54 protein-coding genes, 4 tRNA genes and 5 pseudogenes (1 of these 63 running past the window's edge) are annotated in these 56,333 nt (G+C 52.9%); 40 read left to right on the plus strand and 23 right to left on the minus strand.

Annotated elements, in window-relative coordinates:
- Positions 1-14: 14 nt before the first annotated feature.
- Positions 15-218: pseudogene (locus tag ACLD4K_RS05585) on the plus strand (transposase); the annotation flags it as partial.
- A gap of 57 nt (positions 219-275) precedes the next feature.
- Here the strand turns inward: ACLD4K_RS05585 and ACLD4K_RS05590 are convergent.
- Positions 276-494 (minus strand): annotated as a pseudogene (locus ACLD4K_RS05590) (IS481 family transposase); the annotation flags it as partial.
- Between the two features lie 150 nt (positions 495-644).
- On the opposite strand from ACLD4K_RS05590, the pseudogene ACLD4K_RS05595 reads away from it, so the two are divergent.
- Positions 645-863 (plus strand): annotated as a pseudogene (locus ACLD4K_RS05595) (tyrosine-type recombinase/integrase); the annotation flags it as partial.
- Positions 864-1,074: 211 nt separating this feature from the next.
- Here ACLD4K_RS05595 and ACLD4K_RS05600 read toward each other — a convergent pair.
- From ACLD4K_RS05600 to aspA, 6 genes are all read right to left on the minus strand, one after another.
- Positions 1,075-1,150: transfer RNA gene (locus ACLD4K_RS05600), tRNA-Phe, on the minus strand.
- Positions 1,151-1,266: 116 nt separating this feature from the next.
- The gene (locus tag ACLD4K_RS05605; protein WP_001188511.1) at positions 1,267-1,842 is read right to left on the minus strand and encodes a transcriptional regulator; all 576 of its coding nucleotides are present in this window, start codon (positions 1,840-1,842) and stop codon (positions 1,267-1,269) included.
- A gap of 36 nt (positions 1,843-1,878) precedes the next feature.
- Positions 1,879-3,582: a protein-disulfide reductase DsbD gene (locus ACLD4K_RS05610; protein WP_411011514.1), complete on the minus strand. Its 1,704-nt coding sequence runs from the start codon at positions 3,580-3,582 to the stop codon at positions 1,879-1,881.
- Positions 3,558-3,905, minus strand: a complete 348-nt coding sequence (gene cutA / locus ACLD4K_RS05615) for a divalent cation tolerance protein CutA (protein ID WP_000887832.1) — start codon at positions 3,903-3,905, stop codon at positions 3,558-3,560. The genes ACLD4K_RS05610 and cutA overlap by 25 nt, the downstream gene beginning before the upstream one ends.
- 120 nt (positions 3,906-4,025) lie before the next feature.
- Entirely contained in the window at positions 4,026-5,327 is a 1,302-nt protein-coding gene (dcuA, locus tag ACLD4K_RS05620) for an anaerobic C4-dicarboxylate transporter DcuA (RefSeq protein WP_000637595.1), read from the minus strand.
- A 114-nt stretch (positions 5,328-5,441) separates the two neighbouring features.
- Positions 5,442-6,878, minus strand: coding sequence for an aspartate ammonia-lyase (gene aspA / locus ACLD4K_RS05625; RefSeq protein ID WP_000069440.1), 1,437 nt, complete (start codon positions 6,876-6,878; stop codon positions 5,442-5,444).
- Between the two features lie 340 nt (positions 6,879-7,218).
- On the opposite strand from aspA, the gene ACLD4K_RS05630 reads away from it, so the two are divergent.
- Positions 7,219-7,695, plus strand: coding sequence for an FxsA family protein (locus ACLD4K_RS05630; RefSeq protein WP_001267291.1), 477 nt, complete (start codon positions 7,219-7,221; stop codon positions 7,693-7,695).
- A 59-nt stretch (positions 7,696-7,754) separates the two neighbouring features.
- Here the strand turns inward: ACLD4K_RS05630 and yjeH are convergent, their stop codons facing one another.
- A complete protein-coding gene (gene yjeH / locus ACLD4K_RS05635) occupies positions 7,755-8,996 on the minus strand; it encodes an L-methionine/branched-chain amino acid transporter (protein ID WP_411011515.1) in 1,242 nt (413 codons plus the stop codon).
- A gap of 275 nt (positions 8,997-9,271) precedes the next feature.
- Here yjeH and ACLD4K_RS05640 point away from each other — a divergent pair, with 275 nt between their 5' ends.
- The 3 genes from ACLD4K_RS05640 (at position 9,272) to ACLD4K_RS05650 (ending at position 11,852) form a co-directional block, all read left to right on the plus strand.
- Positions 9,272-9,565: a co-chaperone GroES gene (locus ACLD4K_RS05640; RefSeq protein ID WP_000027827.1), complete on the plus strand. Its 294-nt coding sequence runs from the start codon at positions 9,272-9,274 to the stop codon at positions 9,563-9,565.
- A gap of 43 nt (positions 9,566-9,608) precedes the next feature.
- The gene (gene groL / locus ACLD4K_RS05645; protein ID WP_174895157.1) at positions 9,609-11,255 is read left to right on the plus strand and encodes a chaperonin GroEL; all 1,647 of its coding nucleotides are present in this window, start codon (positions 9,609-9,611) and stop codon (positions 11,253-11,255) included.
- Between the two features lie 243 nt (positions 11,256-11,498).
- Positions 11,499-11,852: a DUF4156 domain-containing protein gene (locus tag ACLD4K_RS05650; RefSeq protein ID WP_000558210.1), complete on the plus strand. Its 354-nt coding sequence runs from the start codon at positions 11,499-11,501 to the stop codon at positions 11,850-11,852.
- Positions 11,853-11,899: 47 nt separating this feature from the next.
- On the opposite strand, the gene ACLD4K_RS05655 is transcribed toward ACLD4K_RS05650, so the two are convergent.
- The gene (locus ACLD4K_RS05655) at positions 11,900-12,757 is read right to left on the minus strand and encodes a YjeJ family protein (protein WP_411011516.1); all 858 of its coding nucleotides are present in this window, start codon (positions 12,755-12,757) and stop codon (positions 11,900-11,902) included.
- A gap of 282 nt (positions 12,758-13,039) precedes the next feature.
- Positions 13,040-14,068, minus strand: a complete 1,029-nt coding sequence (epmB, locus tag ACLD4K_RS05660; protein WP_000940478.1) for an EF-P beta-lysylation protein EpmB — start codon at positions 14,066-14,068, stop codon at positions 13,040-13,042.
- A gap of 40 nt (positions 14,069-14,108) precedes the next feature.
- Between epmB and efp the strand changes: the two genes are divergently transcribed.
- The 3 genes from efp to ecnB all read left to right on the plus strand — a co-directional run bounded on the left by efp (position 14,109) and on the right by ecnB (position 15,123).
- Positions 14,109-14,675 carry an elongation factor P gene (gene efp / locus ACLD4K_RS05665; RefSeq protein WP_000257282.1) on the plus strand — a complete coding sequence of 189 codons (567 nt, stop codon included), beginning with the start codon at positions 14,109-14,111 and terminating at the stop codon, positions 14,673-14,675.
- Between the two features lie 59 nt (positions 14,676-14,734).
- Positions 14,735-14,869, plus strand: a complete 135-nt coding sequence (locus ACLD4K_RS05670) for an entericidin A/B family lipoprotein (protein WP_000977687.1) — start codon at positions 14,735-14,737, stop codon at positions 14,867-14,869.
- A gap of 107 nt (positions 14,870-14,976) precedes the next feature.
- On the plus strand, positions 14,977-15,123 hold the full coding sequence (gene ecnB / locus ACLD4K_RS05675) for a lipoprotein toxin entericidin B (RefSeq protein WP_000239598.1): 147 nt from the start codon (positions 14,977-14,979) through the stop codon (positions 15,121-15,123).
- Positions 15,124-15,153: 30 nt separating this feature from the next.
- Here ecnB and ACLD4K_RS05680 read toward each other — a convergent pair whose 3' ends face one another.
- Complete coding sequence (locus ACLD4K_RS05680; RefSeq protein WP_000912959.1) at positions 15,154-15,741, minus strand: helix-turn-helix transcriptional regulator; 588 nt, start codon at positions 15,739-15,741, stop codon at positions 15,154-15,156.
- 256 nt (positions 15,742-15,997) lie between these two features.
- Between ACLD4K_RS05680 and sugE the strand changes: the two genes are divergently transcribed.
- Complete coding sequence (sugE, locus tag ACLD4K_RS05685) at positions 15,998-16,315, plus strand: quaternary ammonium compound efflux SMR transporter SugE (RefSeq protein ID WP_000118469.1); 318 nt, start codon at positions 15,998-16,000, stop codon at positions 16,313-16,315.
- 16 nt (positions 16,316-16,331) lie between these two features.
- On the opposite strand, the gene ACLD4K_RS05690 is transcribed toward sugE, so the two are convergent.
- From ACLD4K_RS05690 to frdA, 5 genes are all read right to left on the minus strand, one after another.
- Positions 16,332-16,865, minus strand: a complete 534-nt coding sequence (locus ACLD4K_RS05690; protein WP_411011517.1) for a lipocalin family protein — start codon at positions 16,863-16,865, stop codon at positions 16,332-16,334.
- Positions 16,866-16,975: 110 nt separating this feature from the next.
- A complete protein-coding gene (gene frdD, locus ACLD4K_RS05695; RefSeq protein WP_000609650.1) occupies positions 16,976-17,335 on the minus strand; it encodes a fumarate reductase subunit FrdD in 360 nt (119 codons plus the stop codon).
- A gap of 10 nt (positions 17,336-17,345) precedes the next feature.
- On the minus strand, positions 17,346-17,741 hold the full coding sequence (frdC, locus tag ACLD4K_RS05700; protein WP_000208749.1) for a fumarate reductase subunit FrdC: 396 nt from the start codon (positions 17,739-17,741) through the stop codon (positions 17,346-17,348).
- A 10-nt stretch (positions 17,742-17,751) separates the two neighbouring features.
- On the minus strand, positions 17,752-18,486 hold the full coding sequence (frdB, locus tag ACLD4K_RS05705; protein ID WP_183059419.1) for a fumarate reductase iron-sulfur protein: 735 nt from the start codon (positions 18,484-18,486) through the stop codon (positions 17,752-17,754).
- Positions 18,479-20,269: a fumarate reductase (quinol) flavoprotein subunit gene (gene frdA, locus ACLD4K_RS05710; protein ID WP_001192954.1), complete on the minus strand. Its 1,791-nt coding sequence runs from the start codon at positions 20,267-20,269 to the stop codon at positions 18,479-18,481. Before frdA ends, frdB begins: the two co-directional genes overlap by 8 nt.
- Before the next feature lie 322 nt (positions 20,270-20,591).
- Here frdA and epmA point away from each other — a divergent pair, with 322 nt between their 5' ends.
- The 3 genes from epmA (at position 20,592) to ACLD4K_RS05725 (ending at position 23,682) form a co-directional block, all read left to right on the plus strand.
- Positions 20,592-21,569 (plus strand): elongation factor P--(R)-beta-lysine ligase, encoded by a 978-nt coding sequence (gene epmA / locus ACLD4K_RS05715; RefSeq protein WP_411011518.1) that lies wholly within the window; start codon positions 20,592-20,594, stop codon positions 21,567-21,569.
- Between the two features lie 225 nt (positions 21,570-21,794).
- A complete protein-coding gene (gene yjeM / locus ACLD4K_RS05720; protein WP_183059420.1) occupies positions 21,795-23,297 on the plus strand; it encodes a glutamate/gamma-aminobutyrate family transporter YjeM in 1,503 nt (500 codons plus the stop codon).
- Between the two features lie 64 nt (positions 23,298-23,361).
- Positions 23,362-23,682, plus strand: coding sequence for a hypothetical protein (locus ACLD4K_RS05725; protein ID WP_411011519.1), 321 nt, complete (start codon positions 23,362-23,364; stop codon positions 23,680-23,682).
- Between the two features lie 136 nt (positions 23,683-23,818).
- Here ACLD4K_RS05725 and mscM read toward each other — a convergent pair whose 3' ends face one another.
- The 3 genes from mscM to rsgA all read right to left on the minus strand — a co-directional run bounded on the left by mscM (position 23,819) and on the right by rsgA (position 29,275).
- Positions 23,819-27,145, minus strand: coding sequence for a miniconductance mechanosensitive channel MscM (mscM, locus tag ACLD4K_RS05730; RefSeq protein WP_411011520.1), 3,327 nt, complete (start codon positions 27,143-27,145; stop codon positions 23,819-23,821).
- An 18-nt stretch (positions 27,146-27,163) separates the two neighbouring features.
- Positions 27,164-28,132 carry an archaetidylserine decarboxylase gene (gene asd, locus ACLD4K_RS05735; protein ID WP_000934949.1) on the minus strand — a complete coding sequence of 323 codons (969 nt, stop codon included), beginning with the start codon at positions 28,130-28,132 and terminating at the stop codon, positions 27,164-27,166.
- Between the two features lie 90 nt (positions 28,133-28,222).
- Positions 28,223-29,275: a small ribosomal subunit biogenesis GTPase RsgA gene (rsgA, locus tag ACLD4K_RS05740; protein ID WP_000041988.1), complete on the minus strand. Its 1,053-nt coding sequence runs from the start codon at positions 29,273-29,275 to the stop codon at positions 28,223-28,225.
- A 106-nt stretch (positions 29,276-29,381) separates the two neighbouring features.
- On the opposite strand from rsgA, the gene orn reads away from it, so the two are divergent.
- Positions 29,382-29,927 carry an oligoribonuclease gene (gene orn, locus ACLD4K_RS05745; protein ID WP_001271546.1) on the plus strand — a complete coding sequence of 182 codons (546 nt, stop codon included), beginning with the start codon at positions 29,382-29,384 and terminating at the stop codon, positions 29,925-29,927.
- Between the two features lie 61 nt (positions 29,928-29,988).
- Here the strand turns inward: orn and ACLD4K_RS05750 are convergent, their stop codons facing one another.
- Positions 29,989-30,729 carry an arginine ABC transporter substrate-binding protein gene (locus ACLD4K_RS05750; RefSeq protein ID WP_000727897.1) on the minus strand — a complete coding sequence of 247 codons (741 nt, stop codon included), beginning with the start codon at positions 30,727-30,729 and terminating at the stop codon, positions 29,989-29,991.
- Between the two features lie 275 nt (positions 30,730-31,004).
- Here ACLD4K_RS05750 and ACLD4K_RS05755 point away from each other — a divergent pair.
- The 3 genes from ACLD4K_RS05755 (at position 31,005) to ACLD4K_RS05765 (ending at position 31,544) form a co-directional block, all read left to right on the plus strand.
- Positions 31,005-31,080: transfer RNA gene (locus tag ACLD4K_RS05755), tRNA-Gly, on the plus strand.
- Positions 31,081-31,236: 156 nt separating this feature from the next.
- Positions 31,237-31,312 (plus strand) — tRNA-Gly (locus ACLD4K_RS05760).
- Between the two features lie 156 nt (positions 31,313-31,468).
- Positions 31,469-31,544 (plus strand) — tRNA-Gly (locus ACLD4K_RS05765).
- A gap of 269 nt (positions 31,545-31,813) precedes the next feature.
- On the opposite strand, the gene queG is transcribed toward ACLD4K_RS05765, so the two are convergent.
- Positions 31,814-32,953: a tRNA epoxyqueuosine(34) reductase QueG gene (gene queG, locus ACLD4K_RS05770; RefSeq protein ID WP_411011521.1), complete on the minus strand. Its 1,140-nt coding sequence runs from the start codon at positions 32,951-32,953 to the stop codon at positions 31,814-31,816.
- Between queG and nnr the strand changes: the two genes are divergently transcribed.
- From nnr to ACLD4K_RS05880, 22 genes and pseudogenes are all read left to right on the plus strand, one after another.
- Entirely contained in the window at positions 32,952-34,499 is a 1,548-nt protein-coding gene (gene nnr / locus ACLD4K_RS05775; RefSeq protein WP_411011522.1) for a bifunctional ADP-dependent NAD(P)H-hydrate dehydratase/NAD(P)H-hydrate epimerase, read from the plus strand. The genes queG and nnr overlap by 2 nt on opposite strands.
- Entirely contained in the window at positions 34,471-34,932 is a 462-nt protein-coding gene (gene tsaE, locus ACLD4K_RS05780) for a tRNA (adenosine(37)-N6)-threonylcarbamoyltransferase complex ATPase subunit type 1 TsaE (protein WP_023231648.1), read from the plus strand. The genes nnr and tsaE overlap by 29 nt, the downstream gene beginning before the upstream one ends.
- A 17-nt stretch (positions 34,933-34,949) precedes the next feature.
- Entirely contained in the window at positions 34,950-36,269 is a 1,320-nt protein-coding gene (gene amiB, locus ACLD4K_RS05785) for an N-acetylmuramoyl-L-alanine amidase AmiB (protein ID WP_000640350.1), read from the plus strand.
- Positions 36,270-36,278: 9 nt separating this feature from the next.
- Positions 36,279-38,135 (plus strand): DNA mismatch repair endonuclease MutL, encoded by a 1,857-nt coding sequence (gene mutL, locus ACLD4K_RS05790; protein ID WP_411011523.1) that lies wholly within the window; start codon positions 36,279-36,281, stop codon positions 38,133-38,135.
- Positions 38,128-39,078, plus strand: coding sequence for a tRNA (adenosine(37)-N6)-dimethylallyltransferase MiaA (gene miaA / locus ACLD4K_RS05795; protein WP_411011524.1), 951 nt, complete (start codon positions 38,128-38,130; stop codon positions 39,076-39,078). Before mutL ends, miaA begins: the two co-directional genes overlap by 8 nt.
- A gap of 82 nt (positions 39,079-39,160) precedes the next feature.
- Complete coding sequence (gene hfq / locus ACLD4K_RS05800; protein ID WP_001051875.1) at positions 39,161-39,469, plus strand: RNA chaperone Hfq; 309 nt, start codon at positions 39,161-39,163, stop codon at positions 39,467-39,469.
- Positions 39,470-39,540: 71 nt separating this feature from the next.
- Positions 39,541-40,821, plus strand: coding sequence for a ribosome rescue GTPase HflX (hflX, locus tag ACLD4K_RS05805; RefSeq protein WP_411011525.1), 1,281 nt, complete (start codon positions 39,541-39,543; stop codon positions 40,819-40,821).
- Positions 40,822-41,035: 214 nt separating this feature from the next.
- Positions 41,036-42,295, plus strand: a complete 1,260-nt coding sequence (hflK, locus tag ACLD4K_RS05810) for an FtsH protease activity modulator HflK (RefSeq protein ID WP_000312505.1) — start codon at positions 41,036-41,038, stop codon at positions 42,293-42,295.
- A gap of 2 nt (positions 42,296-42,297) precedes the next feature.
- Entirely contained in the window at positions 42,298-43,302 is a 1,005-nt protein-coding gene (gene hflC, locus ACLD4K_RS05815) for a protease modulator HflC (RefSeq protein WP_001232417.1), read from the plus strand.
- A 78-nt stretch (positions 43,303-43,380) separates the two neighbouring features.
- Complete coding sequence (locus tag ACLD4K_RS05820) at positions 43,381-43,578, plus strand: DUF2065 domain-containing protein (protein WP_001089290.1); 198 nt, start codon at positions 43,381-43,383, stop codon at positions 43,576-43,578.
- A 102-nt stretch (positions 43,579-43,680) separates the two neighbouring features.
- Complete coding sequence (gene purA, locus ACLD4K_RS05825; protein ID WP_000527972.1) at positions 43,681-44,979, plus strand: adenylosuccinate synthase; 1,299 nt, start codon at positions 43,681-43,683, stop codon at positions 44,977-44,979.
- A gap of 219 nt (positions 44,980-45,198) precedes the next feature.
- Positions 45,199-45,624, plus strand: a complete 426-nt coding sequence (gene nsrR, locus ACLD4K_RS05830; RefSeq protein ID WP_001177632.1) for a nitric oxide-sensing transcriptional repressor NsrR — start codon at positions 45,199-45,201, stop codon at positions 45,622-45,624.
- A 37-nt stretch (positions 45,625-45,661) separates the two neighbouring features.
- A complete protein-coding gene (rnr, locus tag ACLD4K_RS05835) occupies positions 45,662-48,100 on the plus strand; it encodes a ribonuclease R (RefSeq protein ID WP_411011526.1) in 2,439 nt (812 codons plus the stop codon).
- A 90-nt stretch (positions 48,101-48,190) separates the two neighbouring features.
- Positions 48,191-48,922, plus strand: a complete 732-nt coding sequence (rlmB, locus tag ACLD4K_RS05840; protein ID WP_411011527.1) for a 23S rRNA (guanosine(2251)-2'-O)-methyltransferase RlmB — start codon at positions 48,191-48,193, stop codon at positions 48,920-48,922.
- Between the two features lie 132 nt (positions 48,923-49,054).
- Complete coding sequence (locus ACLD4K_RS05845) at positions 49,055-49,459, plus strand: YjfI family protein (protein ID WP_411011528.1); 405 nt, start codon at positions 49,055-49,057, stop codon at positions 49,457-49,459.
- A gap of 14 nt (positions 49,460-49,473) precedes the next feature.
- Positions 49,474-50,172 (plus strand): PspA/IM30 family protein, encoded by a 699-nt coding sequence (locus ACLD4K_RS05850; RefSeq protein ID WP_023195857.1) that lies wholly within the window; start codon positions 49,474-49,476, stop codon positions 50,170-50,172.
- Positions 50,172-50,259, plus strand: a pseudogene (locus ACLD4K_RS05855) (hypothetical protein); the annotation flags it as partial. The gene ACLD4K_RS05850 and the pseudogene ACLD4K_RS05855, both read left to right, overlap by 1 nt.
- Positions 50,260-50,381: 122 nt before the next feature.
- Positions 50,382-51,064 (plus strand): annotated as a pseudogene (locus ACLD4K_RS05860) (YjfK family protein).
- 17 nt (positions 51,065-51,081) lie between these two features.
- Positions 51,082-51,480 (plus strand): DUF350 domain-containing protein, encoded by a 399-nt coding sequence (locus tag ACLD4K_RS05865; protein WP_000547736.1) that lies wholly within the window; start codon positions 51,082-51,084, stop codon positions 51,478-51,480.
- Positions 51,481-51,489: 9 nt separating this feature from the next.
- Positions 51,490-52,128, plus strand: coding sequence for a DUF1190 domain-containing protein (locus ACLD4K_RS05870; protein ID WP_411011529.1), 639 nt, complete (start codon positions 51,490-51,492; stop codon positions 52,126-52,128).
- A gap of 2 nt (positions 52,129-52,130) precedes the next feature.
- A complete protein-coding gene (locus tag ACLD4K_RS05875) occupies positions 52,131-53,294 on the plus strand; it encodes a glutathionylspermidine synthase family protein (RefSeq protein WP_000943948.1) in 1,164 nt (387 codons plus the stop codon).
- A gap of 84 nt (positions 53,295-53,378) precedes the next feature.
- Positions 53,379-55,001, plus strand: a complete 1,623-nt coding sequence (locus ACLD4K_RS05880) for an isovaleryl-CoA dehydrogenase (RefSeq protein WP_411011530.1) — start codon at positions 53,379-53,381, stop codon at positions 54,999-55,001.
- 44 nt (positions 55,002-55,045) lie between these two features.
- Here ACLD4K_RS05880 and yjfN read toward each other — a convergent pair whose 3' ends face one another.
- Together yjfN and bsmA are read right to left on the minus strand one after the other, a co-directional pair.
- Positions 55,046-55,321 (minus strand): DUF1471 family protease activator YjfN, encoded by a 276-nt coding sequence (gene yjfN / locus ACLD4K_RS05885; RefSeq protein ID WP_411011531.1) that lies wholly within the window; start codon positions 55,319-55,321, stop codon positions 55,046-55,048.
- A 130-nt stretch (positions 55,322-55,451) separates the two neighbouring features.
- Complete coding sequence (gene bsmA, locus ACLD4K_RS05890; RefSeq protein ID WP_000586835.1) at positions 55,452-55,781, minus strand: biofilm peroxide resistance protein BsmA; 330 nt, start codon at positions 55,779-55,781, stop codon at positions 55,452-55,454.
- 183 nt (positions 55,782-55,964) lie between these two features.
- On the opposite strand from bsmA, the gene yjfP reads away from it, so the two are divergent.
- Positions 55,965-56,333 carry the beginning of an esterase gene (gene yjfP / locus ACLD4K_RS05895; protein ID WP_411011532.1) on the plus strand. 381 nt of this gene lie beyond the right edge of the window, so 369 of the gene's 750 nt are visible here — the first part of the coding sequence; it begins with the start codon at positions 55,965-55,967; its stop codon lies beyond the right edge, outside the window.

Below are 56,333 nucleotides of genomic sequence, written 5' to 3' on the forward strand. Positions count from 1 at the left end.
ATCAGTTAACCTAAGCGGCTCTGTCTGCTGAGCCTGACTCTCATCTGGCTCAGGATGTGGAAGCGAACCGTAAAAATGGTTCCGGTAAAAAGACCATTAAGGCCCCGACAGGCAACTTCGAACTGACAACCCCGCGCGATCGTAACGGCACTTTTGAGCCACAACAGGTGAAGAAACATCAGACTACGCTGTCCGACGAGATCGAACGCAAGATCATAGTATTAGCTCAGACCTGATCTGACAGTTACCGGTTATTTATACAGGTATCTGTCAGATTACATCTGGTTTAAATTTTTCTCAGCCCAGATGCGCTTTCCATCAAGTAACGTTTCCATCGGCGTCCGGCCGCAGCACATTTTTCCCTGATGGGTTCGCTCATTATTATAGTGAGCCAGCCATTCATCAAGATCCGATTGTAATGCTTCAAGATCACCATATAACTTTTTGCGGAACGTCACCTGATAAAACTCCTGCAAGATAGTCCTGTGGAACTGTAAATAGACCCACTTTAGTCCCATGCTTTTTTTGAGATCCCGGCCAAATTGATGACCCTGGCCCAAATTCAGTACAGTGCTAAATCAGAGATCTTCGTCTTTCCGGAGACTTCGGATAAATTCAGCCGGAGTCATATTGTTCAGTGACTCATGCGGGCGTTCTTCCGGCGCTTATCCAGGGAGTGTAAGTTTACGATCACGCCACACCGGTTCCGGCATACGGTGGCAACCCATATGATGAAATCACCTGAACGTAATTTGTACGCGGTGAAGAAACTGCTGGGCCATGTCAGCATCACATCGACGCTGGAATACATTGATGAAAGTGTTGATAGCCTGCGGGATATACTGGAAACGGAGTTGATGTAGCGGCCTGATGAATGTGTCGCTGACACAATTTGACATTAACAACAAATATCTGTAAAGATCACGCACGAAAAAACAGACTTGCTCCAACAAGTCTGTTTTCCAAGAGCCTTTTTTCAACCACAAGTAACAGCGTTACATCGTGTTTTTACTGGCTCGCCTTCGTGTCCGTCAGGATTGCATCTTGCAAATCTGACCAACCGGCTTTGAATAGTGGTGCCCGGACTCGGAATCGAACCAAGGACACGGGGATTTTCAATCCCCTGCTCTACCGACTGAGCTATCCGGGCAACGGGGCGCATTAAACCGTAAAGGGGCGCAGTCGTCAACGGCTTTACACGAAAAAAGTGATAAAAGCGCGCTGACTGCCTGCTTTTCAGGCAAAATGCATAAAATCAGTACCCCGTCAGGTGAGCGCGCCACCCTGGCGGCACTGTGCAAAACGCAGAATATCTTCCGCCAACCGCTGAGCGGTATCTACATCAGCCTGACTGCGGTTGACCAGCATTCGGCTGAGACAACCTTCCAGCACCAGCTCCATCTGCCTTGCAACCATCGCCGGATCGTCAATTTCCAGCGTGGTCAGTAGTTCATGGGTAAAATCATGTGCCGTGCGTTTTTGTTGATTAGCCAGTTGGTGAATAGGATGGGTTGGATCGGGATAAAACGTACAGGCGGCAATGAACAAGCAACCAGGATAACGGTTATTACTGACACATTCCGAAAGCGCGCTGTAGCGTGCCAGTAGCTTTTGTTCAGCAGAAAGCGTCTCATCAAGAAGAAGCTGGCGTCGCCAGATATCTACCTGCTGACTCAGATAACGTAGCGCGTCATATAAAATGGCTTCTTTATCTGGCCAGAAACGCTGTAATGTGTCGAGTGGGCGATTTACGCGCTCCGCCACCATTTCCAGCGTAGTATCGGCTATCCCTTGCGTCTCCAGTAATTTCAGGGCTTCTCCCAGAATATCTTCACGTTGCACGGTATTCTCCTCCGTCTTTGCTTTTGCAAGTGTCGCTCACGGTTGGCGATCGTGCAAATGCGCGCTAAAGGTGGCGGCGTCCATAAAGCCGGTGACTCGCGCTTGCGGCTGTTCCTGGCCTTGGGCATCAAAGAACAGAATGGTGGGCAGCCCAAGGACTTGCAGATGCTTTAACAGCGCGACATCCTGCGCATTGTTAGCGGTGACGTTAGCCTGCAAGAGCACCGTGTCGCCGAGCGCCTGCTGGACCCGCGGATCGCTGAAGGTATACTTTTCAAACTCTTTACAGGCCACGCACCAGTCGGCGTAGAAATCCAGCATAACGGGTTTGCCTTTGGCCCGCGCCAGCGCCTGATTGAGTTCGTCCACGGTAGAAATAGCCGTGAAATTGAGGTGCGCTGGAGCTTGCGCAGATGGCGATCCGAACGCCCAATCCTGTAGAGGCCGCACGCTAATGAGCGCTGCCGCCAGCAGGATAATCTGTACGATACGCATCCACGCTCGTCTGGCCTGAAGGCTGGTGATAAAGGCCCAACCAAAGAAAGCGACGCCCAGCAGCGACCACAGACGTAAACCCCAAGCCTCGCCAATAATCCGCTCCAGTAAAAAGACCGGTAACGCGAGGATCACGAAACCAAAAGCGGTTTTGACATGCGCCATCCACGGGCCGCTTTTCGGTAGCAGGCGGTTGCCAAACACGGTGACCAGCATTAGCGGCAGACCCATACCTAATGCATACAAATACAGCGTACCGCCGCCCAGCCACATGTTTCCGCTCTGAGCGATATAAAGCAGGATCGCGCTTAACGGCGCTGTAGTGCAGGGCGAGCAAATTAATCCGGCAATCGCCCCCATAACAAAAACGCCGCCGGGCGAGCCGCCTTGCTGACGATTACTCATTAATGTCAGCCGGGTTTGCAGTGAGGAGGGGAGCTGTAGTGTGAACAGGCCAAACATCGACAACGCAAGCAGGGTGAACACGATGGCAAGGCCGATTAACACATAAGGGTGCTGCAGCGCCGCCTGAAACTGTAATCCCGCCGCGGCGACGACCAGACCCAGTGCGGTATAGGTCAGCGCCATCCCTTGTACATAGATAAAGGCCAGCAGCAGTGCGCGCCCCGTCGACAAACGTTGCCTTCCCCCCAGGACAATACCGGAAATCAGCGGATACATGGGTAAAACGCAGGGCGTAAAGGCGATGCCGATGCCGATCAGCAGCGCCCAGAGCGCGGAAAAAGGTAGCTGGGCGGCGGGTTTTGATGTCTCACCCGTCTGGGGGACAGCAGGCGTCGGCGTGGCGTCTATTGCCGCGGCGACTTCACTTAGCGGCACCGTTTTCGTTTCCGGCGGATAACAGAATCCCGCATCGGCGCACCCCTGGTACGTTACCGTTAATGTCGCGCCAGCCGCCGCCTGGTTAACCGTTACCGGAACGTTTAGCCGCTTACGGTAGATTTCGCTTTTTCCGTAGAATTCATCTTCATGCCAGACGCCTGCCGGGAGTTGGACTGCGGCGATATCCGCTTTCGTTGGCGTGATGCTGATTTGTTTACGGTAAAGGTAGTAACCCTCTTTTACCTGCCAGGAGAGGGTAAGATCGTGTTGATTTTGCTGAAAATCAAAAACAAACGCCCGGTCGGCAGGGACGAACTGCGAGCGACCCGGCGCGTCGAATAATCCGGCGAAGGCGGATGTGCTGCACAGCAGCAGGATCAGCGTAAAGATGCGTTGAGCCATGAGAGGTAATCAGTATCTCCGTGAGTAACAGGTAAAACCAGAAGTTCAGGCGTTTGATACGGGTGATGAGACTTCAGGCAGTCGATAAGCGCTTGCTGATGTGAAACGGTGGTTTTCAAGATCATTTGAACTTCATACTCCTGCTCCAGTTTGCCTTCCCAGTAGTACAGCGATGTCGCGCCGGGGAGGAGGGTGGCGCAGGCGGCCAGTTTTTCCGCCAGCACTTTGGCGGCCAAATCCTGGGCGGTAGCTTCATCCGGGGCGGTACAAAGCACCACAACGGCCTCGGGGATGGAAATATCCTGACTCTTAACATCAAGCATAAACACCTCGAAAGAACAAAAAGACCCGCAAGTGAACGGTCACTATACAACGGACGAGGGCAGGATGTTAGTCAAAGGGCGGGAGAATGCGGGGCGTGATACGCCCCGCGGGTGAAACACTTACAGCATAAAGCTGCCCAGCAGGAAGCCGAAGCAGACAGCCAGAACGACGCCCAGGGTGCCTGGGATGAAGAACGGGTGGTTAAAGACGAATTTACCGATACGGGTTGTACCAGTGTCATCCATCTGTACCGCCGCAACCAGCGTCGGGTAGGTCGGCAAAATGAACAGGCCGGAAACGGCGGCGAAGGAAGCGACTGCCGTCAGCGGAGAGACGTTCAGCGCCAGCGCCATCGGCATCAGCGCTTTCGCCGTTGCCGCCTGAGAGTAGAGCAGCGCGGAAGCAAAGAAGAAGATGACGGCCAGCAGCCACGGATGGCCCTGGATGACGCTACCCGCAGTGTCTTTGATCCAGTCGATGTTAGCGGATACGAAGGTATCGCCCAGCCACGCCACGCCCAGAATACAGATACAGGCGCTCATCCCTGCTTTAAAGGTACTGGAGTTGAGGATGGCGTCAGTTTCCACTTTACACAGGATGGTGGTCAGCGTTGCGACGCTCAACATGATGATCAAAATAGCGTTGGTGGTGTTCATCAGCGGTTTTTCAACCAGGCCGAGGCTCGGACTGTTGACAATCGCATAAACAACCACGCAAATAACGCCCAGCAGGAACAGCCAGACGGAATTTTTTGCCATCGGTTTGATTTCAATCTGCTTTTCACCACGCAGCTCAATCAGCCCTTCTTCCAGACGCTTGCGGTAAATCGGGTCGTCCGACAGTTTGGAGTTGAACAGCATCGTGACCAGGAAGGACATCACCAGCACCGCCAGCAGCGTAGAGGGGATAACCACGGACAGCAGGTGGATGTAGCTAATGCCATGACCTTCCATAACAGAAGACATATACACCACGGCCGCAGAAATCGGCGAGGCGGTAATCGCAATCTGCGCGGATACCACGGCGGTCGAGAGCGGACGGCAAGGTTTGATTCCCTGCTCCTTCGCGACTTCAGCAATAACCGGCAGCGTTGCCAGGGAAATGTTCCCGGTACCAGCAAAAATAGTCAGGAAATAGGTCACAATCGGTGCGAGGATAGTGATGTATTTCGGGTTCTTACGCAGCAGTTTTTCCGTCTGGTTTACCAAATAATCCAGACCGCCCGCGACCTGCATAGCAGAGATCGCGGCGATAACCGCCATGATGATGGAAATGACATCGAATGGAATTGTCCCTGGCTTCACGCCGATGGCGGCAAGTACCAGAACACCCAGCCCACCTGCGAATCCAATACCGATGCCCCCAAGTCTGGCGCCCAAAAAGATTGCCAGCAAAACAATGATAAGTTCGACAACTATCATATTAGCCTTCCTTGTTGTTTAACAAGTTGATATTAAATTGTTGTTATTTGGTAACTTCTTGTAAGAAAAAAGGCACGTCATCGTGACGTGCCTCTTTGGTACTACCCTGTACGATTACTGTTCGCTTTCATCAGTATAACGTTTAGCTTTATAAGCCGGGTGCATCAAGTTCTGTACGGAGAAAATATCGTCCAGCTCGGCTTCCGTTAACAGGCCGCGCTCCAGCACAACTTCACGTACGCTCTTACCGGTTTCAGCACAGATTTTACCGACGATGTCGCCGTTGTGGTGGCCGATGAACGGGTTGAGGTAAGTGACGATACCGATGGAGTTATAAACGTACCCTTCGCACACTTCTTTATTTGCGGTAATGCCGTTAACGCATTTTTCCAGCAGGTTGTAGCACGCGTTGCTCAGAATGTGGATGGATTCGAACATCGCCTGACCGATAACCGGCTCCATAACGTTCAACTGCAACTGACCGGCTTCCGCCGCCATCGTAACGGTGGTGTCGTTACCGATGACTTTAAAGCATACCTGGTTTACGACTTCCGGTACTACCGGGTTCACTTTGGCTGGCATGATGGAAGAGCCCGCCTGCAGTTCCGGCAGGTTGATCTCGTTCAGGCCGGCACGAGGACCAGAAGAGAGCAAGCGCAGGTCGTTACAGATTTTGGACATCTTCACTGCCAGACGTTTCAGCGCGCTGTGAACCATAACATACGCGCCACAGTCAGATGTCGCCTCAATCAGATCCTCAGCCGGAACACAGGCAAAACCAGTGACTTCAGCCAGTTTTTTCACCGCCAGCGGAGAGTATTCTTTCGGCGTGTTCAGACCAGTACCGATTGCCGTTGCGCCAAGGTTGACTTCCAGCAGCAGCTCAGCAGTACGCTCGATGCTTTTCACTTCTTCTTTCAGCAGGATGCTGAACGCACGGAATTCTTGACCAAGCGTCATCGGTACGGCGTCCTGCAACTGGGTACGACCCATTTTCAGGATGTCCTGGAATTCAACCGCTTTACGTTCGAAACCTTCACGCAACTGGTTGATGGCATCGATCAGTTTGACGATAGAGGCGTAAACCGCTACACGGAAGCCTGTCGGATAGGCGTCGTTAGTGGATTGACATTTATTCACGTGGTCGTTCGGGTTCAGGTACTGATATTCACCTTTCTGATGACCCATCAGTTCCAGCCCGATGTTGGCCAGCACTTCGTTGGTATTCATGTTGACGGAAGTACCCGCGCCGCCCTGGTAGACATCTACCGGGAACTGGTCCATGCACTTACCGTTGTTAAGGACTTCATCACATGCGGCAATGATGGCGTTCGCCACACTCTTAGGAATGGTTTGCAGCTCTTTGTTGGCCAGCGCCGCCGCTTTTTTTACCATAACCATGCCACGCACAAATTCAGGGATGTCGCTGATTTTGTTATTGCTAATGTAGAAGTTTTCAATCGCTCTCAGAGTGTGAACACCATAGTAGGCTTCAGCTGGAACTTCCCTGGTACCCAACAGATCTTCTTCGATACGAATGTTGTTTGACATGTGAACCTTCTTTTTCAAGCTGCCAATGATTTTTACTTTAAAACACACAGGATATATGTGATTTCGAATGTTTTCTGACCGACGATTATCCCCTCCATCGGCCTGATAAACGAGATCATATGCTGGTTCAGAATTCCTACCGTAATCTGGATCACTTAAAGTGTGGGAATTTACCCCTTATTTATTATTTTGTGAAATAGGTCACCGCTTTAGTATTACTACCTAAAATAGGTGTACAAACCACTTGAAATTTTGCTACGCACCACCATATCGAATCGATGCGAATCGCAACCCCATTCAAATGGTCGTCGCAGACGGCCATGACTTACAGGAGAGTCCTTTGCGCTGGATACCCTTTTTAGCTGTCTTTCTCTATGTTTACATTGAGATTTCTATCTTTATCCAGGTCGCCCATGTGCTTGGTGTCCTGATGACGCTAATCCTGGTGATTTTTACGTCTGTTATCGGTATGTCGCTGGTACGTAACCAGGGTTTTAAAAACTTTTTGCTGATGCAACAAAAAATGGCGGCCGGTGAGAGCCCGGCGGCAGAAATGATTAAGAGTGTATCGCTGATCATCGCTGGCTTACTGCTCCTGTTGCCGGGATTTTTCACCGATTTTCTCGGCCTTCTCCTTTTGTTACCGCCAGTGCAAAAACATTTGACGCTGAAGTTGCTGCCGCATTTACGTTTTTCCCGGATGCCGGGCGGCGGGTTTAGCGCGGGTACTGGCGGTGGCGAAACATTTGACGGCGAGTATCAGCGTAAAGACGACGATCGCGATCGTATTGAACATAAAGACGATCGTCGGGATTAAAGGTAGAGATGTTGGCCGGATAAGGTCGCGTGAGGCGTTATCCGGCCAGCGGATGCGTCTTACGCCATGCGTTTTCGCTTCGGTAAAAACAGCCATAATGCAGCCAGCATGATAATGGCATATAAGCTTTTCCACCCCAGCATTGCCAGCAATAACAGGCACAGTAGACAACCCGTCACCGCCAGTGCATAGCAGCGCCCTTTCAACAGTCGACAGCCCGCCAGCATACAAAGCAGATAGAGCATAATAAAAATACCGTTAGCATAGACGATCAGCGCATTGAGGTTAATCTTCAGGGCGTAGACGACCAGGGAACTCACGCCACAGCAGGCCAGAATAACGTTTAACGCGTGCAAGGGAAGGCGCCCGGGAGAGAGTTGAGCCAGATAGTGATCGGGCTGATATTGCATTTGCGTCCATATCAGACGCGCAAAACTCTGAGCATACACATTCAGGCTGGCAAAGCAGGTGAGATAACCAATAATGCAGGCTACCCACAACGCCTGGATACCGAAGAGATGAACAATAATAAGCGGTAGCGAGGCTGTTGCTGCTATCTTGTCGCTATAGACGCCAAAATGCAGCACCACGGCGGTACAGGTCCAATAAATGGCACCGGCCAGCATCAGACCAATGATCAATGCGCGCGGAAAATCACGTTCAGGATTTTTAAATTCAGACGACAAATGCGTAAAAGCCTCGATTCCCACAAATCCCCAGAACATGATCGCCAGGGCGGTACACAGCCGGGGAAAGGTGATGTCGTTTGCGGCTGGGAAGGTGATATCTGCAGGTTTAATCGCGCCTTTCCACAGAATGGCGGCAATAAGCGCGATAATTAATCCAGCGATAATGGCTTGCAGGTTGGCGCTGGAGCTGGCGCCGCGCGATCCCATAAACCATAGTAAACCTAGAGTACCCAGCTCCCCCAATAAGAGCTGTTCGCTTTGCCAGCCAAACAGCGCCTGGCCGAAACCCACCGCAATATGCAAGGCTGCGGGAAAACTAACAGGAATAACTGATAAAAACAGCCAACTGTAAGCCCGTTGCAGACGCGGACCAAATGCCATCCCGACAAAATGTGCTACGCCGCCAGCGTGTGGAAAATGACGTCCCAGCACAGCAAAGACAATCGCAACAGGGAAAATCAAAATAATGAGCAGCGGCCATGCCCAAAGGCTGATGTTGCCTGCCGCCAGCGCAGCCAGCTCCGGAAGCGCAAAAACGCCAGTCCCTAATAGTGATGTGGTTAACAAGATAACGCCCTGAACCAACCCAAGCTCTTTTTTTAGTTCATTCATCAGCTCATTATCCGGCGGCATTGTAACGTCAGGTGGCGAAAGACATTTTTAAGCGTATCACACACACCTTTTCTTATAGCAGGTTGTTCTAAACCTTGGGTAAACGTGAGATAAGTAGCGTTTTTACGGCTTTTTTCGCTCAGAAGAATTTTTTTTCATCTCCCCCCTTGAAGGGGCAAAACCCCATCCCCATCTCTCTGGTCACTAGCCGGGAAACCGTTTACGGGCCGGCGTCACCCATAACTGATAATGACTTTCTCAAAGGAGAGCTATCAATGAGTATTCGTCCGTTACATGATCGTGTGATCGTCAAACGTAAAGAAGTTGAGTCCAAATCTGCTGGCGGCATCGTACTGACCGGTTCCGCAGCGGGTAAATCAACTCGTGGCGAAATCATCGCTGTCGGTAAGGGTCGCATCCTGGACAACGGTACTGTACAGCCGCTGGACGTGAAAGTTGGCGACATCGTTATTTTTAACGATGGCTACGGTGTGAAATCTGAAAAGATCGACAATGAAGAAGTGTTGATCATGTCTGAAAGCGACATTCTGGCAATTGTTGAAGCGTAATCCGCGAACGACACTGAACATACGAATTTAAGGGAAAGAGAAAATGGCAGCTAAAGACGTAAAATTCGGTAACGACGCTCGTGTGAAAATGCTGCGCGGCGTAAACGTACTGGCAGATGCAGTGAAAGTAACCCTCGGTCCGAAAGGCCGTAACGTGGTTCTGGATAAATCTTTCGGTGCGCCGACTATCACTAAAGATGGTGTTTCCGTAGCGCGTGAAATCGAACTGGAAGACAAGTTTGAAAACATGGGCGCGCAGATGGTGAAAGAAGTTGCCTCTAAAGCGAACGACGCTGCAGGCGACGGCACCACCACCGCGACCGTACTGGCGCAGTCCATCATTACCGAAGGCCTGAAAGCCGTTGCTGCGGGCATGAACCCGATGGACCTGAAACGTGGTATCGACAAAGCGGTTGCTGCTGCGGTTGAAGAGCTGAAGGCGCTGTCCGTACCGTGCTCCGACTCTAAAGCGATTGCTCAGGTAGGTACTATCTCCGCTAACTCCGACGAAACCGTAGGTAAACTGATCGCGGAAGCGATGGATAAAGTCGGTAAAGAAGGCGTCATCACCGTTGAAGACGGTACCGGTCTGCAGGACGAACTGGACGTGGTTGAAGGTATGCAGTTTGACCGCGGCTACCTGTCTCCTTACTTCATCAACAAGCCGGAAACTGGCGCAGTAGAGCTGGAAAGCCCGTTCATCCTGCTGGCTGATAAGAAAATCTCCAACATCCGCGAAATGCTGCCGGTTCTGGAAGCCGTTGCAAAAGCAGGCAAACCGCTGCTGATCATCGCTGAAGATGTTGAAGGCGAAGCGCTGGCTACCCTGGTGGTGAACACCATGCGTGGCATCGTGAAAGTGGCTGCGGTTAAAGCACCGGGCTTCGGCGATCGTCGTAAGGCGATGCTGCAGGATATCGCTACCCTGACCGGCGGTACCGTAATCTCTGAAGAGATCGGTATGGAGCTGGAAAAAGCAACCCTGGAAGACCTGGGTCAGGCGAAACGTGTTGTGATCAACAAAGACACCACCACCATCATCGATGGCGTGGGTGAAGAAGCTGCAATCCAGGGCCGTGTTGCTCAGATCCGTCAGCAGATTGAAGAAGCGACCTCCGACTACGATCGTGAAAAACTGCAGGAGCGCGTAGCGAAACTGGCAGGCGGCGTTGCGGTTATCAAAGTTGGCGCTGCGACCGAAGTTGAAATGAAAGAGAAGAAAGCCCGCGTTGAAGATGCCCTGCACGCGACCCGTGCTGCGGTAGAAGAAGGCGTGGTTGCCGGTGGCGGCGTTGCGCTGATCCGCGTTGCTTCTAAAATTGCTGACCTGAAAGGCCAGAACGAAGACCAGAACGTGGGTATCAAAGTTGCGCTGCGTGCAATGGAAGCTCCGCTGCGTCAGATCGTGCTGAACTGCGGCGAAGAGCCGTCTGTAGTAGCTAACACCGTGAAAGCTGGTGACGGTAACTACGGTTACAACGCTGCAACTGAAGAATACGGCAACATGATCGACATGGGTATCCTGGACCCAACCAAAGTTACTCGTTCTGCTCTGCAGTACGCGGCCTCTGTGGCTGGTCTGATGATCACCACCGAGTGCATGGTGACCGACCTGCCGAAAAGCGATGCTCCTGATTTAGGCGCTGCTGGCGGCATGGGTGGTATGGGTGGTATGGGCGGCATGATGTAATTGCCCACACCCTGCATCCTTCAGGCTGCAGATGCGTTGGCTAATCCCAGTCACTTACTTGAGTAAGCTCCTGTGGATTAACAAACTGGCCGCCTTCCTGCAACCAGAATGATTTGGGTGCTTATCTCCCAGAATTGAGAAACCCTCGGGCAGAAATGACCGGGGGTTTTTCTTTTGGTCATCTTTTTAGTATAAGATTCAGATACGGACAAAACGTCCAGCTCATTGATTATGGGGAATAACATGCACGTGAAATATTTAGCAGGGATCGTTGGCGCCGCGCTGCTGATGGCGGGTTGTAGCTCCAGCAACGAACTCACCGCTGCCGGCCAAAATGTACGCTTTGTCGAAGATAAGCCAGGCGCGGAATGCCAGCTTATTGGTACGGCAACCGGTAAACAGAGTAACTGGTTTTCAGGCCAGCACGGCGAAGAGGGTGGCTCAATGCGTGGCGCAGCGAACGATCTGCGTAATCAGGCGGCCGCGATGGGTGGAAACGTGCTGTATGGCGTAAGTAGTCCGTCACAGGGCATGTTGTCCAGTTTTGTCCCGACGGCCAGCGAGATGAACGGCCAGGTTTATAAATGTCCGAATTGATATGTCTGAATCGTAACGCCCTCTGAAAAATTCAGAGGGCGATATGGCTAGCGTTTTTCCTGCGATGATGCCATGCGTAGATTATGCAACGCGTGCATACATTGATCTTGCGTCAGACGCGCTGCTTTACCGGTTCCAAGCGTTCTGACAAAAACCTTACACGGTTTTCCTTCCAGCTTTTTAAGACGCGGGCTGAAATTCAGCAAGCGGCGTGATATCGCTTCAGCTTCTTTAGAGCCTGACTGACTGCGGGTCTTAATGATGGTGCCGCAATCATGCGATTGTCCTGCTTCATCCGTATAACGATAAACGAGCGCTAAATAATGGTTATACAGATTATGTTTCCAGTCAGGCTGGTTATAGGTATCAAATTCGATATTGCCGTTTTCCAGGCAGTCAGCATCGTATAATGGTAAAAAGTCCAGCATTGAAGAAATACGCAATGCGAGCTCACGCATTTCGGCATTATTAATGGCGTGAATAATAGCCATCACCAGAACTTCAACCTGCCACTCACCGACCTGTAAATCAAGATGGCTACCATTGTGCAGCTTTAACGTAAAGGTTAATACTTTTTCTGTATTATCGCTCAGTACTAAAGATTCAACACGCTGATTAACATCGGCGTTTTCCAGCTCTTCACGGAGTATTGCCGGAATATTTTCATGCATTTTAAGCACATGACTGCTTTTGGCTTTCTGGCGTTTTTCCTGCTCTTGTTCCGGAAGCGAGTGTTGTAAATAAAGCCGGTGTTCAAGGCCGATCAACAAATCTCGCAGCGCGAGCACAGGAAAGAAAAGCAGTGTTTCTTTATTTCTCAGTGACTTCACCTTAAGCGCCAGCGCGATAAACTTATCATTGTGACGAATAACGCCGGTATTTAGTCCCTTAATCGTTAAGGCCATGTCAATTCTCCACAAATATAAAATAATTAAATGTTTTACTGCAATGTATTTGATATATAAATTGTTTATGCCGTCCTATAAAAAGGAGAACCAGTATAATTCGAAAATGCAGTACACGCTAAGCGAGTCCTGAAACGGACTTTATTGAAAAGAGAGGGCCGGAAAGGTGTATTTAACGAAGGGTATTTTATCGTCGCCAGAGGGTGAGGAGAATCGCGAAGGGAATCTCCTCATGATATTGCGCGGTAATATTTTTCGTCGTCCCTGATGCGCCCGCGAGAATTAGCGCTGCCGAAGCTGTAAATCCAGCGGTGTTTTGCTCGGTTCGCCGCCGATTTCACGCGCCAGTCTTGGCACCATATAGCCGGATACCAGCGTGAGCAGTTCGCGCATGATTTGCCGGGCTTCGTCATCGGTGACCATAAAATGCGCGGCGCCCTGTACTTTATCCAGCACATGCAGGTAATAGGGCATCACGCCGGCGTCAAATAGCGCGTTGCTCAGATTCGCCAGTGTTCGCGCGTTATCATTCACGCCACGCAGCAGAACGCTCTGGTTGAGAAGCGTGACGCCCACGTGGCGCAGTTTCTTCATCGCCAGGCAGAATGCCTCGTCCACTTCATTAGCGTGGTTGATATGGTTCACCAACAAAATTTGCAGACGTGACTGGTCAAAGCGGGCGACCAGTTCGTCAGTAATGCGTGCCGGGATGACGATAGGCAACCGACTGTGGATGCGTAGCCGCTTGACGTGCTTAATGGCTTCCAGTTGCGTGAGCAGCCAGTCCAGCTCATGATCTTTCGCCATCAGCGGATCGCCGCCGGAAAAGATGATCTCATCCAGTTCCGGGTGTGCGGCGATATACTCCAGCGCGACTTTCCAGTTGCGCTTATTGCCTTGATTCTCCGCATACGGGAAGTGACGACGGAAACAGTAGCGGCAATTTACCGCACATCCGCCTTTTACCAGCAATAGCGCCCGGTTTTGGTATTTATGCAATAATCCTGGCACCACGCTGTGTTGCTCTTCCAGCGGGTCGGTGGAGAAACCGGGGGCGACAATAAATTCATCCCGGGACGTCAGCACTTGACGTAACAGAGGATCGTCAGGGTTGCCCTTCTCCATGCGCGCAATAAAAGCGCGCGGCACGCGGAGGGCAAACAAGCGCCTGGCGTCCTGTCCTGCCCGGAGGTTTTCATCAGCTTCAATCTGTAAAAGATGCAGCAGTTCGTCGGGATTGGTCACAACATCGGCAAGTTGCGCTAACCAATCTTCTCGCAATGGGGTATTTAGGGTTACAATATGCGCCATTTTGTGGCTTAGCTACCAGTTAACAATTTCAGAGGGCCTTATGGCGACTTACTATAGCAACGATTTTCGTTCCGGTCTTAAAATCATGTTGGATGGCGAACCTTATGCGGTTGAATCCAGTGAATTCGTGAAACCGGGTAAAGGCCAGGCGTTTGCCCGCGTTAAGCTGCGCCGTCTGCTGACCGGCACGCGCGTTGAGAAAACCTTCAAATCGACCGATTCCGCTGAAGGCGCGGATGTAGTCGATATGAACCTGACTTACCTGTACAACGACGGTGAGTTCTGGCATTTCATGAACAACGAAACCTTCGAACAGCTGTCTGCAGATGCCAAGGCTATCGGCGACAACGCAAAATGGCTGTTGGATCAGGCAGAATGCATCGTAACCCTGTGGAACGGTCAGCCTATCTCTGTCACTCCGCCGAACTTTGTTGAACTGGAAATTGTTGATACCGACCCAGGTCTGAAGGGCGATACCGCAGGTACTGGCGGCAAACCAGCCACGCTGTCTACTGGCGCAGTGGTTAAAGTTCCGCTGTTCGTGCAGATTGGCGAAGTGATCAAAGTCGATACCCGTTCCGGCGAATACGTATCCCGCGTAAAATAATTTACGTTATCGGGAAAAATGGTGCAGCGTATGCTGCGCCATCCTGTTTTCGCGCCTCAATGATGAAACGCTTTATCGGCCTTGTCGCGCTGGTTCTTCTTACCAGCACATTATTAACGGCATGTAATACCGCCCGCGGCTTCGGCGAAGATATTCAGCATCTTGGCCATGCCATCTCCCGCGCAGCCAGCTAATCGCTTCTCGTCTTCCTAAAATTAGTCGATCGCCCGTCATTTTCTGGGATGTTGTCTATTATTAAGTTGCTATACACAAACAACATTGGCTAGAAAAGGAAGACATTATGGTTAAAAAGACAATTGCAGCGATCTTTTCTGTTTTGGTACTTTCCACTGTATTAACTGCTTGTAATACCACGCGCGGCGTGGGCGAGGACATCTCGGACGGTGGTAGTGCGATCTCTGGCGCTGCAACCAGAGCTCAGCAGTAACCATCAACGGTACGGCATGGCGTCGTACCGTTAATCGATTTTCTCCGGAAGCATAAGAAAGGGAGAATATCGGTTATCCATATGAAGTTTCATACGGATATTACGTTTATAGGTGTAAACCGTTTTCCCGTGAATGCCAAGCGCATACGCAATCTCTTTATTGCTGGTGCCTTCCGTCCACATCGCGAGCACTTTTTCCTCCTGCGGAGAGAGCAATGGCGTGGCGCTTTCCGGCGCTTCCTGCAGTGGATGAGTATATAGCGCTCCTTTAATTCGTTGTGCAAGCTCATGTAAAGGCGTGTGTTTAGATAACACCGCATGACTGGCATATTGCGGTCTGTACGGCATATTCCCTGACTGTAATAATACCAACGGCGTCATCCTGCAGGCGGCAAAAAATGCATTGATAGGCTGTTCGGGTAAGGCATCGTTGAGAAAACCATATAAATCAGCGATAACCAGATGGGGCTTCCATTGCAGAATATGTTCTTTCGCCAGTATAAGGTTATTCATCCCGGATACCAGCAGTGAAGAACTGAGCACATCAGTGTGATTAAGCCAGGCCTCCATGCCCGTACGGGTAAAGTGGCATCGGTCTATCACTAAAATTTTCAACATAGTTTTTTGCACCCGGAAGTAGATAAAGCACTTTCTTTCCCAGAAGGCGTTCCATCATAGAGAACTCCTGTGGGCGCTAAATGCGAAAACTACGCGGCTTAAAAGGGCCAATTCCCGCCTTTAGACGGAAAAAAATAAAAAGGTTGAAATTCATTTTCTCTCAGGCAAGAATGGCTTTTCATCCGTATACGTTACAGGACGACCTGTAAACGCTATTCTCACCGGGGACGGCCCCATTAATTATCTGGAGCCTGCTATGTCCTGGATCATTCTATTAATCGCTGGTTTACTTGAAGTGGTATGGGCTGTCGGCCTGAAGTATACCCACGGTTTTTCTCGTCTGACCCCCAGTATTATCACCATTACGGCCATGGTTATCAGTATGGCGTTACTTTCCTGGGCAATGAAAACGCTGCCCGTTGGAACGGCGTACGCCATCTGGACCGGCATCGGCGCCGTCGGGGCGGCAATCACCGGTATCCTTCTGTTGGGCGAGTCTGCCTCACCGGCGCGTTTGCTCAGTCTTGGCTTGATCGTCGCGGGTATCATTGGGCTAAAACTCAGTGCGCATTAATTCGTTGCTGATATCGCTACGAACCTGATTGTTTTACCCAAATTAATTTATTGACGTCAAACCCCTCCCGGGTCGCGACGGCCAGCATTTGCTGTTTTATTTCCTCAGAAAGCGTTGGCGTGCGAGAGAGTATCCACAGATAGTCGCGATCCGGGCCGCACACCAGCGCATGACGGTATTCCCGGTCAAGCGCAATCACGTTATAGCCGCCGTAGAATGGGCCGAAAAAAGAGACCTTGAGCGCGGCGCGGTTTGGACTACCGGTAAAATACGCTTTGCCTTCTGTTTTTTGCCACATTCCCCGATCCGGGTTATAGCCTTTATTGATGACATTAATCCCGCCATCGTCACGCAGGCTATAGGTGGCCGTGACTTGTTCCAGCCCACGTTCAAATCGATGATCGAGGCGTGCGATCTCATACCAGGTGCCGAGGTAACGTTTGGCATCAAAGTTATCTACCACGGTGACGCCTTTAGGCGGGGTAGGCGAACTACAGGCGACGACCAGAAATGCAGCCGTAACTGCAGCAACGACGGGCAGAATGCGCATAAGATTTTCCTTCCAGTGTTTTTTCTAAGTGTAGAACCTGGCGGGAAAATGAGAGGCAGGAAAAGAAAAAACGCCCTCTTATCGGGTAGATAAGAGGGCATCGTGGCAACTTAGAGAGTGATAACGCCAATCGCCGTCACAACGGTCAGGATTGCCGCCAGACCGTAAAAGACCCATTTGCCCGCAGGCACGTGGATTTTCAGGTCATGCATCGCGTGGTGCATACGGTGTAGGCCACACCATAGCGGCAGCACGATCATCAGGAACAGAAAAACGCGACCAATAAAGCTTTGGGCGAACGTCAGTACGCGCTCAAAACTCAGGGCATCGCCCGGAAATAGCCCCAGCGGCAGCATGATGCCAACCAGTAGCACGATCACCGGCGCGATGATCGCGCCCCACATACCGCCTGCGCCAAACAGTCCCCAGAATACGGGTTCATCAGAACGTTTTGGGTTTGGATTAATCATCCGGGACTCCTTACCAGAACAGGGCAACATACAGAATGACTACGGTGACTACCGCAGTGACCACCCAAAGCCCTTTGATGATTGGCTCTGGCCCCATTTTTTCGTCTTTTACAATGATATTGGCCGCCTTCGGCGCCAGTTCAAACCAGGTTTTGGTGTGCAGCAGCGCGGCCGCCAGGGTGATCAGGTTTAAGATCACTACCACCGGGTTTTGTAAAAAGCCGACGAATCCCATCCAGGATTCCGCGCCGTGTTTGAGCGCAAACAGACCGAAAATCAGTTCAATACTGAACCAGACTGCCGGCACCGCTGTGCCTTCGCGCAGCATATAAAAGCGATAAAACGGCAGTTTTTTCCACCAGGTGGACGTCATCGGCCGCACATAGGGTTTGCGTTTAGTCGTCATGTTGCACTCCTTAGCGTGGTTTCAGGGTGGCGATAAGAAAGTCTTTCGAGCTTTCCACTTTACCCTGCTGAATGGCCGCAGCCGGATCGACATGTTTTGGACAGACTTCGGAGCAGTAGCCCACGAAAGTACAGGTCCATACGCCGTTCGGACTATTCAACTGCGCCATACGCTCCTTCTTACCGTGATCGCGGCTATCTTCGTTATAGCGATGCGCCAGCGTAATTGCAGCCGGTCCGATAAACTCAGGATTCAGACCGAACTGCGGGCACGCGGCGTAGCACAGACCACAGTTGATGCAACCGGAGAACTGGTGATACTTCGCCATTTGCGCCGGGGTCTGGACATTCGGCCCCTGATCTGGCGTGCGAGAGTTGCCAATAATGTACGGTTTGATCGCTTCCAGGCTTTCGATAAAGTGCGTCATATCGACAACCAGATCGCGCTCAATCGGGAAGTTCGCCAGCGCTTCCACCTTCATACCGTTGGTGTAATCGCGCAGGAAGGTTTTACACGCCAGTTTAGGGACGTTGTTGACCATCATGCCGCAGGAGCCGCAGATCGCCATACGGCAGGACCAGCGGTAGCTCAGGTCCGGTGCCAGGTTATCCTTGATGTAGCCCAGCGCATCCAGCAGTGACGTGGTTTCATCATAAGGAACTTCATAGAAAGCACTGTGCGGCGCGGTATCGGTTTCCGGGTTATAGCGCACCACCTCAACTTTCAGGTTTTTCATCTCAGCCATTCGCCTTCTCCTTCTTATCGGCTGCTTCCGCTTCACCGCCGTAAACACGTTTGGCTGGCGGCAGGGTGGTGATTTTCACGTCGCTGTATTCCAGACGGGTCGTGCCATCAGCATCGCGGAAGGCGAGGGTGTGCTTGAGGAAGTTCACATCGTCGCGCTCGGTACAGCCTTCATCCAGACGCTGATGCGCGCCGCGGGACTCTTTACGCGCCAGCGCAGAGTGCGCCATACATTCCGCCACGTTCAGACCATGACCCAGTTCGATGGTATACAGCAGGTCGGTGTTGAACACGCTGGAGGTATCGGAGATACGTACGCGCTTGAAACGTTCCTGAAGCTCGGCCAGTTTATCAACGGTTTTCTGCATCAGTTCCGGGGTACGGTAAATACCGCAACCTTCTTCCATAGACAGACCCATCTCATCGCGGATCTTCGACCAGTTTTCGTTGCCTTCCTGGTTCACCAGATTTTTCAGACGTTGTTCAATATCGGCAACCTGGGCGTCGAGCGCGGCGCTATTTGCGGCGCCTGCCGTAGCAGCGCGTTCCATTGCTTGTTCGCCAGCCAGACGACCAAACACCACCAGTTCCGCCAGTGAGTTGGAACCGAGGCGGTTCGCGCCATGCAGGCCAACAGAGGAGCATTCGCCAACGGCAAACAGCCCTTTGACACGGCTTTCACAGTTCTGGTCGGTTTCAATGCCGCCCATGGTGTAGTGCGCGGTCGGACGTACTGGAATCGGTTCTTTAACCGGATCGACGCCGACATAGGCTTTCGCCAGTTCGCAAATGAACGGCAGACGTTCATGCAGTTTCTTCTCGCCGAGATGACGCAGGTCGAGGTGAACCACATCGCCGCGCGGCGTGGAGATAGTGTTGCCTTTACGCCATTCGTGCCAGAAAGCCTGGGATACTTTGTCGCGCGGCCCCAGTTCCATATATTTGTTTTTCGGCTCGCCCAGCGGCGTTTCGGGGCCCATGCCGTAGTCTTGCAGGTAACGGTAGCCATTTTTATTGACCAGAATACCACCTTCGCCGCGGCAACCTTCAGTCATCAGGATACCGGAACCTGGCAGGCCGGTCGGGTGATACTGAACGAATTCCATATCACGCAGCGGAACGCCGTGGCTCAGCGCCATGCCCATCCCGTCGCCGGTGACGATGCCGCCGTTGGTGTTATAGCGGTATACGCGGCCTGCGCCGCCTGTCGCCATTACCACGGCGTTGGCACGGATTTGCACCAGCGTGCCTTCCATCATGTTCATTGCCACCAGGCCGCGCGCATGGTTGTCATCAACCAAAATATCCAGCACAAAATGTTCGTCAAAGCGCTGGATTTGCGGGAACTGCAGGGAAGTCTGGAACAGAGTATGCAGCATATGGAAGCCGGTTTTATCCGCGGCGAACCAGGTACGCTCGATTTTCATACCACCGAAGCGACGCACGTTAACGCTACCGTCCGGACGGCGGCTCCACGGGCAGCCCCATTGCTCCAGCTGCGTCATCTCAGTGGGACAATGGTGGACAAAGTAATCCACGACATCCTGCTCACACAGCCAGTCTCCGCCTGCTACCGTATCGTGAAAATGGTAGTCAAAGCTGTCATGATCCTGGGCGACAGCGGCTGAACCCCCTTCGGCAGCGACGGTGTGGCTGCGCATCGGGTACACTTTTGAGATCAGTGCGATTTTAGCATTGGGATTCGCCTGTGCGGCAGCAATTGCAGCACGTAATCCCGCGCCACCGGCGCCTATAATGGCAAGATCGGCTTGAAAGGTTTGCACGACATTCCTCCAGATTATTGTAATTTCACCCTCGCGCAGCCAGATAAAGCCTCTGGGTTCTGCGAAGTATGAATGCGTTTCCACTGCTCCTTTATGGGTACAACAGTATAGTCTCAGGGATGTGAGGGAAATTTGACGTGTTCGATTTTTTTAGCGTATCAGAGGGATGAATTATCATTGATTTTGATTAATTTAATTACTAAACCATCTGAAATCACTTTTTTTACCCTCCAGAAGGCGCCCGATACGCCTGCGCAAAATTTGTTTCGCCCGCGCGTTGCGAGTAGACTTCGTGACCTTGTCTTAAACTGGAGAAAGAATCATGAGCGAAACGGCAACCTGGCAGCCGAGCGCGTCCATCCCCAATTTATTAAAACGTGCGGCGATTATGGCGGAAATCCGTCGTTTCTTTGCCGATCGTGGAGTGCTTGAGGTTGAGACGCCCTGCATGAGTCAGGCGACGGTCACAGACATTCATCTGTTCCCGTTCGAAACGCGTTTCGTCGGACCTGGCCATTCCCAGGGGATGAACCTCTATTTAATGACCAGTCCGGAATACCATATGAAACGCCTGCTGGCGGCAGGGTGCGGCCCAGTTTTCCAGCTATGCCGCAGTTTCCGTAATGAAGAGATGGGACGACATCATAATCCGGAATTCACTATGCTGGAGTGGTATCGCCCGCATTACGATATGTACCGCCTGATGAATGAAGTGGATGATTTGCTTCAGCAAGTGCTGGATTGTCAACCTGCGGAAAGTCTCTCCTATCAACAGGCGTTTCTGCGCCATCTGGAGATTGACCCGTTATCAGCAGATAAAACGCAGCTGCGTGAGGCGGCGGCAAAGCTTGATTTAAGCAATATCGCTGATACGGAAGAAGACCGTGATACGTTGCTGCAACTGCTGTTCACGATGGGGGTTGAGCCGCATATAGGTAAAGAAAAGCCGACCTTTATTTATCACTTTCCGGCAAGTCAGGCATCGCTGGCACAAATCAGTACCGAGGATCATCGCGTCGCCGAGCGCTTTGAGGTGTACTACAAAGGTATTGAGCTGGCGAATGGTTTCCACGAACTGACGGACGCACGTGAGCAACAACAGCGCTTTGAACAGGACAATCGTAAGCGCGCCGCTCGCGGTCTGCCGCAGCAACCGATTGACCAAAATCTACTGGATGCGCTGGCCGCCGGTCTACCGGATTGTTCCGGCGTGGCGCTGGGTGTTGATCGTCTGGTGATGCTGGCGCTGGGAGCAGAAAGCCTGGCGGACGTGATTGCTTTTACGGTCGATCGGGCGTAAATCTGAAATTCACTCTTTCGCGAGATAAAATGGCGCAATAAGCGCCATTTTGTAGCATATTTTTTCAATTATCCTCTGTTTGCCACAACATAAGGCTGGAACTTTGATGCCATTTAGGTATCAATCCTGTGTTGATTTTTTTATCGCTGACCTTTGTAAAAAAGAAGGCGGCGTCAATCGGTGAGCGGCGTCTGGCAAACGCGCTCGAGCGTAAGGGATGGTTGAATGACCCACACGATAAAAAAGATGAGCCTTATTGGGCTTATCCTGATGATTTTTACTTCTGTTTTTGGTTTTGCGAATAGCCCGTCGGCGTTTTATTTAATGGGGTATAGCGCAATCCCGTGGTATATATTTTCTGCCTTGCTGTTTTTTATTCCATTCGCCTTAATGATGGCTGAAATGGGTTCCGCTTATCGCAAAGAAGAGGGCGGGATCTATTCGTGGATGAATAATAGCGTGGGGCCACGTTACGCGTTTATCGGCACGTTTATGTGGTTTTCATCGTATGTCATATGGATGGTAAGTACGGCGGCAAAAATTTGGGTACCGTTTTCTACTTTTGTTTTTGGCGCCGATATGACGCAGCACTGGCGTATTGCGGGGCTTGAGCCTACGCAGGTTGTCGGGCTGCTCGCCGTCGGCTGGATGATTCTGGTGACGTGTGTCGCCGCCAGAGGGATCAATAAAATTGCGCGAATTACGGCGGTCGGAGGTATTGCCGTAATGTGTCTTAATTTAGTTTTATTGTTGGTGAGTGTCGCTATTTTGTTATTAAATGGTGGGCATTTTGCACAAGAAATTAATTTTACCTCGTCACCGAATCCGGGTTATCACTCCGGCCTGGCAATGTTGTCATTTGTAGTATTTGCTATTTTTGCTTACGGCGGTATTGAGGCTGTCGGCGGACTGGTGGATAAAACCGAGAAACCGGAAAAGAATTTTGCGAAAGGTATTGTTTTCGCGGCTATTGTGATTTCAATTGGTTATTCTTTGGCGATCTTTTTATGGGGCGTCAGCACTAACTGGCAACAGATATTAAGTAATAGCGCCGTTAACTTAGGGAATATCACCTACATTCTGATGTCGAGTTTAGGCACGACATTAGGTAACGCGTTAAACCTTTCTCCGGAGGCTGCGATGACGGTGGGCGTCTGGTTTGCGCGTATCACTGGCCTTTCTATGTTTCTGGCTTATACCGGCGCGTTTTTTACGTTGAGCTATTCACCGCTGAAAGCCATTATTCAGGGGACGCCAAAAGCGTTGTGGCCCGCGCCGATGACGACACTAAACGCTAACGGTATGCCGGCGACCGCTATGTGGCTACAGTGCGTGCTGGTGAGTCTGTTTATTTTGCTGGTCTCTTTTGGCGGTGACACCGCATCGGCGTTTTATAACAAACTCACGCTGATGGCGAACGTCTCAATGACCTTGCCATACCTGTTCCTTGCGCTGGCATTTCCCTTCTTTAAAGCGCGTCAGGATCTGGAGCGGCCATTTGTTCTCTTTAAAACCAAAGCCTCTACCCTGGTCGCGACGGGTGTTGTGGTGCTGGTGGTGACGTTTGCCAACGTCTTTACCATTATCCAGCCGGTGATTGAAGCTGGGGACTGGGACAGCGCCTTGTGGATGATCGGCGGCCCGATCTTCTTCTCGCTGCTGGCGATGGCGATTTATCAGAATTACAGCAGCCGCATGAGCGCTGATCCGGAGTGGGCGGGGGAGTAAAGACCGTAGGCCGGATAAGACCCGACGGGTCGCATCCGGCATTTCTTGCCCGATGGAGAACGTTATGAATGATAGTTCGAGAGACCCGATTATCACGGAAGATGAGGTTAGGGCACTCAATTTTACTCCGGAAGATATCCTTGAAATAGAAAAGGTTATTCTTTCTTCCGTTCATGTTGCACGTCGAAAGGTTGCGATGGTAGTAGGAATGTCTATTGGCACGTTAAGGGATCGCGATGAGGATAAGTGGAAACATGTGTCGGATATTTATTGCGCGTATGTTATAAGATGCCTCGTATTTCGCGGAGAACTGGTGGGTTACGGCGATTTATTCCGAATGCGCTATAGCGAAATTAACCTGCCTGTTGCCGATCTGGACGCATAATAAGTCCGAAAATGTCTGTGAGTTGCGATGAAATGCCCGATGGCGCAAGCTTATCGGGCCTACAGATTAATTGCCGGCCCGTAGGCCGGATAAGACCCGACGGGTCGCATCCGGCATTTCTTGCCTGGATCATGCGCTACAAACTGCCCGCCGGGCGGCTGGTTTTACCCGCTGACGTTAACGTTCTCCCCGTTTGTTTACCGCCGAGACTCTCCAGACGCATCTGGAACGGCGGGAACGGCATATCAATACCGTGCTCGCGGAAGCCCGCCAGAATCAATTGGTGGATCTCATGGCGTAATGGCATACGGTGTCCCATTTCCGCGGCATAGATACGCAGTTCGAAAATTTGAATACCCTGCTGGAGATCCACCAGAAAGATTTCAGGCGGCGGGTTGTCCAGCACCAAAGAACAGCGCTGCGCCGCCGTCAGCAGAATTTGCGTCACCTCTTCGCTATTGGTATCCGCTGGCGCCGGGATGGTTAACACCACGCGCGTAACGGAGTCAGACAGCGACCAGTTGATAAACTGTTCGGTGATAAAGGCTTTATTCGGCACGATAATCTCTTTACGATCCCAGTCACTGATGGTGGTGGCGCGGGTATTGATTTTGGTCACGCTGCCGGTGAGATCGCGAATGGTCACCGTATCGCCGATACGAATCGGCTTTTCAAACAAAATAATCAGGCCGGAGATAAAGTTAGCGAAAATTTCTTGCAGGCCAAAACCAAGCCCAACGCCGAGCGCGGCCACCAGCCATTGTAGCTTCGACCACTCAATGCCGATCATCGAGAAACCGACCAGTCCGCCAATCAGCATTAACAGATATTTGGTGATGGTCGTGATGGCGTAACCGGTACCAGGCGTTAAATCGAGATGCTGTAATAACGCCAGTTCCAGCAGCGCAGGCAGATTACGCACCAACTGCGTGGTGATGATAAAGACCAGAATCGCAATGAGCACCGCCCCGAGGGTAATCGGCTCCAGGCTTTCCACGCCTTGCACCGTAGAGGTGACATCCCACAGCGAAATATTCTCCAGGAAGCCGAATGCCGAGTGGATTTCCGACCACAGTACAATTACCGATAGCAGGGCGATAAGCATCAGAATTGAGCGGACCAGACGCAGCGACTGAGCGCTAATAGCGTCAAGATCGATTTCACTTTCATCGATGTCGACCGCGCCTTCCAGGCTGGAGGAGTGCGCCGGTTCTTCTTCGCCGCGCGCGCGCTGCGCCAGCATTTCCGCCCGACGATGTTTGGCGCGGTCAAAAGCCAGTCGGCGTCGTTGGATCAGCATCCAGCGGCGAATGACGTGATAGATGACCAGCAACAGGAACCAGATGGCGACCGAGGTTTCCAGTCTCGCCAGTAGCGCCTGCGCCGTGGCCAGATAACCTACCGCCGCCGCCAGAATCGCGATAAGCGGCGCGCCCATCAGCATATTCCACAGCAGGCTGTTGACCATGTTGTCGCCGTTGCCTTCTTTATCAAGATAGAGCGGGATGCCCGCTTTTTTCAGACTCAGCGTGACCAGCGCCAGCGCGCCGCATATCAGGATGAAACAAAGGCGGCCCAACGAGCCGGAAAACTCCCGATCGTTAAGATTATCAAACATGATCACTGCCATAATGAGCGGCACGATCAGCCCAATGCTCATCAGGTAGTAGCGCATCGCTTTCGCTACCCGGTTTCGCGGCCAGCCGAAATGCGCCACAAACAGGCCATTAGGGCGGGCAAAAGCGGCGCAAATCATGACTACCCACAACAGCGGTACTGTCGCCGTCACGCCATCGCCGATGGCGACGGCCAGCGGATACGGCCAGGCTTCCTGCAGACCATAGCCGAGCGTCGCCCACAAGACCGGCAGCGGCGAGGCGACCAGAATCGACCAGAACACCGTTCGCAGCGTCAGCGAGAAGTGATCCTGGGTGACTTTCCCGACGCGCGAGGCCGAGCGCTCAAGGAACCGGTTGAAGTGTTGGCGCGAATAGAGGCTAAACCCGACCAGCGCCAGCGCGCCGAATAACGGCAGTAGCGTCTCTTTGCTGGTCAGCATCATGATGCTGGCTTTACCTAACTGATTAAACGTATCTAATGAGATAAGCCGGCGTAAATCCTGAACCAAATCAACAGGCCAGGAGAGCGATAGCGGGCTAACGTCAGCGGTCCAGAACAGATAACGGTGGGTCGCTTCATTAACCTCTTTAAGCGCATCCTCCAGTTGGCTGTTGGAGACTTTCAGTTTGGTCAGCTCCAGGATTAGCGTGTCGCCGCCCTGTAACAACGAGTTGAGCAGCTCGCGCTGAGTGCGAAGCTGGGCGTCAAGAATCTGGTTTTGCTCGGCGGTCAGCGGCTGTCCATTGGCCTGACGTATTTGCCGTAGCTGCGGCTGCTTATTGAGTAACTCTTCATAGCGCATACGGTGAACGCGTAGCTGCGCCATTTCCGTATCAAGCTGCTGCGGCTTAGGCATTTCTGGCAGACGGGCGACCTGTGCGCGCAGCGCTTCGCCAAGCATGTTGGACACGCCAAGCCATTGCGACTGCTCCCGCAGCGTATTGAGCGCCTGACGCACCTGTAACGTTTGGCTGGTGGCCTGTCGCTGCTGCGAGGCGACCAGATCCATCCGCTGCGCTTGTTGATTGAGCGCCTGTGACAGCTCGCGGTTGACTTTAAATTGTTCGACAATGCCTTCCGGCAAACCGGCGCTGTTTTCCGCCAGCAGCTCAGTGCTTTCCAGCGCGCGTTCCGCTTCACGTTGGCGCAGGCTATTGAGCTGATTGCGCAGCGCCTGAAGATACGCATCCAATTGCTGACTCTGTTTTTCCGCCAGCTCGGAACGCAGACGAGCCAGTTCCTGCCGGTTGTTGGCGGACAGTTGCGCCAACTCCAGTTCGTCGACTAACGCTTTTAGTTTGGCGGACTCCGCCTGCATACTGAGATTTTGCGCCTGGCTAAGCGCGGCACTTCCGCCTGCGGTGCCGAGCCGTCGCTCAATCTCATTAAGCTGGCGGCGGGCGTCGTTTTGCTGTTGGGGAAGCTGGCTGAGCGAGTCGGCGATCTCCCTGACGCGCTCCTGCTCCTGTTGCGCCTCGCGGGTTTTATCCAGTAGCTGGCTGCTAACCTGCAAGATCTCCTGATTTAACGCTTCGGTGGACATCTCTGGCGGTACGCTGCGAGGCTCATCGCGCAGATTATTCAACTGGGCGCGCAAGGTGGCGGATAGCTTAGGGAAATTATCAATAACGTGTTGATATTGTTTCGCGCGCTCAAGCGAGCCTTTTCGCTCTTCAAGCGCGTTTAACGCAGTCTGGAGCGCCTCAACGGCTTCCGGCTGAGCGGGCTTCGCCGCTTTTGCCTGCTCCAGTTCCTGCGTGATTTGTTTGGCGTCGGGGGCCGTTGCGGCGAACGCCCCCGTGCTGAGGCACCAGGCCATCAGAAAAGCGATAATCAGGCGCACGTCAGCATTCTCTCTTGATTAGGTGTCGTCTTTTTTATTGTCAACCAGCGGGCTGGCGTCGTGTTCGGCTTTAATTTCTTCTGCCGGCAGCGGAGCAGGTTCTACCTCCGGCGCGACGAATGTTTCGGTCGACGTCGCCAGCGGTTGGCCAATTTTGGTAACGGACAGGCTTGCCAGCGACGCGATCAGATTCACTTTCCCCGGCGCAAATAAGTTGATGACCGTGGAACCCAGTTTAAAGCGCCCCATCTCCTGGCCTTTCAACAAGGCGACAGACCCTTCATGTTCGCCTTCTGGCCAGGTCCAGCGCTTGATGATGCCTTCGCGCGGCGGGGTAATGGTCCCCGCCCAGACGGTTTCGATACTGCCGACAATAGTTGCGCCGACCAGAATCTGCGCCATAGGACCGAACTCGGTATCAAACAGACAGATAACGCGCTCGTTGCGGGCAAACAGGTTGGGGACGTTTTGCGCGGTCAGATGGTTAACGGAGAACAGATCGCCCGGTACGTAGATCATTTCACGCAGGATGCCGTTGCATGGCATGTGCACGCGATGGTAGTCGCGAGGGGAGAGGTAAGTGGTCACAAACGTGCCGTTGCGGAACTTATCCGCCATCAGGTAGTTACCCGCCAGCAACGCCTCAAGGCTGTAATTATGGCCTTTGGCCTGCAAAATTTTATCTTCTTCGATACGACCCAACTGGCTTATCACGCCGTCGGCAGGCATCACCAGGATGTTAGGATCGGTATTGAGCGGACGCACGTCATCACGCAGCGGACGAACAAAGAAATCATTGAACGTACGATAGCTGGCGGTATCCGGTTTTTGCGCCTCGGTCATATCGACTTTGTAATACTTTACGAAGAGATCGATAACCAGTTTTGTCAGCCATCCTGCTCGTTTGCTTGCGCCCCAGCCCGCCAGGCGAGTGAGCCATAGTTTCGGCAGAATGTATTGTAGCGAAAGTTTAAATGAGTTTAACAAGGTAGCCTCCAGGCCATTGTTGTTCCTGAACCGGCAGTGATACCGGTATCCTGAAAAAAGGGACGATTCTAACGACGCCTGGCGTATCTGTCAGTCGTCCGTATCAGAAAAGTTTTTACGCGTTTTTACCTGCGCCATACTTTCAAGAATTCGGTGATAATTTTCGAAACGGGTTTCCGCAATAGCGCCGTTCTCTACCGCTTCGCGAATGGCGCAGCCTGGATCGGCGTCATGCTTGCAGTCCCGGTATTTGCAATGTCCCAAATAGTCATGAAATTCGACAAAGCCCTGGGTGATTTGTTCCGGCTCCAGATGCCATAAGCCGAACTCGCGCACGCCGGGGGAATCAATGACATCGCCGCCATGCGGGAAATGATACAGACGAGCAGCGGTAGTGGTATGTTGACCCAGACCGGAGACATTCGACACATCGTTCGTCAGAATCTCGTTCTGTAAGCCGAGTAGAGCGTTTAGCAGACTGGATTTTCCGACACCGGACTGCCCGGCAAAAATACTGATGCGACCGGTTAACGCCTCTTCCAGCGGTTTCAGACCATCCTGCGTATGGCTGGAGACCATCAACACGCGATAGCCGATATTGCGGTAGATATCCATCTGCTCATTAACGAAGTCCATACCTTCGTCGTCCAGCAGATCAATTTTATTGAGTACGATAAGCGGCTCAACCTGTAGGGTTTCACAGCCGACCAGATAGCGATCGATGATATTCAGCGACAGCTCCGGCAAAATCGCGGAGACGATAACGATTTGGTCAATGTTGGCGGCAATAGGCTTCACGCCGTCGTAGAAGTCCGGGCGCGTCAATACCGAGGTGCGCTCATGCACCGCTTCAACGATGCCTTTTACGTTGACGCCCTCTGCGGCGGCTTTGCCCGGACGCCAGACGACGCGATCGCCCGTCACCAGCGAACGAATAGTGCGGCGGATATTGCAGCGGTGAACCTCGCCGTCAGCAGACTCCACATCGGCATGCATACCAAAACGGCTAATGACGATACCTTCTGCAGGCTCGCCAAACAGGTTGTCATCGTAGTCGGCTTTCTCCACGGACGTTTTTAAACGACGCTGGTGATTGGCGTTCACACGGCGCTGCTGGCCTTTGGAGAGTTTATTTTTGCTCAATCGTACTGGCTCCTGGTCGCCCATAGTGGGCAAAACATCTATGATACACGCAATTGTAGATGAATATAGTCACAGTGAATGTGACCTCTGAAGGGTGGAAAATAGCATGAGTGCCGATGAAAACAACCTGATTTGGATCGATCTGGAGATGACAGGTCTGGACCCCGAGCGCGATCGCATTATTGAGATAGCCACACTGGTGACGGATGCCAGCCTGAACATTCTGGCGGAAGGGCCGACGATTGCGGTACATCAATCCGATGCGCAACTGGCGTTAATGGATGACTGGAACGTGCGCACCCATACCGGTAGCGGCCTGGTGGATCGCGTTAAGGCAAGTACGATGGGCGAACGAGACGCTGAACTGGCGACGATTGAATTTCTGAAAACGTGGGTGCCTGCGGGTAAGTCGCCGATTTGCGGTAACAGCATCGGTCAGGATCGTCGTTTTCTGTTTAAATATATGCCGGAACTGGAGGCTTATTTCCACTATCGCTATCTGGATGTCAGTACGCTCAAGGAACTGGCGCGCCGCTGGAAGCCGGAGATTCTGGCCGGCTTTACCAAGCAGGGCACGCACCAGGCGATGGATGATATTCGCGAGTCGGTGGCGGAGCTGGCTTACTACCGCGAGCATTTCATTAAGCTGTGAGGCGTAACATGCCGGATGGCAACGCCACAACGTCTCATCCGGCAGCTCTCCCCACACTGAATTACTGCGTAAACCATTTCTCCTGCATTTGCGCATATTCCGGCGACGCTTTCACCTTGTCGAGCGCGGCATTAATTTCTTGCAATAGCGCGTCGTTGCCTTTGCGTACCGCAATGCCTAACCCTTTTCCGTAGTAGTCAGGATCGCTGGCGCGTTCATCCATGATGGCGTAATCCGGATTGTTTTTTAGCCACTTACCAATCGCGGCGACATCGCCAAACACGCCCTCAAGACGGTTATTTTTCAGATCGGTAAAGGCGTTTAGATAGCTGTCATAGGCGACAGGCGTGATAGCTTGTTGTTTATCCTGCAAATAGCGCTGATGCGTTGTACCGTTTTCCAGTCCGACTTTTTTGCCTTTCAGATCGGCAAAAGTGTGATAAGCCCCTTTACGCGTGACGACTACCGCCGATAAACCTTCGTAATAGGGTTGGCTAAAGGAGACCTGCTGCTCACGTTTGGGCGTCATATCCATACCGGCGATCACCGCATCAAACTTTTTGAAGCGTAGGCTGGGGATCAGACTATCAAAGCTCTGGTTAGTGAATGAGCACTCCGCTTGCATCTCTTTGCAGACCGCGTTGGCGACATCAATATCGAAACCAACAATTTTATTATCGGCATCGACAAACTCATAGGGCGCATAGGTGGCGGAGGTGCCAAAATGTAATGTTCTGGCGGAAACGGAAGCGGCGTGAACGGAGAGGCTGGCTAACAGCATGACAATAAGTTTTTTTTTCATCTTGATCCCTGATATCAATTGGATGTTGTGGTCACCGTGCTATTCTTTTTTTGGCGCAGGATGCTATTCTGATTCTGTGCCTTTAGGCGTGGCGTGAAAAGTTTTTTGTTGCATAGCGCACGCCTTGCTCGTTTTTTGGCTTGTTTGGTGATTTAATCAGCATTCAAACAAAAATCGCGAAAAAATGCGTTCAGGGGCTTGCAGCTAAATGGATTTCTCGTATAATGCGCCTCCCGTAACGACGCAGAAATGCGAATTACGACAGCAACAAATTTGCGGGAATAGCTCAGTTGGTAGAGCACGACCTTGCCAAGGTCGGGGTCGCGAGTTCGAGTCTCGTTTCCCGCTCCAAAATTTGAAAGTACTTGTTAAGTACAGACCACCAATCGCAGGATTTCGAATTGCGACATGGCGGCAACTGAATGAGTCCTCAGGAGCTTACTGAAGTAAGTGACTCAGGCGAGTGAAGGCAGCCAACGCAGTAGCGGTTCGAAAGACGAAGATTATGCGGGAATAGCTCAGTTGGTAGAGCACGACCTTGCCAAGGTCGGGGTCGCGAGTTCGAGTCTCGTTTCCCGCTCCAAAATTTGAAAGTGCTTGTTAAGCACAGACCACCAATCGCAGGATTTCGAATTGCGACAAGGCGGCAACTGAATGAGTCCTCAGGAGCTTACTGAAGTAAGTGACTCAGGCGAGTGAAGGCAGCCAACGCAGTAGCGGTTCGAAAAACGAAGATTATGCGGGAATAGCTCAGTTGGTAGAGCACGACCTTGCCAAGGTCGGGGTCGCGAGTTCGAGTCTCGTTTCCCGCTCCAATTCTTATCTACAGTAAAACTATCCACAACGAATATCGCGTTGGGGCACGTTTTGTTCCGCTTTCGTCAGATCCTTGTAAACAGACTTATCCACAGAGCGGCCCATTACTCCTGGAATGCAAAAAATTATACCTGACGCGTAGAATTTCTATAATTTACTGAAAAATATAGAAAAAATAAGATTTCAAAACGTTGGCATTATTGACTGTTCCTTTTTTCCCTCTTGAATCGCAATGTGTTTTTATTTTTATACACAGCCTGTGAATAATTCAGGCATCGCGCACCAGCCCTTTTTCAATCACCCTGACCAGACGCTGTTTTTTCGGTAGCTGCACTTCAACGATGCAGGCGTTCCGCTTTTCAATTTGTTGCGCAATCGCCCATTCGATATGCTCATCAAGAAGTGGATGCTCACCCTTGCGACTTTCCAGCGCCGTAATGATGGCATTACTCCACGGCGCATTCCCCAGCGCGACGGCAACATTGCGCAGCCAGCGTAAATGACCAATGCGCCGAATCGCAGAACCTTCAGTGACTTTCAGAAACTGCGCTTCGCTCCAGCTAAACAACTCAAGCAAATCTGGGTTATGCAGCGCCTTGCGTGGGCTAAAATCTGCTTCGTCGGTCAACTGAGAGTAACGGTTCCACGGACAGATAAGCTGGCAGTCATCGCAGCCGTAAATACGGTTGCCTATCAGGGGGCGAAATGCTTCCGGAATAGCGCCTTCCAGCTCAATGGTGAGATAAGAAATACAGCGCCGCGCGTCCACCGTATACGGTTCGACAATCGCCCCTGTCGGGCAAATGGTCATACAGGCGACGCATTTGCCGCAACCTTCCTCGACCGGCTGGTCGACCGGCAGCGGTAAATCAATCAGCAATTCCCCCAGGAAAAAGAATGAGCCGGCCTCCCGATTAAGGATAAGTGAGTGCTTACCCGTCCAGCCAAGTCCGGCTTTTTCCGCTAATGGGCGTTCAAGAATAGGCGCAGAGTCGACAAACGGTCTAAAATTCAGCGAACCGCAGTACTGCTGGATCTGCTCGCCCAGTTTTTTAAGGCGGCTGCGTAATAGCTTGTGATAATCACGCCCCAGCGCATATCGGCTAACGTAGCCCAGCGTGGGATTCTTCAACGTACTGGCAAACGCGGCGTTGGCGGGCAGATAGTTCATGCGCACGCTGATGACACGTAGCGTACCGGGTAAGAGTTCATGAGGCCGGGCGCGCATCATACCGTGGCGCGCCATCCATGCCATCTCGCCGTGGTATTGTTTGTCCAGCCACGCCTGCAGCGCAGGTTCGGATGCGCGCAGATCGGTATCAGTAATACCGACCTGCTGAAAGCCCAGCTCCAGCCCCCACTGCTTAATATTTTGCGCTAACTGATTGAGATCGAGGGGCTTTGACATGATGGACCATAACATGAAGAAAAACCCTGTAAGTATACCACACTCCATTTGGCCCGCCGATGACATCAAACGGCTGGAACGCGATGCGGCGGATGCCTTCGGACTTACACTCTATGAATTGATGCTGCGCGCTGGCGACGCGGCATTTCGGGTAGCCCGTGACAGTTATCCTGACACCCGACACTGGCTGGTGTTGTGTGGTCATGGCAACAACGGCGGCGATGGTTACGTCGTGGCGCGACTAGCGCAAGCGGCGGGCATTAGCGTAACGTTGCTGGCGCAGGAGAGCGACAAACCGTTGCCTGAAGAAGCGGCGCAGGCGCGCGATGCCTGGCTGAATGCTGGCGGCATTATCCATGCTGCCGATATTATCTGGCCGGAAGCGACGGATCTAATTATCGACGCGCTGCTTGGCACCGGTATAGCCCAGGCGCCGCGCGACCCGGTAGCCGGTCTGATTGAACAGGCGAACGCCCATCCTGCGCCGGTTGTCGCCGTCGATATCCCGTCAGGTCTGCTGGCGCAAACGGGCGTCACGCCTGGCGCGGTGATAAGCGCCGCGCATACGGTCACGTTTATCGCCCTGAAACCAGGCCTGCTGACCGGCAAAGCGCGTGACATTACCGGCATATTGCATTATGACGCGTTGGGACTGGAAGGTTGGCTGGCGAGCCAGACGCCGCCGCTCCGGCGTTTTGACGCGACGCAGTTGGGGCAATGGTTAACGCCGCGTCGACCGACCTCGCATAAGGGCGATCATGGTCGTCTGGCGATTATCGGCGGCGACCAGGGAACAGCGGGCGCAATTCGGATGGCTGGCGAGGCGGCGCTGCGTACGGGAGCTGGGTTGGTCAGAGTACTGACCCGCGGTGAAAACATCGCGCCGTTGCTGACGGCCCGCCCGGAACTGATGGTACATGAACTCACGCCTCAGTCGCTGGAAGAGAGCCTGACCTGGGCTGACGTTGTGGTGATCGGCCCGGGGCTTGGGCAGCAGGAATGGGGCAAAAAAGCCTTACAGAAAGTAGAAAACGTCCGTAAACCTATGCTGTGGGATGCGGATGCGTTGAACCTACTGGCAATCAATCCTGATAAACGTCACAATCGCGTGATTACGCCGCATCCGGGAGAGGCGGCTCGCCTGTTAGGATGTTCTGTGGCAGAAATTGAAAGTGATCGCTTACTTTCAGCGCAGCGTCTGGTAAAACGGTACGGAGGCGTGGTCGTGTTAAAAGGCGCAGGAACGATTATCGCCGCTGAACACCACCCTCTGGCTATCATTGACGCTGGTAATGCGGGGATGGCGAGCGGCGGGATGGGCGATGTCCTGTCCGGCATCATCGGCGCATTGCTCGGACAGAAGTTTACCCCGTATGATGCGGCATGTGTGGGATGTGTGGCTCACGGCGCGGCGGCGGACTTACTGGCAGCGCGTTATGGCGCTCGCGGCATGTTGGCGACCGATCTTTTTACTACGCTGCGGCGTATTGTTAACCCTGATGTGATTGACGTAAACCATGATGAATCGAGTAATTCCGCTACCTGACGAACAGGCGACGCTAGAGCTGGGTCAACGGGTAGCCAACGCCTGCGATGGCGCGACCGTTATTTATCTGTATGGCGATTTAGGTGCCGGTAAAACGACGTTTAGCCGGGGATTTTTACAGGCGTTAGGCCATAACGGTAATGTAAAAAGCCCCACCTATACGCTGGTAGAGCCTTATGCGCTTGATAACATGATGGTATATCACTTCGACTTGTACCGTCTTGCGGACCCGGAGGAGCTGGAGTTTATGGGCATTCGCGATTATTTCGCCAACGACGCCATTTGTCTGGTGGAGTGGCCGCAACAAGGTAAAGGCGTTCTCCCCGACCCGGACGTCGAAATCCATATTGATTACCAGGCGCAGGGGCGTGAGGCTCGCGTAAGCGCGGTATCCTCATCGGGTCATTCGTTACTGGCGCGTTTAGCCGATTAGCTATATAAGGTGGCGGGATGATTTATCGCATCAAAAATGCCGTAATAGCAGCCTTAATCCTGCTGTGCGCGCAGGCGGGCGCCGCCAGTCTCTCTGATATTCAGGTGTCCAACGGCGAGCAGCAGGCGCGCATTACGCTGAGTTTTATCGGCGATCCGGAATATGCTTACTCACAGGACGGTAAACGTACCGTGGCGCTGGATATCAGGCAGACCGGCGTGATTCAGGGGTTACCGCTTCAGTTTAGCGGTAACAATCTGGTCAAAACGATCCGTGCCGGAACGCCGAAAGATGCGCAATCTTTACGGTTGCTTGTCGATCTGACGGAAAATGGTAAAACCGAGGCGGTGAAGCGGCAAAACGGCGGCAACTATACGGTCATTTTCACCATTAATGCCGATGTTCCGCCGCCGCCACCGCCTGTCGTCGCGAAACGGGTTGAAAGCGCGCCCCGCCCGACGGAGCCGGCCCGTAATCCGTTTAAATCTTCTGATGATCGCCTGACCGGCGTGACCAGCAGCAATACTGTTACGCGGCCTGCGGCGCGCGCGTCGGCAGGCGCTGGCGATAAAGTGGTGATTGCTATTGATGCCGGACATGGAGGCCAGGACCCCGGCGCAATAGGCCCGGGCGGTACGCGCGAGAAAAATGTCACCATCGCCATCGCGCGTAAGTTACGCACATTGCTGAATAACGATCCGATGTTTAAAGGCGTGCTGACGCGTGACGGCGACTATTTTATTTCGGTGATGGGGCGGTCTGACGTGGCGCGTAAGCAAAACGCCAACTTCCTTGTCTCTATTCATGCGGATGCCGCGCCAAATCGCGACGCCACCGGCGCCTCCGTCTGGGTATTGTCCAATCGTCGCGCGAACAGCGAAATGGCAAACTGGCTTGAGCAGCATGAGAAGCAATCCGAACTGTTAGGCGGCGCTGGCGATGTGCTGGCGAACAGTCAGTCAGACCCTTACCTGAGCCAGGCGGTACTGGATTTGCAATTCGGTCATTCGCAGCGGGTAGGGTATGATGTGGCGACGAACGTACTAAGCCAACTCGACGGCGTGGGGTCGCTGCATAAACGTCGCCCGGAACACGCGAGCCTGGGCGTGTTGCGTTCGCCGGATATCCCGTCCATTTTGGTGGAGACGGGCTTTATCAGTAATCACGGCGAAGAGCGATTGTTGGCGAGCGACCGCTATCAGCAGCAGATTGCTGACGCTATATATCGGGGGTTGCGTAAGTACTTTGCAGCGCATCCGATTCAGTCTGCGCCGCAGGGCGGCCCAGGCCAGACGGCCAGTACCAACCAGCCTGGCGCCATAACCGCCGCGAATTAAGGAGATTTCATGCCGATTCAGGTTCTGCCGCCGCAGCTTGCGAACCAAATCGCCGCTGGCGAAGTGGTGGAACGCCCTGCGTCGGTTGTTAAAGAGCTGGTAGAGAATAGTCTGGATGCAGGCGCCACCCGCGTTGATATCGACATCGAGCGTGGCGGCGCGAAGCTTATTCGTATTCGCGACAATGGCTGCGGCATTAAAAAAGAGGAACTGGCGCTGGCGCTGGCCCGTCATGCCACCAGTAAGATCGCCTCGCTTGACGATCTGGAAGCGATTATCAGTCTGGGATTTCGCGGCGAAGCGCTGGCGAGTATCAGTTCGGTCTCGCGTTTGACGCTAACGTCGCGTACGGCGGAGCAGGCGGAAGCCTGGCAGGCGTATGCGGAAGGGCGTGACATGGACGTGACGGTAAAACCCGCCGCGCACCCGGTCGGCACCACCCTGGAAGTTCTGGATCTCTTTTATAATACGCCCGCCCGGCGCAAATTCATGCGTACTGAAAAAACGGAATTTAATCACATCGATGAAATCATCCGTCGTATTGCATTGGCCCGTTTTGACGTCACGCTTAACCTGTCGCACAACGGCAAATTGGTACGGCAGTATCGCGCTGTCGCAAAGGACGGGCAAAAAGAGCGCCGGTTAGGCGCCATCTGCGGCACGCCGTTTCTCGAACAGGCACTGGCGATCGAGTGGCAGCATGGCGATCTGACCCTGCGCGGCTGGGTCGCCGATCCGAATCACACCACCACGGCGTTAACGGAGATCCAGTACTGCTATGTGAATGGCCGCATGATGCGCGACCGCTTGATCAACCATGCCATTCGTCAGGCCTGTGAAGATAAACTGGGCGCGGACCAACAGCCTGCGTTTGTGTTGTATCTGGAGATTGACCCGCATCAGGTGGATGTCAATGTTCATCCCGCCAAGCACGAAGTGCGTTTTCATCAATCCCGGCTGGTGCACGACTTCATCTATCAAGGGGTGCTGAGCGTTCTACAACAGCAGACGGAAACGACGCTGCCGCTGGAGGAGATTGCGCCAGCGCCGCGGCATGTCCCGGAAAACCGTATCGCCGCCGGGCGCAACCATTTTGCTGTACCCGCCGAGCCAACTGCGGCGCGCGAGCCCGCGACACCGCGTTATTCCGGCGGCGCATCGGGCGGTAACGGCGGGCGTCAGACCGCTGGTGGTTGGCCGCACGCGCAGCCAGGTTATCAGAAGCAGCAGGGCGAGGTTTATCGCGCGCTTTTACAGACGCCGGCGACGAGCCCCGCGCCGGAGCCGGTTGCGCCTGCGCTTGATGGACATAGCCAGAGTTTCGGTCGCGTACTGACAATAGTCGGCGGTGACTGCGCGTTGCTGGAACACGCGGGGACTATCCAGCTCTTGTCGCTGCCGGTTGCGGAGCGTTGGCTGCGTCAGGCGCAGCTTACACCGGGTCAAAGTCCGGTTTGCGCGCAGCCGTTGCTGATTCCGCTGCGTTTAAAAGTGAGCGCCGATGAAAAAGCCGCGCTGCAACAAGCCCAATCTTTGTTGGGAGAATTGGGTATTGAATTTCAGTCAGATGCGCAGTATGTGACCATTCGGGCGGTGCCTTTACCCTTACGACAACAAAATTTACAAATCTTGATTCCTGAACTGATAGGCTACCTGGCGCAACAGACCACATTTGCAACGGTCAATATTGCACAATGGATAGCGCGTAATGTGCAGAGCGAACATCCGCAGTGGTCGATGGCGCAGGCCATATCGCTGCTGGCGGATGTTGAGCGGCTATGTCCGCAGCTGGTAAAAGCGCCGCCGGGTGGCCTGTTACAACCTGTTGATTTACATTCGGCGATGAACGCCCTGAAGCATGAATGATGTAAGCAAGGCGAGCCTGCCTAAGGCGATATTTTTGATGGGGCCGACGGCCTCCGGCAAAACGGCGCTGGCGATAGAACTGCGTAAAGTTTTGCCAGTAGAGTTGATAAGCGTTGATTCCGCCCTCATTTATCGGGGAATGGATATTGGCACGGCTAAGCCGAATGCCGATGAGCTGAAAGCGGCGCCGCATCGACTGCTGGATATACGCGACCCGTCGCAGGCGTATTCGGCGGCGGATTTTCGCCGCGACGCGTTAGCGCAAATGTCGGAGATCACCGCTGCGGGGCGTATCCCGCTGTTAGTGGGCGGCACCATGCTGTATTTTAAGGCATTGCTGGAAGGGTTATCGCCGCTGCCTTCAGCAGATCCGGAAGTCAGATCCCGGATAGAGCAGCAAGCAGCGGAGCTTGGATGGGAGGCGTTGCATCAGCAACTTCAGGAGATAGATCCGGTTGCCGCCGCGCGAATTCATCCAAATGATCCGCAAAGACTTTCCCGGGCACTGGAAGTTTTTTTCATTTCGGGTAAAACTTTAACGGAGCTAACGCAAACGTCAGGAGACGCGCTACCGTACCAGGTGCATCAGTTCGCTATCGCCCCGGCGAGCCGTGAACTGCTCCATCAGCGCATTGAACTGCGTTTTCATCAGATGTTGGCTTCAGGTTTTGAAGCAGAAGTCCGGGCGCTTTTTGCCCGAGGAGATTTGCATACGGACTTGCCTTCCATCCGTTGTGTGGGATACCGCCAGATGTGGTCATACATTGAGGGCGAAATCTCATATGATGAAATGGTTTATAGAGGTGTTTGCGCCACGAGACAGTTGGCGAAGCGCCAGATGACCTGGTTGCGCGGTTGGGAAGGGGTGCGCTGGCTTGACAGTGAGAATCCCGATCGGACGCGAAAAGAAGTATTACAGGTTGTTGGTGCTATCGCAGACTGAATGTGTACAATTGAGACGTATCGTGCGCAATTTTTCAGAATCGAAAGGTTCAAAGTACAAATAAGCATATAAGGAAAAGAGAATGGCTAAGGGGCAATCTTTACAAGATCCGTTCCTGAACGCATTGCGTCGGGAACGTGTTCCAGTTTCTATTTATTTGGTGAATGGTATTAAGCTGCAAGGTCAAATCGAGTCCTTTGATCAGTTCGTGATCCTGTTGAAGAACACGGTCAGCCAGATGGTTTATAAGCACGCGATTTCTACTGTTGTCCCGTCTCGCCCGGTTTCCCATCACAGCAACAATGCCGGTGGCGGCGCCAGCAATAACTACCATCACGGTAGCAACGCGCAGGGTTCTACTGCGCAACAGGACAGCGAAGAGACTGAATAAGTTTACGCGCTGTTTATCCATGTCGGGGGCGTCGGATAATCGCCCCCGCTGGTTATTAAGAGGGTTTACGCTTGTTTGACCGTTATGATGCCGGTGAGCAGGCGGTACTGGTACACATCTATTTTTCGCAAGACAAAGATATGGAAGACCTCCAGGAGTTTGAATCTCTGGTCTCTTCCGCCGGTGTCGAAGCAATGCAGGTGATTACCGGTAGCCGTAAAGCACCGCACCCGAAGTACTTTGTAGGTGAAGGTAAGGCAGTTGAAATTGCGGAAGCCGTGAAAGCGACTGGCGCAGCGGTCGTATTGTTTGATCATGCATTGAGTCCAGCCCAGGAGCGAAACCTGGAGCGTTTGTGCGAGTGCCGGGTTATCGATCGCACCGGTCTTATCTTAGATATTTTTGCCCAACGTGCGCGTACCCATGAAGGTAAGTTGCAGGTTGAGCTGGCGCAGCTACGCCATCTGGCTACGCGTCTGGTGCGTGGCTGGACCCACCTTGAACGTCAGAAAGGCGGGATTGGTTTGCGCGGTCCGGGTGAAACCCAGCTCGAAACCGACCGTCGTTTACTGCGTAATCGCATTGTGCAGATTCAGTCGCGCCTGGAGAAAGTTGAGAAGCAACGTGAGCAGGGGCGGCAGTCGCGCATCAAGGCCGACGTTCCGACGGTATCGCTGGTGGGCTATACCAACGCCGGAAAATCCACCCTTTTTAATCAGATCACTGAAGCGCGGGTCTATGCGGCAGATCAGCTATTTGCGACGCTGGACCCCACGTTACGTCGTATTGATGTAGCGGATGTCGGTGAAACCGTTCTGGCGGATACGGTAGGCTTTATCCGCCATTTACCGCACGATCTGGTGGCTGCCTTTAAAGCTACTCTGCAGGAGACGCGTCAGGCGACGCTGCTGCTGCATGTGGTCGATGCGGCGGATGTTCGTGTGCAGGAAAACATCGAGGCGGTAAACACCGTTCTTGAAGAGATTGACGCTCACGAAATACCCACCTTAATGGTGATGAACAAAATCGATATGCTGGACGACTTTGAACCGCGTATCGACAGAGATGAAGAGAATAAACCCATCCGCGTTTGGCTTTCAGCGCAAAGCGGCGTGGGAATACGACAGCTTTTTCAGGCTTTGACGGAGCGTCTTTCCGGCGAGGTGGCGCAGCATACGCTGCGTTTGCCGCCGCAGGAAGGGCGTCTGAGAAGCCGGTTTTATCAGCTTCAGGCAATAGAAAAAGAGTGGATGGAGGAAGACGGTAGCGTCAGTCTGCAGGTACGAATGCCGATTGTCGACTGGCGTCGCCTCTGTAAACAAGAACCGGCGTTGATCGAATACGTGATCTAGACGCGAAGTCATTCAGGTCGTATTGAAGCGGTAGCTGAGAGAATTTCAGGAGCTCACAACGAAGTGACCTGGGGTAAAAAAGCCGCCACTCAAGGCGTAGCCTGAAAGATGATGTCTGTAACGGCGGTTCGTCTGAAGCATGGAGTAATTTCGCCTTATCCTCTGAGGTCGAAAGACAACGGGGATCACCGCATAACAAATATGGAGCACAAAAATGGCGTGGAATCAGCCCGGTAATAACGGACAGGACCGCGACCCGTGGGGAAGCAGCAAACCTGGCAGCAACTCTGGGGGAAATGGAAACAAAGGTGGCCGCGATCAGGGACCTCCCGATCTGGATGATATCTTCCGTAAGCTGAGTAAAAAACTCGGTGGTTTTGGGGGCGGTAAAGGCACCGGTTCCGGCGGCGGTAGCTCATCGCAAGGCCCGCGTCCGCAACTGGGAGGCCGTATTGTCGCCATCGCCGCGGCGGCAGTCGTCATTATCTGGGCGGCCAGCGGTTTTTATACCATTAAAGAAGCCGAGCGCGGCGTTGTGACGCGTTTTGGTAAATTCAGCCATCTGGTAGAGCCAGGTCTGAACTGGAAGCCGACATTTATTGACGACGTCACGCCGGTGAACGTCGAAGCGGTGCGCGAACTGGCGGCGTCAGGCGTGATGCTGACGTCTGATGAAAACGTCGTGCGCGTTGAAATGAACGTGCAATACCGCGTCACCGATCCGCAGAAATATCTGTTTAGCGTGACCAGCCCGGACGATAGCCTGCGTCAGGCCACCGACAGCGCGCTGCGTGGCGTCATTGGTAAATACACGATGGATCGCATCCTGACCGAAGGTCGTACCGTTATTCGTAGCGATACCCAACGCGAGCTGGAAGAGACTATCAAACCGTACAACATGGGGATTACCCTGCTGGACGTGAACTTCCAGGCTGCGCGCCCGCCGGAAGAGGTGAAAGCCGCCTTTGACGACGCGATTGCCGCACGTGAAAACGAGCAGCAGTACATTCGTGAAGCGGAAGCGTATACCAACGAAGTTCAGCCGCGCGCCAACGGTCAGGCACAGCGTATTCTGGAAGAGGCACGCGCCTATAAAACCCAGACTATCCTGGAAGCGCAGGGTGAAGTCGCCCGGTTTGCGAAGATTTTGCCGGAATATAAAGCCGCGCCGCAGATTACGCGCGAGCGTCTGTATATTGAAACGATGGAAAAAGTGCTGAGCCATACCCGTAAAGTACTGGTTAACGACAAGAGCGGTAATTTAATGGTGCTGCCGTTAGATCAGATGCTGAAAGGCGGGAATGCGCCGGCGGCAAAGAGCGACAATAGCGCCAGCAACCTGCTGCGCCTGCCGCCGTCCACAAAGTCTAACGCCAGCGGAGCAAGCAACACGTCGTCCTCAAATCAGGGCGATATTATGGACCAACGCCGCGCGAATGCGCAGCGTAACGACTACCAGCGTCAGGGGGAATAACGATGCGTAAGTCAGTTATTGCGATTATCATCATCGTGCTGGTAGTGCTCTACATGTCCGTCTTTGTGGTCAAAGAGGGCGAGCGCGGCATTACGCTGCGTTTTGGTAAAGTTCTGCGTGACGATGAGAACAAACCGCTGGTTTACGCGCCGGGTCTGCACTTTAAGATCCCGTTTATTGAATCAGTGAAAATGCTTGATGCGCGTATCCAGACGATGGATAACCAGGCCGATCGCTTTGTGACTAAAGAGAAGAAAGACCTGATTGTCGACTCCTACATCAAATGGCGTATCAGCGACTTTAGCCGTTACTATCTGGCGACCGGCGGCGGCGATATTTCGCAAGCCGAAGTGCTGTTAAAACGTAAATTCTCGGACCGTTTGCGTTCTGAGATTGGTCGCCTGGACGTAAAAGACATCGTGACCGATTCTCGTGGTCGTCTGACTCTGGAAGTGCGCGACGCGCTGAACTCCGGTTCAGCCGGTACCGATGATGAAGTGGCGACCCCGGCGGCGGATGACGCGATTGCCGAAGCGGCGGAACGCGTCACGGCGGAAACCAAAGGTAAAGTACCGGTCATCAACCCGAACAGTATGGCGGCGTTGGGTATCGAAGTGGTCGATGTGCGTATTAAGCAGATCAACCTGCCGACCGAGGTTTCTGAGGCGATTTACAACCGTATGCGCGCCGAGCGTGAAGCGGTCGCGCGTCGTCATCGCTCACAAGGTCAGGAAGAAGCGGAAAAACTGCGTGCGGCTGCTGACTATGAGGTGACGAAAACTCTGGCGGAAGCCGAGCGTCAGGGGCGTATCATGCGTGGTGAAGGTGATGCTGAAGCCGCGAAGCTGTTTGCCGACGCGTTCAGTCAGGACCCTGATTTCTACGCGTTCATTCGTAGTCTGCGCGCTTACGAGAAGAGCTTCGAAGGTAATCAGGACGTGATGGTACTGAGCCCGGACAGCGATTTCTTCCGCTACATGAAGACACCGAGTTCGACGACACGCTAAAATAGCGTCAGCGGTTTTAGACCAGCAAAACCACCGCATCCAAAGGATGCCGGTGGTTTTCTTTTATAAGGGTGATAAATGAATTCAACAATCTGGTTGGCGCTTGCTCTGGTATTAGTCCTCGAAGGGCTGGGACCGATGCTGTATCCCGGCGCATGGAAAAAAATGGTTTCTGCACTGGCGCAACTGCCGGAAAATGTTTTACGACGTTTTGGCGGCGGACTTGTGGTCGCGGGAGTTGTGGTCTACTACATGTTGAGGAAAACGATTGGCTGAGCAAAAAGTGGTCGGATTTGCCGCAGATTGAGTGCAAAAAGTGCTGTATATCTGAAAAAGCGATGGTAGAATCCATTTTTAAGCAAACGGTGATTTTGAAAAATGGGTAACAACGTCGTCGTACTGGGCACCCAATGGGGTGACGAAGGTAAAGGAAAGATCGTCGATCTTCTGACTGAACGGGCTAAATATGTTGTACGCTACCAGGGCGGTCACAACGCAGGCCATACTCTCGTAATCAACGGTGAAAAAACCGTTCTCCATCTTATTCCATCAGGTATTCTTCGCGAGAATGTAACCAGCATCATCGGTAACGGTGTTGTGCTGTCTCCGAGCGCGCTGATGAAAGAGATGAAAGAACTGGAAGACCGTGGCATCCCCGTTCGTGAGCGTCTGCTGCTGTCTGAAGCCTGTCCGCTGATCCTTGATTATCACGTTGCGCTGGATAACGCGCGTGAGAAAGCGCGTGGCGCGAAAGCGATCGGCACCACCGGTCGTGGAATCGGGCCTGCTTATGAAGATAAAGTGGCACGTCGCGGTCTGCGTGTTGGTGACCTTTTCGACAAAGAAACCTTCGCTGAAAAACTGAAAGAAGTGATGGAATATCACAACTTCCAGTTGGTTAACTACTACAAAGCTGAAGCGGTTGATTACCAGAAAGTTCTGGATGATACGATGGCTGTTGCCGACATCCTGACTTCTATGGTTGTTGACGTTTCGGACCTGCTCGACCAGGCGCGTCAGCGTGGCGATTTCGTCATGTTTGAAGGTGCGCAGGGTACCCTGCTGGATATCGACCACGGTACTTATCCGTATGTAACTTCTTCTAACACCACTGCAGGTGGCGTGGCGACCGGTTCCGGCCTGGGCCCGCGTTATGTTGATTACGTTCTGGGTATCCTCAAAGCTTACTCCACTCGTGTAGGTGCAGGTCCGTTCCCGACTGAGCTGTTTGATGAAACCGGCGAGTTCCTCTGCAAGCAGGGTAACGAATACGGCGCCACTACCGGTCGTCGTCGTCGTACCGGCTGGCTGGACACCGTTGCCGTTCGTCGTGCGGTACAGCTGAACTCCCTGTCTGGCTTCTGCCTGACCAAACTGGATGTGCTGGATGGCCTGAAAGAGGTGAAACTCTGCGTGGCTTACCGTATGCCGGATGGTCGCGAAGTGACTACCACTCCGCTGGCAGCTGACGACTGGAAAGGTGTAGAGCCGATTTACGAAACCATGCCGGGCTGGTCTGAATCCACCTTCGGTGTGAAAGATCGTAGCGGTCTGCCGCAGGCGGCGCTGAACTACATCAAACGTATCGAAGAACTGACCGGCGTGCCGATTGATATTATTTCTACCGGCCCCGATCGTACTGAGACGATGATTCTGCGCGACCCGTTCGACGCGTAATTGATGGATGATGCCCGGTAACGCTACGCTTACCGGGTCTATGATGAGTACGCATTTGTTGGCCGGATAAGATGCTTTGCATCATCCTTCGGCTCAAATGCGTCATTGTTCCCCGCTTTTTTCCTTCCTGAACCGAAATAAATTAGCAGCCTGACAGGTGGCTGGTTTATCATCAATACAGATAAGTTATATCCCGTTTTCCCTTTTCCTGAGGTTGATGTGCAGTTAACGAGTTTCACCGATTACGGCTTACGTGCGCTAATCTATATGGCGTCGTTACCAGATGGACGAATGACCAGTATTTCTGAGGTGACAGAAGTCTACGGCGTGTCCCGTAATCATATGGTCAAAATTATCAATCAGCTTAGCCGTGCGGGCTTTGTCACTGCCGTTCGGGGAAAAAATGGCGGTATCCGCCTGGGTAAACCGGCTAATACTATTTGTATTGGCGATGTGGTGCGTGAGCTGGAACCCTTATCACTGGTCAACTGTAGCAGCGAGTTTTGCCACATCACCCCTGCCTGTCGTCTGAAACAGGCGCTTTCTAAGGCCGTGCAGAGTTTTCTCAAGGAGCTGGATAACTACACGCTTGCCGATTTGGTTGAAGAGAATCAACCGCTTTATAAATTATTACTGGTGGAGTGAAGTAAACTTCATTAGAGATGACAATGGAGGAACCTCAATGTCACAAGATCCTTTCCAGGAACGCGAAGCAGAAAAATACGCGAATCCTATCCCGAGCCGGGAATTTATCCTCGAACATTTAACGAAACGTGAAAAACCGGCCAGTCGCGAAGAACTGGCCGTAGAACTGAATATTGAAGGCGAAGAGCAGCTTGAAGCCTTGCGTCGCCGCCTGCGCGCGATGGAGCGCGACGGACAACTGGTCTTTACCCGCCGCCAGTGCTATGCGCTGCCGGAACGCCTCGACCTGGTGAAAGGCACCGTGATCGGTCATCGTGACGGTTACGGTTTCTTACGTGTCGAAGGCCGCAAAGACGATCTGTACCTTTCCAGCGAGCAGATGAAAACCTGTATTCATGGCGATCAGGTGCTGGCGCAGCCGCTGGGCGCCGATCGTAAAGGTCGCCGCGAAGCGCGTATCGTCCGTGTACTGGTACCGAAAACCAGTCAGATAGTCGGGCGTTATTTCACCGATGCGGGCGTCGGCTTTGTCGTGCCGGACGACAGCCGTCTCAGCTTCGACATTCTTATCCCGCCAGAAGACGTCATGGGCGCGCGGATGGGGTTCGTGGTCGTGGTTGAACTGACCCAACGTCCAACTCGCCGTACTAAAGCGGTAGGGAAAATCGTCGAAGTGCTGGGCGACAATATGGGCACCGGTATGGCGGTTGATATGGCGCTGCGTACCCATGAAATACCTTACATCTGGCCGCAGGCGGTAGAGCAGCAGGTCGCCGGGCTGAAAGAAGAGGTGCCGGAAGAGGCGAAAGTCGGTCGTATCGATCTGCGCGATTTGCCGCTGGTCACGATTGATGGCGAAGATGCCCGTGACTTTGACGACGCGGTTTACTGTGAGAAAAAACGCGGCGGCGGTTGGCGTTTGTGGGTCGCTATTGCTGACGTGAGCTATTATGTACGGCCGCCAACGCCGCTGGATCGCGAGGCGCGCAATCGCGGTACGTCGGTTTACTTCCCGTCACAGGTTGTCCCAATGTTGCCGGAGGTGCTCTCCAACGGCCTGTGTTCGCTAAACCCGCAGGTTGACAGGCTGTGTATGGTCTGTGAAATGACCATCTCGGCGAAAGGTCGGCTGACCGGCTACAAATTCTATGAAGCGGTGATGAGCTCCCATGCGCGTCTGACCTATACCAAAGTCTGGCATATGCTGCAGGGCGATCAGGATCTGCGTGAACAATATGCGCCGCTGGTGAAGCATATTGAAGAGCTGCACAACCTTTACAAAGTGCTGGATAAAGCGCGTGAAGAGCGCGGGGGGATCTCGTTTGAGAGCGAAGAGGCGAAGTTTATCTTTAACGCCGATCGTCGCATTGAGCGTATCGAACAGACCCAGCGTAATGACGCGCATAAGCTTATCGAAGAGTGCATGATCATGGCGAATATCTCGGCGGCGCGCTTTGTCGAAAAAGCTAAAGAGCCGGCGCTGTTCCGTATTCATGATAAGCCCACCACCGAAGCGATCACCTCATTCCGCTCCGTACTGGCGGAGCTGGGGTTGGAGCTGCCGGGCGGAAATAAACCGGAACCGCGCGATTATGCCGAACTGCTTGAATCGATTGCCGACCGGCCGGACGCCGAAATGCTGCAAACTATGCTGCTGCGTTCAATGAAGCAGGCGATTTACGATCCGGAAAACCGCGGGCACTTTGGCCTGGCGTTGCAGTCTTATGCACACTTTACCTCGCCGATTCGCCGCTATCCGGATCTTTCTTTGCACCGCGCCATTAAGTACCTGCTGGCGAAAGAGCAAGGGAATAAGGGCAACACCACAGAAACGGGCGGTTATCACTACTCGATGGAAGAGATGTTGCAGCTCGGCCAGCACTGTTCGATGGCGGAACGCCGCGCTGATGAAGCGACGCGTGATGTCTCCGACTGGCTGAAATGTGACTTTATGCTGGATCAGGTAGGCAACGTCTTTAAGGGCGTGATTGCCAGCGTCACCGGTTTCGGCTTCTTTGTCCGTCTTGATGAACTGTTTATCGATGGGCTGGTACACGTTTCCTCACTGGATAACGATTACTATCGCTTCGATCAGGTAGGGCAACGTCTGATTGGCGAGTCCGGCGGGCAGACATATCGCCTGGGCGACCGGGTCGAGGTACGCGTCGAAGCGGTGAATATGGACGAACGGAAAATTGACTTTAGCCTGATCTCCAGCGAGCGCGCACCGCGTAACGTCGGCAAAACGGCGCGTGAAAAAGCGAAAAAAGGTGAAAGTAAAAACGCCGGTAAACGTCGTCAGGTAGGTAAAAAAGTTAACTTCGAGCCTGATAGCGCCTTCCGCGGCGAGAAAAAAGCGAAGCCGAAAGCAGCGAAAAAAGACGCGAGAAAAGCAAAAAAGCCATCGGCTAAAACGCAGAAAATAGCCGTAGCGACCAAAGCGAAGCGTGCGGCGAAGAAAAAAGCGGCAGAGTGAGCAATACCCTCTTCAAACAGAAGAGGGTGAATTATCTGTAGGCCGGGCAAGCGTAGCGCCCCCGGCAAAACGTAAACAATGAGTACATTAATGAGCGAAATGATTTACGGCATCCACGCAGTGCAGGCCCTGCTGGAGCGCGCCCCTGAACGTTTTCAGGAAGTCTTTATTTTAAAAGGCCGTGAAGATAAACGTCTGTTGCCGCTGATTCACGCCCTTGAGTCCCAGGGCGTGGTTATCCAGCTGGCAAACCGCCAATATCTCGACGAGAAAAGCGACGGTGCCGTGCATCAGGGCATTATCGCTCGCGTGAAACCAGGCCGGCAGTATCAGGAAAACGATCTGCCGGATCTGATCGCATTACACGATCGCCCTTTTTTGTTGATCCTCGATGGCGTCACCGATCCGCATAATCTTGGCGCCTGTCTGCGCAGCGCCGATGCCGCAGGCGTACATGCGGTAATCGTGCCGAAAGACCGCTCCGCGCAACTTAACGCGACGGCGAAGAAAGTCGCCTGCGGCGCAGCGGAAAGCGTGCCGTTGATCCGCGTCACCAACCTGGCGCGCACGATGCGCATGTTGCAGGAAGAGAATATCTGGATTGTCGGGACGGCGGGCGAGGCTGACCATACGCTGTATCAGAGCAAAATGCTTGGCCGCATGGCGCTGGTCATGGGCGCAGAAGGTGAAGGTATGCGTCGTCTGACCCGTGAGCACTGCGATGAGCTGATCAGCATTCCTATGGCCGGTAGCGTGTCGTCGCTGAATGTCTCTGTTGCGACCGGGGTTTGTCTGTTTGAAGCCGTTCGCCAGCGCACCTGACGCTAATAGTATTTTTTAAGAAAATAACCATCCATAATCGGATGGTTTTTTTTTATCTTTGGCTGGTAATATAAAAAGCAAAACCTACCCTGTAATTTCTTTTATTTATAAAAATGAGATAGAGATAAAAATATGGCATGGACTCCACGGACGCTGGCGGATGCATTAAACAACATCGCCGAATTATATATTGATATAGAAAATAATGAATCTTCATTAATAATAAAAATGAATGATTATGGTGATTTACCACTGACGGTTTTATTTACCTCGCAACAAATAGTTATCGAGACTTATATATGTCCGGTAAATACGATTAAAGATACCGCGGAATTTAATCTTTTCTTACTGAGAAATCAGAAGGTTTTACCGCTGTCTTCGGTCGGTATTACCCAGGTAAAACAGGAGGAATATTATGTCGCTTTTGGCGCGTTGTCGTTAAATTCGTCGCTTGCCGACGTGACGCTGGAAATCACCACGCTTGTAGAAAATGCGTTGGATATCGCTGAAATAACACAAGTCTATTCACAGGAATAATACAGGCGGCTTACATGGGAATTTTAAAAAGTTTGTTCACGTTAGGTAAATCATTCGTTGCTCAGGCAGAAGAAGCCATTGATGAAGCACAGGGTGTACGTATGCTGGAGCAGCATATTCGCGACGCAAAAGCCGAGCTGGATAAAGCGGGTAAATCCAGAGTGGATTTATTGGCGCGAGTGAAGCTAAGTCATGACAAGCTGAATGATTTACGTGAGCGTAAAGCCAGCCTTGAAACGCGGGCGTTGGCGGCAATGAGTAAGAATGTCGACGCCGCTTTACTCAACGAAGTGGCGGAAGAGATAGCCCGTCTGGAAAATGCCATTCTTGCCGAAGAACAGGTGCTGACTAATCTGGAAGCCTCTCGCGATGCGGTGGAAAAGGCAGTAACGGCGACAGGCCAGCGGATTGCGCAGTTTGAGCAGCAACTTGAAGTGGTTAAGGCGACAGAAGCCATGCAGCGCGCGCAGCAGGCGGTGACGACCTCGACCGTCGGAGCCGCGTCGAATGTGTCTACGGCGGCGGAGTCGCTTAAACGTTTACAAACGCGGCAGGCTGAGCGCCAGGCCCGGCTGGATGCCGCCGCGCAGCTGGAAAAAGTCGCCGATGGACGCGACCTGGACGAAAAACTGGCGCAGGCCGGTATTGGCGCAACCAACAAAAGCTGCGCCCAGGATGTGCTGGCGCGCTTGCAGCGTCAACAAGGCGAGTAATGCTCTTTACGTGGGTGGTCAAAACCTGCCAGCGGCATTTTTCCAGACTGACCTGGCTTGTTTATCGGGCAGTATCTGCTTTGTTATCGGTAGCGCGAAAGCGCGCTACCGTGCTGAGCTTCGTCGCTTTCATACGAGACGGCACATGAATGCGCGATCTCAAATGGCATTATGCTCAACGACAATCGCATTCTGGCTGAAGAGGTCGCATGGCAAGAGATAGAGGTCCCCTATGATGCAATTTTTTCAGCGTTTGCTCGGTAAAACAAGCGCGCCAGCGCCGATTCGCGGACCATTAGGATTACATCTTAACGCCGGTTTCACGCTGGATACGCTGGCATTCCGGCTACTGGAGTCGTCGTTGCTGGTGGAGCTACCGGGTGAAAAATACACTGTCGCGGCAGCGAGTCGCATAGATTTAGGCGGCGGTAGTCAGATTTTTCGCTACTACACCTCTGGCGATGAGTTTCTACAAATTAACACCACTGGCGGCACGGATGTTGACGACATTGATGACATCAAACTTTTTGTATATGAGGAAAGTTTCGGTATTAACGAGGAACGTCACTGGCGTTCAGCCATTGCGCCAGCGGCAATAGGGCCGATGACGCTCAACTGGCAAGAACGGCGCTGGCAGCGCTTTTTTAACCATGAAGAGCCGGGCAATATTGAACCTGTCTATATGCTGGAAAAGGTTGAAAATCAGCAGCCAGAGAAATGGGACGTTCACAATTTTACGATGGGCTTCCAGCGCCAGGTGACGGACGACGCCTGGGAGTATCTTTTATTGAACGGGGAAGAATCATTTAACGAGCGCGGTGAGCCTGAATGGGTGTTTTCACGCGCCCTCGGCGTGGATATCCCGCTCACTTCACTGACGGTTATTGGTTAAGCACATACAGGGAAATTATGCATATACTGGACGCATTACTGGCTTTCTGCGCCTATTTTTTTATTGGCGCGGCAATGGTCATTGCATTTCTTTTTATTTACTCAAAGATAACGCCGCATAATGAATGGCAGTTGATAAAAAATAACAATACTGCGGCATCGCTGGCCTTTAGCGGTACGTTGCTGGGCTATGTCATCCCCTTATCCAGCGCGGCGATAAACTCGGTCAGCATCCCGGACTATTTTGCCTGGGGCGGCATTGCGCTGGTGATTCAACTGCTGATTTATGGCTGCGTAAGGTTATACATGCCTACGCTGAGCGAAAAAATTATTCATCACAACGTGGCGGCGGGGCTATTTATGGGAACCGCAGCGCTGGCTGGCGGTATTTTTAACGCTGCCTGTATGACATGGTAACGGAAGATCATGGCAAAAAAACGAAAATCCAGAAGAACATCCGGCGTAGGCCATTCGGCAATAAGACGGATAGCCGAACCGGTTAATCCCTTTGAGCGGCAACGAAATCGCTACACGCCAAAATGCCTGACGCTGGCGATTATGGGCGGAGCGGCCTTTTTTCTCCTGAAAGGGTGCGGTGATGGCGGCAATACTGACAACGACGGCGATGGGACGTTTTACGCCACGGTGAACGACTGTATCGACGATGGCAATAGCGCCAGCGTTTGCGCTGACGGCTGGAATAACGCGAAAACAGAATTTTACGCGAATGTGCCTAAGCAATTGACGCAGGAGAGCTGTCAGTCGCAGTTTGGCGCTTGCTACTTTGATAGCATCGATCGGAGTTGGGTTCCGGTATTAAGCGGCTTTTTGCTCAGCCGCGCGATTCGCCAGAACCGTGACGAACAATACATCTATAGCAGCGGCGGTTCATCCTACGCCTCCCGTCCCGTTTGGCGCACTACGTCCGGCGACTATGCGTGGCGCAGCGGCACAGGGAAAAGCGATACCGCGACCAGCCCTGGTTATACGACACGGAAAGCGTCCACCGTCTCCCGCGGCGGCTATGGCCGTTCTTCCAGCGCCCGCGGGCACTGGGGAGGCTAACCATGCTACGACACAACGTACCGGTACGCCGGGATCTGGATAAGATCGCCTGCGATCACGGTTTTGACTTTCATGTTATCGATAACGAAATTTACTGGGATGAAAGCCGGGCCTACCGTTTTACATTACGGCAAATTGAAGAACAGATCGAAAAACCGACCGCAGAGCTTCATCAAATGTGTCTGGAGGTTGTCGAGCGGGCCGTCCGGGATGAGCAGATCATGCAGCAGTTGGCGATCCCGCCATTGTACTGGGATGTCATCGCCGAAAGTTGGCGCAGCCGCGATCCTTCGCTTTACGGGCGGATGGATTTCGTCTGGTGCGGCAAAGATCCGGTTAAATTGCTGGAATACAACGCGGATACGCCGACGTCGCTCTATGAGTCCTCCTACTTTCAATGGCTATGGCTGGAGGATGCCCGTCGTAGTGGCGCCATCCCGCGTGATGCCGATCAATACAACGCGATACAGGAGCGGCTGATCGCCCGCTTCAGCGAGCTGTACAGTCGGGAACCGCTCTACTTTTGCTGTTGTGAAGATACCGACGAAGATCGCACGACGGTGCTGTACCTTCAGGATTGCGCGCAGCAGGCGGGCCAGGAAACGCGATTTATCTATATTGAAGAACTGGGGCTTGGCGTAGGCGGCGTGCTGACCGATCTGGACGATAACGTGATTCGCCGCGCCTTTAAGCTCTACCCGCTGGAATGGATGATGCGCGACGACAACGGCCCGCTGTTGCGAAAACGGCGTGAGCAATGGATTGAGCCATTGTGGAAAAGTATTCTGAGTAACAAAGGGCTGTTGCCGTTATTGTGGCGCTTTTTCCCTGGCCATCCGAATCTTCTGCCGGCCTGGTTTGAGGGAGAAAAGTCGCTCGCAGCGCCAGGTGAAAGCAGCGTACGGAAGCCGATTTATTCACGTGAAGGCGGCAACGTCACGATTTTTGACGAGCGGCAAAATGTTATCGATCATGCCGACGGCGACTACGCTGACGAGCCGATGATTTACCAGGCGTTTCAGCCTTTGCCGCGCTTTGGCGATAGCTATACGCTGATTGGCAGTTGGATCATTGACGATGAAGCCTCCGGAATGGGGATTCGCGAGGACAATACGCTAATTACCAAAGATACTTCCCGTTTCGTCCCACATTATATTGCCGGTTAATCATACTTTTGTGATCTTGCTCCGGCGTCAATGGCGCGGTCATGACCATACTTGACTTCAGCGCCATTGAAGGAGGGAGACACCATGTCCTGGCAAACACATACCGTCTTTAATCAACCAGCTCCGCTCAATAACAGTAACTTATTCCTGTCTGATGGCGCGCTGTGTGAAGCGGTTTCCCGGGAAGGAGCGGGATGGGATAGCGATCTTCTCGCCAGCATTGGCCAACAACTGGGAACGGCGGAATCACTGGAACTGGGGCGTCTGGCGAACGCGTATCCTCCTGAGTTGCTGCGTTACGATCCCCAGGGACAGCGTCTGGATGACGTTCGCTTTCATCCCGCCTGGCACTTGTTGATGCAGGGGCTTTGCGCTAATCGGGTACATAACCTGGCCTGGGAGGACGAGGCAAGGGCGGGAAGTTTTGTCGCCCGGGCGGCGCGTTTTGTATTACATGCTCAGGTAGAAGCGGGGACACTCTGTCCTGTCACGATGACCTTTGCCGCGACGCCGTTGCTATTGCAGATGCTTCCCGCCACTTTCCATGACTGGCTGGCGCCGCTGCGCAGCGATCGTTACGATTCGCATTTGCTGCCGGGCGGGCAAAAACGGGGACTGCTTATCGGCATGGGAATGACGGAAAAGCAGGGCGGATCTGACGTACTCAGTAATACGACCCACGCGGAGCGGCTGGCGGATGATTCATATCGGCTGGTGGGACATAAATGGTTTTTCTCTGTGCCGCAAAGTGATGCGCACCTCGTGCTGGCGCAGGCAAAAGGAGGACTATCCTGTTTCTTTGTGCCGCGTTTCCTGCCAGACGGGCAACGGAACTCTGTTCGTCTTGAGCGCCTGAAAGATAAACTCGGTAATCGATCTAATGCCAGCGCCGAGGTCGAGTTTCAGGATACCGTCGGCTGGCGGCTGGGAGAAGAGGGCGAAGGGATTCGGCATATCTTAAAGATGGGCGGTATGACGCGTCTTGACTGCGCGCTCGGGAGTCATGGCTTAATGCGGCGTGCGTTTTCAGTCGCAATTTACCATGCTCATCAGCGTCAGGCTTTTGGTAAGCCGCTGATCGAACAACCGTTGATGCGACAAACCTTAAGTCGTATGGCGCTATGCCTGGAGGGGCAGACGGCGCTTTTGTTTCGGCTGGCGCGCGCCTGGGAGCAACGTCGCGAGGCGAAAGAGGCATTGTGGGCGCGATTATTCACGCCAGCGGCGAAATTCGCCATCTGTAAGCAGGGAATCCCTTTTGTGGCTGAGGCGATGGAGGTTCTCGGCGGGATGGGGTATTGCGAAGAGAGCGAACTCCCGCGCCTGTACCGTGAAATGCCGGTGAACAGTATCTGGGAAGGTTCCGGCAATATCATGTGTCTGGATGTACTGCGGGTGCTGATAAAACAACACGGCGTCTATGACGTATTGAGTGAAGCTTTTGCGGAAGTCAAAGGTCAGGATCGCCATTACGACCGCGCGGTACGTCAGCTACAGCAACGTTTACGCAAACCGGACGAAGCAATGGGCAGAGAGATTACGCAGCAGCTTTTCCTGCTGGGATGCGGAGCGGAAATGCTGCGTCATGCCTCGCCGCCGCTGGCGCAAGCGTGGTGTCAGATGATGCTGGATACACGCGGCGAAATGCCGCTGCCTGCCCAGGTGCAAAATGATTTACTGCTAAGGGCGACCGGGGGGCTGCGGTAACGTTTGGCCTGTAGTACATGCCATTCGGCGCGAGCCTCGCGGCATCAGGCATAGAGTATCGCCTGTACGCGCCAGTTATCCGACTGTTGTTCTTCATACATTTGAATAATTCTGTACCAGGACGCACCCTGTTCATCGGCTTTCAGGGCGATAATCCGCTCTACATCCTGTGGGTTTCCTGCAACATTACTGACCGAGATCAGGCCGATTTCATTCAGACCCGTTACACAGTCAGCACTGGCGAATTCGGCAGACTGTGCCGCCGTACTCACCAGTCCGGCAGAAAGCAACAGTGAGGATAAGGCAAGTTCTTGTTTCATCGTCAGCTCCTTATTACATACCCCGCATTTAACAGGACGCTCCATCACGGTAAACCTGTTTGTTTATTGTGCACAGGTAAACGCATAGGGGCGCAAAGCAATGTAAAACTGACTAAAAATCAATCTACTGTTATTGACGATACAAAATGGCTTGTGAATACCACTGGCCGGTTACAACCGTTTCATCAACCATTAAGATAACGTAATAATCGGCTTTCGCAGCGGCGGCTTTCGCTCTGATTTCATCTATTGCATCATCCGGGGAACCCCGAACCAGCGCGCTTACGGTCCCCATCCGCTGTAGTCCTTGCGTTTGATCGCGACGGATTTCCTGCGGGTGATCGGCGACAGGCGGTGCAGGTTGCGGCGTACCCTGCAGCACGCTACACGCGCTTAATAACAGTGCTGCTATCAATGAAGCAAACCGACGCATAACTCTATCTCGTTTCCTGATAATCATAGTGTAATGCCTTATTGATTTCCCTTTAGGGGGAATGTTCCCGAAGTGTTACCTGTCACGCGATTTTCGAATGAAAACGTTGTGAAAGCGTAACCCAGTTCTCAAACATTATGAATTATTGCGCTATCCATAAACTTGCGTTAAGTATTTCTCCGTGGCATACCGGATAAAAAGGAGAGAATAATGATAGCGATTGAAACACGACAATTAGCCGGAGGTGCCGTACTACATGCCTTCCCGGAAGGGAAACGCGCCGTGCCGCTTCCCTGTGTGGTGTTCTATCATGGCTTCACCTCCTCCAGCCTGGTTTATAGTTATTTTGCCGTTGCCCTGGCACAGGCAGGATTCCGGGTAGTCATGCCGGATGCGCCGGAGCATGGCGCTCGCTTCGGCGGCGACTCACAGGGACGGATATATCGATTCTGGCAGATTCTGCACCAAAACATGCAGGAATTTACGACGTTACGTGCGGCGATTCAGGCGGAAAACTGGCTACTTGACGGGCGGTTGGCGGTGGGCGGCGCATCCATGGGCGGTATGACGGCGCTGGGT

This window comes from Salmonella sp. 741265055_HSA, from assembly GCF_046569525.1.
Lineage (GTDB): Bacteria > Pseudomonadota > Gammaproteobacteria > Enterobacterales > Enterobacteriaceae > Salmonella > Salmonella enterica.

Excerpts from the sequence above, each read along its gene's own strand:
- ACLD4K_RS05610 (WP_411011514.1), bottom strand. The coding sequence starts at position 3,582 with ATGGCTCAACGCATCTTTACGCTGATCCTGCTGCTGTGCAGCACATCC.
- cutA (WP_000887832.1), bottom strand. The coding sequence starts at position 3,905 with ATGCTTGATGTTAAGAGTCAGGATATTTCCATCCCCGAGGCCGTTGTG.
- dcuA (WP_000637595.1), bottom strand. The coding sequence starts at position 5,327 with ATGATAGTTGTCGAACTTATCATTGTTTTGCTGGCAATCTTTTTGGGC.
- aspA (WP_000069440.1), bottom strand. The coding sequence starts at position 6,878 with ATGTCAAACAACATTCGTATCGAAGAAGATCTGTTGGGTACCAGGGAA.
- yjeH (WP_411011515.1), bottom strand. The coding sequence starts at position 8,996 with ATGAATGAACTAAAAAAAGAGCTTGGGTTGGTTCAGGGCGTTATCTTG.
- ACLD4K_RS05640 (WP_000027827.1), top strand. The coding sequence starts at position 9,272 with ATGAGTATTCGTCCGTTACATGATCGTGTGATCGTCAAACGTAAAGAA.
- groL (WP_174895157.1), top strand. The coding sequence starts at position 9,609 with ATGGCAGCTAAAGACGTAAAATTCGGTAACGACGCTCGTGTGAAAATG.
- ACLD4K_RS05650 (WP_000558210.1), top strand. The coding sequence starts at position 11,499 with ATGCACGTGAAATATTTAGCAGGGATCGTTGGCGCCGCGCTGCTGATG.
- ACLD4K_RS05655 (WP_411011516.1), bottom strand. The coding sequence starts at position 12,757 with ATGGCCTTAACGATTAAGGGACTAAATACCGGCGTTATTCGTCACAAT.
- epmB (WP_000940478.1), bottom strand. The coding sequence starts at position 14,068 with ATGGCGCATATTGTAACCCTAAATACCCCATTGCGAGAAGATTGGTTA.
- efp (WP_000257282.1), top strand. The coding sequence starts at position 14,109 with ATGGCGACTTACTATAGCAACGATTTTCGTTCCGGTCTTAAAATCATG.
- ACLD4K_RS05670 (WP_000977687.1), top strand. The coding sequence starts at position 14,735 with ATGATGAAACGCTTTATCGGCCTTGTCGCGCTGGTTCTTCTTACCAGC.
- ecnB (WP_000239598.1), top strand. The coding sequence starts at position 14,977 with ATGGTTAAAAAGACAATTGCAGCGATCTTTTCTGTTTTGGTACTTTCC.
- ACLD4K_RS05680 (WP_000912959.1), bottom strand. The coding sequence starts at position 15,741 with ATGTTGAAAATTTTAGTGATAGACCGATGCCACTTTACCCGTACGGGC.
- sugE (WP_000118469.1), top strand. The coding sequence starts at position 15,998 with ATGTCCTGGATCATTCTATTAATCGCTGGTTTACTTGAAGTGGTATGG.
- ACLD4K_RS05690 (WP_411011517.1), bottom strand. The coding sequence starts at position 16,865 with ATGCGCATTCTGCCCGTCGTTGCTGCAGTTACGGCTGCATTTCTGGTC.
- frdD (WP_000609650.1), bottom strand. The coding sequence starts at position 17,335 with ATGATTAATCCAAACCCAAAACGTTCTGATGAACCCGTATTCTGGGGA.
- frdC (WP_000208749.1), bottom strand. The coding sequence starts at position 17,741 with ATGACGACTAAACGCAAACCCTATGTGCGGCCGATGACGTCCACCTGG.
- frdB (WP_183059419.1), bottom strand. The coding sequence starts at position 18,486 with ATGGCTGAGATGAAAAACCTGAAAGTTGAGGTGGTGCGCTATAACCCG.
- epmA (WP_411011518.1), top strand. The coding sequence starts at position 20,592 with ATGAGCGAAACGGCAACCTGGCAGCCGAGCGCGTCCATCCCCAATTTA.
- yjeM (WP_183059420.1), top strand. The coding sequence starts at position 21,795 with ATGACCCACACGATAAAAAAGATGAGCCTTATTGGGCTTATCCTGATG.
- ACLD4K_RS05725 (WP_411011519.1), top strand. The coding sequence starts at position 23,362 with ATGAATGATAGTTCGAGAGACCCGATTATCACGGAAGATGAGGTTAGG.
- orn (WP_001271546.1), top strand. The coding sequence starts at position 29,382 with ATGAGTGCCGATGAAAACAACCTGATTTGGATCGATCTGGAGATGACA.
- ACLD4K_RS05750 (WP_000727897.1), bottom strand. The coding sequence starts at position 30,729 with ATGAAAAAAAAACTTATTGTCATGCTGTTAGCCAGCCTCTCCGTTCAC.
- nnr (WP_411011522.1), top strand. The coding sequence starts at position 32,952 with ATGATGGACCATAACATGAAGAAAAACCCTGTAAGTATACCACACTCC.
- queG (WP_411011521.1), bottom strand. The coding sequence starts at position 32,953 with ATGTCAAAGCCCCTCGATCTCAATCAGTTAGCGCAAAATATTAAGCAG.
- tsaE (WP_023231648.1), top strand. The coding sequence starts at position 34,471 with ATGATGAATCGAGTAATTCCGCTACCTGACGAACAGGCGACGCTAGAG.
- amiB (WP_000640350.1), top strand. The coding sequence starts at position 34,950 with ATGATTTATCGCATCAAAAATGCCGTAATAGCAGCCTTAATCCTGCTG.
- mutL (WP_411011523.1), top strand. The coding sequence starts at position 36,279 with ATGCCGATTCAGGTTCTGCCGCCGCAGCTTGCGAACCAAATCGCCGCT.
- miaA (WP_411011524.1), top strand. The coding sequence starts at position 38,128 with ATGAATGATGTAAGCAAGGCGAGCCTGCCTAAGGCGATATTTTTGATG.
- hfq (WP_001051875.1), top strand. The coding sequence starts at position 39,161 with ATGGCTAAGGGGCAATCTTTACAAGATCCGTTCCTGAACGCATTGCGT.
- hflK (WP_000312505.1), top strand. The coding sequence starts at position 41,036 with ATGGCGTGGAATCAGCCCGGTAATAACGGACAGGACCGCGACCCGTGG.
- hflC (WP_001232417.1), top strand. The coding sequence starts at position 42,298 with ATGCGTAAGTCAGTTATTGCGATTATCATCATCGTGCTGGTAGTGCTC.
- ACLD4K_RS05820 (WP_001089290.1), top strand. The coding sequence starts at position 43,381 with ATGAATTCAACAATCTGGTTGGCGCTTGCTCTGGTATTAGTCCTCGAA.
- purA (WP_000527972.1), top strand. The coding sequence starts at position 43,681 with ATGGGTAACAACGTCGTCGTACTGGGCACCCAATGGGGTGACGAAGGT.
- rnr (WP_411011526.1), top strand. The coding sequence starts at position 45,662 with ATGTCACAAGATCCTTTCCAGGAACGCGAAGCAGAAAAATACGCGAAT.
- rlmB (WP_411011527.1), top strand. The coding sequence starts at position 48,191 with ATGAGCGAAATGATTTACGGCATCCACGCAGTGCAGGCCCTGCTGGAG.
- ACLD4K_RS05845 (WP_411011528.1), top strand. The coding sequence starts at position 49,055 with ATGGCATGGACTCCACGGACGCTGGCGGATGCATTAAACAACATCGCC.
- ACLD4K_RS05850 (WP_023195857.1), top strand. The coding sequence starts at position 49,474 with ATGGGAATTTTAAAAAGTTTGTTCACGTTAGGTAAATCATTCGTTGCT.
- ACLD4K_RS05865 (WP_000547736.1), top strand. The coding sequence starts at position 51,082 with ATGCATATACTGGACGCATTACTGGCTTTCTGCGCCTATTTTTTTATT.
- ACLD4K_RS05870 (WP_411011529.1), top strand. The coding sequence starts at position 51,490 with ATGGCAAAAAAACGAAAATCCAGAAGAACATCCGGCGTAGGCCATTCG.
- ACLD4K_RS05875 (WP_000943948.1), top strand. The coding sequence starts at position 52,131 with ATGCTACGACACAACGTACCGGTACGCCGGGATCTGGATAAGATCGCC.
- ACLD4K_RS05880 (WP_411011530.1), top strand. The coding sequence starts at position 53,379 with ATGTCCTGGCAAACACATACCGTCTTTAATCAACCAGCTCCGCTCAAT.
- yjfN (WP_411011531.1), bottom strand. The coding sequence starts at position 55,321 with ATGAAACAAGAACTTGCCTTATCCTCACTGTTGCTTTCTGCCGGACTG.
- bsmA (WP_000586835.1), bottom strand. The coding sequence starts at position 55,781 with ATGATTATCAGGAAACGAGATAGAGTTATGCGTCGGTTTGCTTCATTG.